This is a genomic window from Vibrio sp. T13N (assembly GCF_032970445.1).
Lineage (GTDB): Bacteria > Pseudomonadota > Gammaproteobacteria > Enterobacterales > Vibrionaceae > Vibrio > Vibrio diabolicus.
In genome coordinates this window covers 1-57,671 of record NZ_JAWJYE010000012.1, presented here as the reverse complement: position 1 = coordinate 57,671, position 57,671 = coordinate 1, and the positions used below count along the sequence as shown (strand labels likewise).

At 44.0% G+C, this 57,671-nt stretch carries 54 protein-coding genes, 1 tRNA gene and 1 riboswitch; of the genes, 35 read left to right on the top strand and 20 right to left on the bottom strand.

Going from position 1 to position 57,671, the window contains the following annotated elements:
• Positions 1-311: 311 nt before the first annotated feature.
• The 3 genes from glgC (at position 312) to R2S67_RS18040 (ending at position 3,890) form a co-directional block, all read left to right on the top strand.
• Entirely contained in the window at positions 312-1,529 is a 1,218-nt protein-coding gene (gene glgC, locus R2S67_RS18050) for a glucose-1-phosphate adenylyltransferase (RefSeq protein WP_048626184.1), read from the top strand.
• Complete coding sequence (gene glgA, locus R2S67_RS18045) at positions 1,519-2,976, top strand: glycogen synthase GlgA (RefSeq protein ID WP_317346199.1); 1,458 nt, start codon at positions 1,519-1,521, stop codon at positions 2,974-2,976. Before glgC ends, glgA begins: the two co-directional genes overlap by 11 nt.
• 110 nt (positions 2,977-3,086) lie before the next feature.
• Positions 3,087-3,890: an alpha/beta fold hydrolase gene (locus tag R2S67_RS18040; protein WP_006742124.1), complete on the top strand. Its 804-nt coding sequence runs from the start codon at positions 3,087-3,089 to the stop codon at positions 3,888-3,890.
• Between the two features lie 37 nt (positions 3,891-3,927).
• On the opposite strand, the gene R2S67_RS18035 is transcribed toward R2S67_RS18040, so the two are convergent.
• The 5 genes from R2S67_RS18035 to torD all read right to left on the bottom strand — a co-directional run bounded on the left by R2S67_RS18035 (position 3,928) and on the right by torD (position 8,272).
• A complete protein-coding gene (locus R2S67_RS18035) occupies positions 3,928-4,248 on the bottom strand; it encodes a DUF2007 domain-containing protein (RefSeq protein WP_225462357.1) in 321 nt (106 codons plus the stop codon).
• A gap of 20 nt (positions 4,249-4,268) precedes the next feature.
• Positions 4,269-4,955, bottom strand: a complete 687-nt coding sequence (locus R2S67_RS18030; RefSeq protein WP_046874737.1) for a TVP38/TMEM64 family protein — start codon at positions 4,953-4,955, stop codon at positions 4,269-4,271.
• Between the two features lie 115 nt (positions 4,956-5,070).
• Positions 5,071-5,661 (bottom strand): TfoX/Sxy family DNA transformation protein, encoded by a 591-nt coding sequence (locus R2S67_RS18025; protein WP_317346193.1) that lies wholly within the window; start codon positions 5,659-5,661, stop codon positions 5,071-5,073.
• 116 nt (positions 5,662-5,777) lie between these two features.
• Positions 5,778-5,867: riboswitch (cyclic di-GMP riboswitch) on the bottom strand.
• A 285-nt stretch (positions 5,868-6,152) separates the two neighbouring features.
• Positions 6,153-7,157, bottom strand: a complete 1,005-nt coding sequence (purR, locus tag R2S67_RS18020) for an HTH-type transcriptional repressor PurR (RefSeq protein ID WP_053807169.1) — start codon at positions 7,155-7,157, stop codon at positions 6,153-6,155.
• Between the two features lie 467 nt (positions 7,158-7,624).
• Positions 7,625-8,272 (bottom strand): molecular chaperone TorD, encoded by a 648-nt coding sequence (gene torD / locus R2S67_RS18015; RefSeq protein ID WP_317346189.1) that lies wholly within the window; start codon positions 8,270-8,272, stop codon positions 7,625-7,627.
• A gap of 266 nt (positions 8,273-8,538) precedes the next feature.
• On the opposite strand from torD, the gene torR reads away from it, so the two are divergent.
• A complete protein-coding gene (gene torR, locus R2S67_RS18010; RefSeq protein WP_005390726.1) occupies positions 8,539-9,249 on the top strand; it encodes a two-component system response regulator TorR in 711 nt (236 codons plus the stop codon).
• A 71-nt stretch (positions 9,250-9,320) separates the two neighbouring features.
• Here the strand turns inward: torR and elyC are convergent, their stop codons facing one another.
• Positions 9,321-10,106 carry an envelope biogenesis factor ElyC gene (gene elyC, locus R2S67_RS18005; RefSeq protein WP_243327123.1) on the bottom strand — a complete coding sequence of 262 codons (786 nt, stop codon included), beginning with the start codon at positions 10,104-10,106 and terminating at the stop codon, positions 9,321-9,323.
• 114 nt (positions 10,107-10,220) lie between these two features.
• Here elyC and cmoM point away from each other — a divergent pair, with 114 nt between their 5' ends.
• From cmoM to mukB, 4 genes are read left to right on the top strand one after another with little or no spacing between them, the layout of a single operon-like run.
• Entirely contained in the window at positions 10,221-11,012 is a 792-nt protein-coding gene (cmoM, locus tag R2S67_RS18000) for a tRNA uridine 5-oxyacetic acid(34) methyltransferase CmoM (RefSeq protein WP_012841987.1), read from the top strand.
• Positions 11,013-11,014: 2 nt separating this feature from the next.
• The gene (mukF, locus tag R2S67_RS17995) at positions 11,015-12,352 is read left to right on the top strand and encodes a chromosome partition protein MukF (protein ID WP_048626187.1); all 1,338 of its coding nucleotides are present in this window, start codon (positions 11,015-11,017) and stop codon (positions 12,350-12,352) included.
• Positions 12,333-13,058 carry a chromosome partition protein MukE gene (gene mukE, locus R2S67_RS17990; RefSeq protein WP_005378379.1) on the top strand — a complete coding sequence of 242 codons (726 nt, stop codon included), beginning with the start codon at positions 12,333-12,335 and terminating at the stop codon, positions 13,056-13,058. The genes mukF and mukE overlap by 20 nt, the downstream gene beginning before the upstream one ends.
• Before the next feature lie 2 nt (positions 13,059-13,060).
• Positions 13,061-17,524 (top strand): chromosome partition protein MukB, encoded by a 4,464-nt coding sequence (gene mukB, locus R2S67_RS17985; RefSeq protein WP_317346557.1) that lies wholly within the window; start codon positions 13,061-13,063, stop codon positions 17,522-17,524.
• Positions 17,525-17,666: 142 nt separating this feature from the next.
• Here mukB and R2S67_RS17980 read toward each other — a convergent pair whose 3' ends face one another.
• The 7 genes from R2S67_RS17980 to R2S67_RS17950 all read right to left on the bottom strand — a co-directional run bounded on the left by R2S67_RS17980 (position 17,667) and on the right by R2S67_RS17950 (position 24,273).
• A complete protein-coding gene (locus tag R2S67_RS17980; RefSeq protein WP_005390736.1) occupies positions 17,667-17,819 on the bottom strand; it encodes a hypothetical protein in 153 nt (50 codons plus the stop codon).
• A 220-nt stretch (positions 17,820-18,039) separates the two neighbouring features.
• The gene (locus tag R2S67_RS17975; RefSeq protein WP_317346181.1) at positions 18,040-19,008 is read right to left on the bottom strand and encodes an alpha-L-glutamate ligase-like protein; all 969 of its coding nucleotides are present in this window, start codon (positions 19,006-19,008) and stop codon (positions 18,040-18,042) included.
• 3 nt (positions 19,009-19,011) lie between these two features.
• Positions 19,012-20,517: an inactive transglutaminase family protein gene (locus R2S67_RS17970; RefSeq protein ID WP_005390741.1), complete on the bottom strand. Its 1,506-nt coding sequence runs from the start codon at positions 20,515-20,517 to the stop codon at positions 19,012-19,014.
• Positions 20,518-20,528: 11 nt separating this feature from the next.
• Complete coding sequence (locus R2S67_RS17965; protein ID WP_012841986.1) at positions 20,529-21,275, bottom strand: ATP-dependent zinc protease; 747 nt, start codon at positions 21,273-21,275, stop codon at positions 20,529-20,531.
• 276 nt (positions 21,276-21,551) lie between these two features.
• Complete coding sequence (cmoB, locus tag R2S67_RS17960) at positions 21,552-22,523, bottom strand: tRNA 5-methoxyuridine(34)/uridine 5-oxyacetic acid(34) synthase CmoB (protein ID WP_012841985.1); 972 nt, start codon at positions 22,521-22,523, stop codon at positions 21,552-21,554.
• 85 nt (positions 22,524-22,608) lie between these two features.
• The gene (gene cmoA, locus R2S67_RS17955; RefSeq protein WP_048626189.1) at positions 22,609-23,346 is read right to left on the bottom strand and encodes a carboxy-S-adenosyl-L-methionine synthase CmoA; all 738 of its coding nucleotides are present in this window, start codon (positions 23,344-23,346) and stop codon (positions 22,609-22,611) included.
• Positions 23,347-23,439: 93 nt separating this feature from the next.
• Positions 23,440-24,273: a DUF72 domain-containing protein gene (locus R2S67_RS17950; protein ID WP_317346177.1), complete on the bottom strand. Its 834-nt coding sequence runs from the start codon at positions 24,271-24,273 to the stop codon at positions 23,440-23,442.
• Positions 24,274-24,579: 306 nt separating this feature from the next.
• Between R2S67_RS17950 and aspS the strand changes: the two genes are divergently transcribed.
• From aspS to R2S67_RS17845, 21 genes are all read left to right on the top strand, one after another.
• Positions 24,580-26,358, top strand: a complete 1,779-nt coding sequence (gene aspS / locus R2S67_RS17945) for an aspartate--tRNA ligase (protein ID WP_253651466.1) — start codon at positions 24,580-24,582, stop codon at positions 26,356-26,358.
• Between the two features lie 142 nt (positions 26,359-26,500).
• On the top strand, positions 26,501-27,247 hold the full coding sequence (locus tag R2S67_RS17940) for a YebC/PmpR family DNA-binding transcriptional regulator (protein ID WP_048626191.1): 747 nt from the start codon (positions 26,501-26,503) through the stop codon (positions 27,245-27,247).
• Positions 27,248-27,338: 91 nt separating this feature from the next.
• Complete coding sequence (gene ruvC / locus R2S67_RS17935) at positions 27,339-27,860, top strand: crossover junction endodeoxyribonuclease RuvC (protein WP_012841980.1); 522 nt, start codon at positions 27,339-27,341, stop codon at positions 27,858-27,860.
• A gap of 67 nt (positions 27,861-27,927) precedes the next feature.
• Positions 27,928-28,539, top strand: coding sequence for a Holliday junction branch migration protein RuvA (ruvA, locus tag R2S67_RS17930; RefSeq protein WP_012841979.1), 612 nt, complete (start codon positions 27,928-27,930; stop codon positions 28,537-28,539).
• 287 nt (positions 28,540-28,826) lie between these two features.
• Positions 28,827-29,831 carry a Holliday junction branch migration DNA helicase RuvB gene (gene ruvB, locus R2S67_RS17925; protein ID WP_031780162.1) on the top strand — a complete coding sequence of 335 codons (1,005 nt, stop codon included), beginning with the start codon at positions 28,827-28,829 and terminating at the stop codon, positions 29,829-29,831.
• Positions 29,832-30,292: 461 nt separating this feature from the next.
• Positions 30,293-31,879 carry a cytochrome ubiquinol oxidase subunit I gene (gene cydA / locus R2S67_RS17920; RefSeq protein ID WP_104971476.1) on the top strand — a complete coding sequence of 529 codons (1,587 nt, stop codon included), beginning with the start codon at positions 30,293-30,295 and terminating at the stop codon, positions 31,877-31,879.
• Between the two features lie 17 nt (positions 31,880-31,896).
• Positions 31,897-33,033 carry a cytochrome d ubiquinol oxidase subunit II gene (cydB, locus tag R2S67_RS17915; protein WP_006742909.1) on the top strand — a complete coding sequence of 379 codons (1,137 nt, stop codon included), beginning with the start codon at positions 31,897-31,899 and terminating at the stop codon, positions 33,031-33,033.
• Between the two features lie 12 nt (positions 33,034-33,045).
• Complete coding sequence (gene cydX, locus R2S67_RS17910; protein WP_000270284.1) at positions 33,046-33,153, top strand: cytochrome bd-I oxidase subunit CydX; 108 nt, start codon at positions 33,046-33,048, stop codon at positions 33,151-33,153.
• Positions 33,146-33,448 carry a cyd operon protein YbgE gene (ybgE, locus tag R2S67_RS17905; RefSeq protein WP_046874743.1) on the top strand — a complete coding sequence of 101 codons (303 nt, stop codon included), beginning with the start codon at positions 33,146-33,148 and terminating at the stop codon, positions 33,446-33,448. Before cydX ends, ybgE begins: the two co-directional genes overlap by 8 nt.
• A 172-nt stretch (positions 33,449-33,620) precedes the next feature.
• A complete protein-coding gene (ybgC, locus tag R2S67_RS17900; RefSeq protein WP_012841975.1) occupies positions 33,621-34,040 on the top strand; it encodes a tol-pal system-associated acyl-CoA thioesterase in 420 nt (139 codons plus the stop codon).
• Positions 34,030-34,728, top strand: a complete 699-nt coding sequence (gene tolQ, locus R2S67_RS17895) for a protein TolQ (protein ID WP_005378301.1) — start codon at positions 34,030-34,032, stop codon at positions 34,726-34,728. Before ybgC ends, tolQ begins: the two co-directional genes overlap by 11 nt.
• A gap of 3 nt (positions 34,729-34,731) precedes the next feature.
• On the top strand, positions 34,732-35,175 hold the full coding sequence (locus R2S67_RS17890) for an ExbD/TolR family protein (protein WP_005378298.1): 444 nt from the start codon (positions 34,732-34,734) through the stop codon (positions 35,173-35,175).
• A 13-nt stretch (positions 35,176-35,188) separates the two neighbouring features.
• Complete coding sequence (gene tolA / locus R2S67_RS17885) at positions 35,189-36,256, top strand: cell envelope integrity protein TolA (protein WP_053807177.1); 1,068 nt, start codon at positions 35,189-35,191, stop codon at positions 36,254-36,256.
• Between the two features lie 12 nt (positions 36,257-36,268).
• The gene (gene tolB / locus R2S67_RS17880) at positions 36,269-37,621 is read left to right on the top strand and encodes a Tol-Pal system beta propeller repeat protein TolB (protein WP_005390758.1); all 1,353 of its coding nucleotides are present in this window, start codon (positions 36,269-36,271) and stop codon (positions 37,619-37,621) included.
• Positions 37,622-37,651: 30 nt separating this feature from the next.
• Entirely contained in the window at positions 37,652-38,176 is a 525-nt protein-coding gene (gene pal, locus R2S67_RS17875) for a peptidoglycan-associated lipoprotein Pal (RefSeq protein WP_005378293.1), read from the top strand.
• 15 nt (positions 38,177-38,191) lie between these two features.
• A complete protein-coding gene (ybgF, locus tag R2S67_RS17870; protein WP_047008561.1) occupies positions 38,192-38,944 on the top strand; it encodes a tol-pal system protein YbgF in 753 nt (250 codons plus the stop codon).
• 253 nt (positions 38,945-39,197) lie between these two features.
• Positions 39,198-40,259, top strand: a complete 1,062-nt coding sequence (nadA, locus tag R2S67_RS17865; protein WP_005390762.1) for a quinolinate synthase NadA — start codon at positions 39,198-39,200, stop codon at positions 40,257-40,259.
• A gap of 118 nt (positions 40,260-40,377) precedes the next feature.
• On the top strand, positions 40,378-41,421 hold the full coding sequence (locus R2S67_RS17860) for a potassium channel protein (RefSeq protein ID WP_317346097.1): 1,044 nt from the start codon (positions 40,378-40,380) through the stop codon (positions 41,419-41,421).
• On the top strand, positions 41,421-41,837 hold the full coding sequence (locus R2S67_RS17855; RefSeq protein ID WP_005390766.1) for a DUF350 domain-containing protein: 417 nt from the start codon (positions 41,421-41,423) through the stop codon (positions 41,835-41,837). The genes R2S67_RS17860 and R2S67_RS17855 overlap by 1 nt, the downstream gene beginning before the upstream one ends.
• 8 nt (positions 41,838-41,845) lie before the next feature.
• The gene (locus R2S67_RS17850; RefSeq protein WP_104971479.1) at positions 41,846-42,415 is read left to right on the top strand and encodes a DUF1190 domain-containing protein; all 570 of its coding nucleotides are present in this window, start codon (positions 41,846-41,848) and stop codon (positions 42,413-42,415) included.
• Positions 42,416-42,423: 8 nt separating this feature from the next.
• On the top strand, positions 42,424-43,590 hold the full coding sequence (locus tag R2S67_RS17845) for a glutathionylspermidine synthase family protein (protein ID WP_317346095.1): 1,167 nt from the start codon (positions 42,424-42,426) through the stop codon (positions 43,588-43,590).
• Positions 43,591-43,663: 73 nt separating this feature from the next.
• Here R2S67_RS17845 and R2S67_RS17840 read toward each other — a convergent pair whose 3' ends face one another.
• Positions 43,664-44,275, bottom strand: coding sequence for a YecA family protein (locus tag R2S67_RS17840; protein WP_317346094.1), 612 nt, complete (start codon positions 44,273-44,275; stop codon positions 43,664-43,666).
• 53 nt (positions 44,276-44,328) lie between these two features.
• On the opposite strand from R2S67_RS17840, the gene R2S67_RS17835 reads away from it, so the two are divergent.
• The 4 genes from R2S67_RS17835 (at position 44,329) to R2S67_RS17820 (ending at position 49,745) form a co-directional block, all read left to right on the top strand.
• Complete coding sequence (locus tag R2S67_RS17835) at positions 44,329-46,749, top strand: ATP-binding protein (RefSeq protein ID WP_317346093.1); 2,421 nt, start codon at positions 44,329-44,331, stop codon at positions 46,747-46,749.
• 518 nt (positions 46,750-47,267) lie between these two features.
• On the top strand, positions 47,268-47,717 hold the full coding sequence (locus tag R2S67_RS17830) for an L-alanine exporter AlaE (RefSeq protein WP_005390779.1): 450 nt from the start codon (positions 47,268-47,270) through the stop codon (positions 47,715-47,717).
• 143 nt (positions 47,718-47,860) lie between these two features.
• Positions 47,861-47,948 (top strand) — tRNA-Ser (locus tag R2S67_RS17825).
• A 93-nt stretch (positions 47,949-48,041) separates the two neighbouring features.
• Complete coding sequence (locus tag R2S67_RS17820; RefSeq protein ID WP_317346091.1) at positions 48,042-49,745, top strand: site-specific integrase; 1,704 nt, start codon at positions 48,042-48,044, stop codon at positions 49,743-49,745.
• Positions 49,746-49,872: 127 nt separating this feature from the next.
• Here the strand turns inward: R2S67_RS17820 and R2S67_RS17815 are convergent, their stop codons facing one another.
• Positions 49,873-50,811 carry a hypothetical protein gene (locus R2S67_RS17815; protein ID WP_258501134.1) on the bottom strand — a complete coding sequence of 313 codons (939 nt, stop codon included), beginning with the start codon at positions 50,809-50,811 and terminating at the stop codon, positions 49,873-49,875.
• A 191-nt stretch (positions 50,812-51,002) separates the two neighbouring features.
• On the bottom strand, positions 51,003-51,557 hold the full coding sequence (locus R2S67_RS17810; RefSeq protein WP_140184647.1) for a recombinase family protein: 555 nt from the start codon (positions 51,555-51,557) through the stop codon (positions 51,003-51,005).
• A 277-nt stretch (positions 51,558-51,834) separates the two neighbouring features.
• Between R2S67_RS17810 and R2S67_RS17805 the strand changes: the two genes are divergently transcribed.
• On the top strand, positions 51,835-53,313 hold the full coding sequence (locus R2S67_RS17805) for a hypothetical protein (RefSeq protein WP_317346088.1): 1,479 nt from the start codon (positions 51,835-51,837) through the stop codon (positions 53,311-53,313).
• A 613-nt stretch (positions 53,314-53,926) separates the two neighbouring features.
• On the opposite strand, the gene R2S67_RS17800 is transcribed toward R2S67_RS17805, so the two are convergent.
• From R2S67_RS17800 to R2S67_RS17785, 4 genes are all read right to left on the bottom strand, one after another.
• A complete protein-coding gene (locus R2S67_RS17800) occupies positions 53,927-54,145 on the bottom strand; it encodes a hypothetical protein (RefSeq protein WP_317346086.1) in 219 nt (72 codons plus the stop codon).
• Between the two features lie 42 nt (positions 54,146-54,187).
• A complete protein-coding gene (locus tag R2S67_RS17795) occupies positions 54,188-55,453 on the bottom strand; it encodes a tyrosine-type recombinase/integrase (RefSeq protein WP_317346084.1) in 1,266 nt (421 codons plus the stop codon).
• A 244-nt stretch (positions 55,454-55,697) separates the two neighbouring features.
• Entirely contained in the window at positions 55,698-55,826 is a 129-nt protein-coding gene (locus R2S67_RS17790) for a hypothetical protein (RefSeq protein ID WP_317346083.1), read from the bottom strand.
• Positions 55,827-56,392: 566 nt separating this feature from the next.
• Positions 56,393-57,271, bottom strand: a complete 879-nt coding sequence (locus tag R2S67_RS17785) for a 6-carboxytetrahydropterin synthase (RefSeq protein ID WP_317346081.1) — start codon at positions 57,269-57,271, stop codon at positions 56,393-56,395.
• A gap of 168 nt (positions 57,272-57,439) precedes the next feature.
• Between R2S67_RS17785 and R2S67_RS17780 the strand changes: the two genes are divergently transcribed.
• A partial coding sequence (locus tag R2S67_RS17780; protein WP_317346079.1) for a hypothetical protein occupies positions 57,440-57,671 on the top strand: 232 nt, incomplete at its 3' end.

Genomic DNA, 57,671 nt, shown 5'->3' with positions numbered 1-57,671 from the left:
TGCATGTGTGATCTAGATATCGTCTTGAGTAAGCAAGAACTGTATGGAACACAGAATGGCGTATTAAAAATTGTAATTTAGAACCTGCTTAGATAATTTATTACAAAAATTAGTGCAACTGTGTGCATTTTGCGTCGAAAAATAAGAAAAGAGTGGACGTTGCATACTGGAAGTGCCGTAGCTTTTTTATCGTGTTGTAAGAGTTCAAAGAAACTCCTGATACGGTTACTAAATGTATTCGCTTGACTCCCCGAGTATGACTCATTCAAGCGAGTACCAAATCCAAGCTATAACGATATGGAGAACAACAAATGGCTGGTGTTTTGGGAATGATTCTTGCTGGCGGTGAAGGCTCCCGTTTGAGACCTTTAACAGAATCTCGTAGTAAACCTTCGGTACCGTTTGGTGGTAGCTATCGATTGATCGATTTTGCTCTAAACAATTTTGTAAATGCGGATTTAATGCGCATTTACGTCCTCACCCAATTTAAATCTCAATCTTTGTTCCATCATTTAAAAAAGGGCTGGAACATTAATGGCATCACTGACCGCTTTATCGATCCTATTCCTGCTCAAATGCGCACTGGTAAGCGTTGGTACGAAGGAACGGCAGACGCGATCTATCAAAACCTCCGTTTTATGGAACTAGAGGAACCGGATCAAGTTTGTATTTTTGGTTCTGACCATATCTATAAGATGGATATTAAACAAATGCTGAACTTCCACTCAGAGAAACAGGCTTCTCTGACGGTATCTGCATTGCGTATGCCACTAAAAGAGGCGTCGCAATTTGGGGTTATCGAAGTGGACAGTGAAGGTCGCATGATAGGTTTTGAAGAGAAACCAGCAAACCCCAAGTCGATTCCTGGCGATCCTGATTACGCTTTAGTTTCAATGGGTAACTACGTTTTTGAAGCTCAGGTGTTATTCTCTGAGTTGGTTGAAGATGCGGATAATGAAGCTTCATCACATGATTTTGGGAAGGACATTATTCCTAAGATGTTCCCTCGAGGTGACGTGTTCGTGTATGACTTCAGTACTAACAAAATCAGCGGTGAAAGAGAAGAGGTGTACTGGCGTGACGTGGGAACCATTGATGCGTACTGGGAAGCGCACATGGATCTACTAGAAAAAGACGCACCGTTTTCACTATATAACCGTAAATGGCCGCTGCATACTTATTATCCTCCACTGCCGCCAGCGACATTTACAGACTCTGATAATGGCCGTGTTCAGATCATCGACAGTTTGGTATGTAATGGCAGTTACGTCAGAGGCTCAAGAATAGAAAAGTCGGTGCTTGGGTTCCGCAGTAATATTGCATCTGCTTGCGATATCAGCGAATGTATCCTTCTTGGTGACGTGAAAATTGGCGAAGGCTGTGTTTTACGTCGTGTGATTGTCGATAAGGATGCCGATATTGCTCCTGGTACTCAGATTGGTGTGAATCTTCAAGAAGATAAAAAACACTTCCACGTGTCTGAGGAGGGCATTGTTGTTATTCCGAAAGGAGCTCGTGTTGGCTACTAACAACTTATCTATTCTGTTTGTAGCTTCTGAGGTCGAAGGTCTCATTAAAAGTGGTGGCTTGGCAGACGTTGCCAAGGCACTACCGGAAGCCCTTCATAACCTACAGCAAGACGTAAGAATTACCATCCCTGCGTACAGCAGTATTGATAAACTCGCTGACGCAGAAGTTGTATTAGAAACAGAACTAACATCATGGCCGCATACGGAGTATCGAGTTCTGCGGCTCATGCTAGGTCAAAATCCTGTTTATCTGATTGATTGTCAGCCGTATTTCAATCGACCATCGATGTATGCGGAGAACAACCAAGCGTATACCGATAACGGTGAGCGCTTTGCGTTTTTTAGTGCGGCATGTTTAGACATGTTGCCGAAGCTTGCTTTTCAGCCAGGTATCATACACGCGAACGATTGGCACACTGGTCTTGTTCCATTTTTGCTCAAGCACAGGTATAGCAATGATCCGTTTTTTGCTCATACTAAAAGCGTCATTTCAATTCACAATGCGGTCTTTAAAGGCGTATTTAGTTATGAAGACGTGCAGTGCTTGCCAGAGTTTCATTGTCGAAACGTTCCCGATGCTGCGGTGAGTGCAACGCATATTACTATGCTCAAAGCTGGTGTAATGAATGCCGATAAGATAAACGCGGTCAGCCCTACGTACGCAGAGGAACTCAAAACAGAGCTTGGCAGTCATGGAATGGCTTGGGAGTTTCAGCAACGCGCGCAGGACTTAGTTGGTATTTTGAACGGTTGTGATTACAGTGCTTGGAACCCGGAAACGGATACTTACTTGCCAGTTAATTACTGCGCTGACCAACAAAGTATGACGCAAGGCAAGAAAGCGTGTAAACAAGCATTACAACTGCGGCTAAATTTGCCTGAAAAAGATGTAGCCATGTTCGGTATGGTTTGTCGGTTGACCCAGCAAAAAGGTGTGCATTACTTGTTGCCTGCTTTGGCCGATTTTTTGAAGCACGATGTTCAACTAGTTGTCGTTGGGACCGGAGACCCTGTACTAGCCGCTCAGCTAGAAGAGGTTGCTGCACAGTTTTCTAGTAAATTTGTCTTCGTAGAAGCCTATGATAATGAACTTGCGCATATCGTTGAAGCGGGTTCTGATTTCTTTCTGATGCCTTCTGAGTTTGAACCATGTGGTTTAAACCAAATCTATAGTATGGCTTATGGGACATTGCCGATAGTACGTGGTGTCGGTGGTCTAAAAGACAGCGTCAACGATTATGATGTGAACCCTTCTGAAGCGACGGGGTTTGTTTTTTTCGAACCGACACCGCAGGCATTGTTGTTAACGATGCTAAGAGCACTGTTGCTCTATGCTCAAAACGAACCTGAAGTGAATAAAGTACAGTTGCACGCGATGCAACAAGATTTTTGTTGGCAAAAGGCCGCAGAAGCTTATTTGCAACTTTACAATTCGGCGTTAAATTGACTTAAAATTGTAACGAAAGGCACCGAATAAGGTGCCTTTATTATCTTGAGTAAGGGGAGTGTGGTAGGATGGCTTTTTACTCAATAGCACGACCTTTTTGATACTTGAATATGACCCAGCCGCTACTTTTTCATAAAACCTATTTGCACCCTACTAGTCATGAGTGGGTTGTATTTGTGCATGGTGCTGGCGGTAGCTCTTCTATCTGGTTCAAGCAAATCAAAGCTTACAAGCAACACTTTAACTTATTGCTGATCGATTTAAGAGGTCATGGAAAGTCAAATCAGTTACTTAAAGAGCTCATTGCCAGCCGTTATACCTTTACGGAAGTTACCCAAGATATTTTGAAAGTATTGGATCATTTAAAGATCCAATCCGCTCATTTTGTCGGTATGTCACTTGGTACCATTATTGTTCGAAACCTTGCTGAATTATCAGCAGAGCGCGTGCGTTCAATGGTACTCGGTGGCGCTGTCACAAGGCTCAATACTCGTTCTCAAATATTGGTTAAATTAGGTAATTTTTGTAAGCATATCCTGCCGTACATGTGGCTCTACAAACTTTTTGCGTACATTGTTATGCCACAGAGAAGCCAGCGAGAGTCTCGCCATCTTTTTATTCGTGAGGCCAAGAAGCTTTGCCAAAAAGAATTTAAACGTTGGTTTATTCTTGCTGCTGATGTAAATCCTTTAATGAAGTATTTTAAAGATCGAGAGTTACCCATTCCCACACTCTATTTAATGGGCGACAGAGATTACATGTTTATTAAGCCTGTTAAAGAAATGGTTGCGGCGCATAAGCTTAGTGTTTTACGAGAGATCCCCAACTGTGGTCATGTCTGTAATGTTGAGCGGCCTGAAGATTTCAACCAACATTCCATCGAATTTATTAAGCAGCAAACGGTTTCTGCTTAGCGCTGAATAAATCGATTGAGTAGGAGTAGGGGAGTTATTAAGGCTCCCCTATTTGATGTCCACATTGCCAACAAGCACCAAACTGCCCCTCGTTTACCTCATGGCACTTCGGGCACTGCCAATCTTGATACTCATTTCCATCGGATTGTTTGCGGTAGGCTTGTACTATTCCTTCTGCTTTTACTCGTTGTTTGGCGTCAAAAAGCCAGACATAAGGATCGGTATCATCACTAAACGGCAGCTCTCCTTTTAAACCGAAAATACCTTCTCCGCGGACTTCACAATAGACTTGCTCGGTTTTCAATAATTCGCACACGATATGCGCTTCTGCTGGGTTTTTAGCAATGAATATTTTCATTAAACACGTCCACTTACTAATTATGAGTTTTGCTGACTCGGTGTTGGCCTTACTTTATTCATAACCCATTTAGTGATGATTGGAAACAGCCCCAGTAACGCAAAAGAGGCCAATACCGCAGGTGAAATAATGCCTGACAGGCTTTCAATTGTTGCTAACTGAGTACCGGCGTTTAAGTAAACTGCAGTGCCTGGCAACATACCTACTTGGCTAGTAAGGTAAAATCGACCTACAGACATTGGCGTTAAGCCCATCAACAAGTTGATAAGAAAGAAAGGGAATACCGGAATGAGACGCAAGGAAAATAGATAAAATGCACCGTCTTTTTCGACACCTTGGTTAATTGCGATTAACTTATTGCCAAACTTGTTTTGTACCCAGTCACGCAGCAAATATCGGCTGCTTAAAAATGCTAGTGTTGCACCCATAGTACTGGCGAAAGAAACCAGTAATAAGCTCGTCCAAAAACCAAATAGAGCCGCACCAAGTAATGTAACCACAGCTGCCCCAGGAATAGAAAAAGCGGTAATTGCAATGTAGGCAAAAAAGTAAATAGCTGCCGAAAAAACAAAGTTCTGATCGATGTATGTGGTCAGCGCTTCTTGTTGTGCTTTTGCATTTTCCAACGTTAAATACTGACTAAAGTTAACGCCTAAAAAGATAATGATCGCGACCAGGATTAGGCCTAATATCAGTTTCTTATTCATATTTATGATTCCAATTTGGGATATATGTAATAAGACAGAAGGAAAGTCGAAAAAATTTCACAAAAAAACCGCAGATTAGACTGCGGTTTTACAAGATAGTTTTTAAGGCCGACTTTTATTGGAGGCCGTTCATCAACTCGTCTCGGCGAGCTTGAGGTACAACGCTCCAATGAGTACCGTTAATAGCCCCTTCTAGTGCCCATAACAGCTCAATGTTGACGGTTGCAGAGTGCGTATCTCTTATCGCTTTATAAGCGTTAAGTGCACCTTCCTCTTCCAGTTTTTCTACTGACTCAATGCCTGCTTTTTTTAGCATGCGTTCAGTCGCTAGTCGTAAGTTAGGCAAATCTTTTAAGCGATTAGGCTTTGTAGTTGCTTGCTGTTCTTTTTCAAGCTTTGCCTTTTTCAACGATTGGTTAGCTACTTCGATTAAGCGTTCGCTAGACTCCCATAAATCGTTGGAAATTGCGTAGTACTTAGTAACGACTGGGAAGCCAMGTTTTTTATAAACGTAAGGCTTTAGCCCTTGTTTCTCGAAGTCAGATGAAGTTTGTTGGTCTGCTCTTATATGAAGCTGATTATTTACAACTAGTGCAAACATTGTTTCATCAGCGAATAGTCCGAAGCCACCAAACATTGAGCGCGACTTGATATTACCAAGTGCCTCAAATAGCTTCATAGAGTCTTTGAGTATCGGTTTATCCATGTTTTGTTATCTCGGTGTAATTAATATTACGCCACCAAAAGTCAGGTCCGAGAGAGTAGCAAACATGCGCAAAAGCAATGTCATTACAGGGTAAAGTCATCGCTTGCACACTTGCCATCGGTAACCCCGCTACCTTCCATATAGTACTATGGTTCAGGCCGGAGGCTTTGCGTCCCACCCTTTCGAATGGTTTGCCCTGTGCGTGACAGAATGAGCATACTTCGTATATTGAATTAACATCACATTTTACCCGTAAAAGTGTGATTCTGGTTCAATAAAAAGTGTCGACAAGCGCATATTTGTGCATATTTGAGAATAAGGCGGGATGATCTCGAGGTTGTGAGGGAGTGTGATTTACCTACATATAAAACAGAGACTTAGAGATTCGAGATTTTTTGTCTAACAAACCTAAGTCAGGGAAAAGTTATTTAGATATAAAAAATAAGCGCCCTTTTAGAGCGCTTATTTGACATCGTTATATTTGGCGAATTTTAGTTCATTTTCTTCACGGTGTTTCGAATTACAAGCTCAGGTTGCATTTCGAAAATTCGCTTTTCGTGTTCTTTATCTTTGATTCGCTCAAGTAGGATCTCGAACGCATTTTTACCCACACGACGTTTAGGTTGGTGGATAGTGGTTAACGGTGGAGAGAAGTATTCCGCAAGCTCGATGTTGTCGTAGCCGATCACTGAAATATCATCAGGAACTTTGATACCGTTTTGTTGTAGGCGGCTCATTAGGCCCAGAGCCATTGTGTCGTTAAAACAGAATACCGCTGTCGGACGTTTGTCCATTGCTGTAATTTTATCTGCGACTAATACGGCCGTATCACATTCAAAGTTACCTTCGAGGATCCAATCTTCATTTACAGCTAGGTTTGCTTCGCTCATCGCGCGACGGAAACCTGCAATGCGCTCTTGGCAAGCAAGTTTTTCAAAATGACCGCTTAGACAAGCAATATCAGTATGGCCATTGTCGATCAGATGTTTGGTTGCGATGTAGCCACCTTCTTCTGAGTTATCCATGATCTTGTCCGCTTGTGAGCTTTCTGGACCCCAATCCATGACCACTTTAGGAATGTCGGCATGACGGTCAAGCATCTCTTTAAGCTCTTCGGTTAAGTCAGAACACATCACTAGGATGCCATCAACACGTTTTTCAGCCAGCATACGGATGTAATCGCGTTGTTTTTCGTAAATCCCACCCGTATTACACAGAATCAGAGTGTAGCCTTGGCGGTAACAGTAGCTCTCAACCCCGTCAATCACTTCTGAGAAGAATAGGTTGGTTGACTGCGTTACTAACATGCCAATAGTACGAGTTGAGTTGCACTTTAGGCTGCGTGCAACCGCACTTGGCGCGTAATTCAACTCGTCCACGGCTTTCATTACTTTTTCTTGCGTTGCTTCTGCAACGAAACGCGTTTTATTGATAACGTGCGAAACTGTCGTAGTGGAAACGCCGGCTAAGCGAGCAACGTCTTTTATAGTGGCCATAAATGGTGTCCTGTATCGAGCTACTGAAATATGTCGTGTTGGATGTACCTGATGCTCTAATGGTTTTACACCCAGCAATCTAAGGTTGGCGCTAAGTGTTTCGGCAGCGGTTGGTCCAAGTACGACAAAAGGGTACGTAGCAGCATCGGTCGATGAATTTTATCTTTTTTCTATCTGATGAGAAATTGCCATCAACCTGTTAAAAAACACAAAAACCGCTATATTTCAGCGGTTTACATATAAATCATATTTAATCGTTTGCGCTCACATTTTAGCCCTATGTGGACTGACTAGCAATGTTTTCAGCAAGAGATTTGTGTATTTGAAGTCACATTTTGACTGCTAAATAACCAAGCGTCTTTGAGCTAAGTTAAGGCAAACGAATAATATACCCAACTTACTTACATTCAGTTATTTCAGGTATACAGGAAGCCCGATAGGCGGGCTCCTTAAAAAATAGGCGGCAATTATTCCCCAATAAGGTAAGCGCTGTCTAGTTTACAAAATGCAACTAATAGTTTCGCGACGCTCGAGTAGAACCCAAATTCGTCGAATTGTTTACATTTGTCTGCAAACTGAGGTAACCAAGACATCAACTGTTGCTGGATAAAGTCGTTTTGTTTAACGAAGGCTTCTTCCATGTGTTTTTCTTGCTCAAGTTCGTTTGAGCGGATAATCATGTTGCCGAGAAAGTCGAGTTCAACGGCTAAGTGGTCCGCAGGCTCTTTTAGATTTTCATCTACTTGAACGCCAAATTCTGCCATCAACTTTTCCATTTCCTCGGCTGGCTTGTCATTCAGCAAACCTGATTCACCGATGTACATCGATGCGTAAGGAAGAGCGCCATATTTTTCTGTCTTCAAAAACAGTTCACAAAAGTCAGCAGCAAGCTCCAATTGAGCGTCTTCACGATCTTGCAATCGGTTTAGCGCATCAACGAGGCTATCAACGGCTGGTTTCAGCGACTCATTTTCACCTAAACCTGCTAGAAAACTGCGAATTTCAACACTGTGGTAGGCTTCCTGCTCTTTCTCTGTTAGTTCTTTTGCGAACAAGCTCGAAAACCACCAGTAAATTTCAGCGCGTTTTTCATTAAAAGCTTTCACTTCTTGCATTTTGGGCTCCTGAATGATGCTTCAAGTTGTGCATCACAAAGTCAATTAGGGATATCCCCTAAGTGTAATCAATTAAAATGAATAGCAGTAACTATAATTATTATGTTTTATGGTCAAAAATTAACGTTTATTAATAGCGATGGGTAAGCTTGTTTTGAATCAATAAAAACGCTAAATCTTGCTTTTTAATGTATCTATGACTAGAAATGTTACTAGTTATGAATAGAATACGTCTTGGATAATAAGAAGACAGAAAAGTGGTGTAAATGAGCTATCACGTATTAGTCGTAGAAGATGATGTTGTAACTCGTAGTAAGCTTGCGGGATATTTCCAAAATGAGGGTTACCAAGTCAGCGAAGCAGAGAGTGGCGCAGAAATGCGTGAGGTCCTGCAAGCGGGCGATGTAGACCTGATCATGCTGGATATCAACCTGCCGGGTGAAGACGGCCTGATGCTTACTCGTGAATTACGTAGCCAATCGGATATTGGTATCATATTAGTAACAGGACGCACGGATAGCATTGATAAAATCGTAGGCCTAGAAATGGGCGCTGACGATTATGTGACAAAACCTTTTGAACTGAGGGAATTGTTGGTTCGCGTTAAAAACTTGCTGTGGCGTATTTCAGCAGCGCGTAGCGGTAGCGCGAAAGCGAACGAAACCAGTGAAGAACATATTGTACGTTTTGGAGAGTGGACATTCGACATTCAACGTCGTGCGCTGAGCCGTAACGGCGAACCCGTAAAATTGACCAAAGCAGAATACGAACTTTTGGTGGCGTTATCGTCTTACCCTAACCAGGTGTTAAGTCGCGAGCGTATTTTGAATATGATCAGCCACCGAGTTGATGCTCCCAATGATCGTACTATTGATGTTCTTATTCGACGTATGCGCGCAAAAATGGAGTTTGATCCAAAGAACCCGCAAATTTTTGTGACGGTGCACGGCGAAGGCTATATGTTTGCTGGTGATTAAACTGAACAAACCTAAGTCTTAAAAAGAAAAGGAGAGCTTCGGCTCTCCTTTTTTGTGGTTTCAAGATAGTACTACTTTGCTTCAACCATTGGTGTTTGGCCGACAGTATCACGCAATCTTTGCCAAATGCTGCCCAAGTACTCATGCCAATAAAGCTCCGTTTGTTCTAAGTAACGCGCTTTAGGTGAGTATTTATCCCAAGGTTGACTGATTTCGCTAATAGCTAAGAAGTTGGTCGGGGCTGGGATTGGTTTAATGCCTGCTGCGTTGAACTCATACAATGCACGGTTCATGTGGCTCGCAGAAGTGACTAACACAATCTCCTTTTGTTGAACGAATGCAGCCGCTTGACGCGCCTCTTCCCACGTATCTTTCGCATCTTCTAATAAAATGATATCGGATTTCGCGACTCCCAACGCAAGGGCAACGTTCGCCATCATTCTCGCATGGCTAATTTCAGAACCGCCAGCATAGCCAGACAAAATTAATTTAGCACCTGGATACATTCTTAAAATACGAATGCCTTCAGTTAAGCGCATTAATGCTGCACGGCTTAACTGCGAGGTGGGTGGAATTTCGTCATCGATAACATGACCATTCCCTAAAACCATCACGTAGTCGATGGTGCCAGAAACTGGCAAAAAGGCTTTATGCTCTCGCTCTAATGGCATAAGAAGCTTGGTTGAAACAGGTTGGAAGGCAACAAGAAAAATGCCAACAAAAGAGAATAGAACAACGAAGCAGCCAGTTTTACGTTTTGTGGTAAAACTAATGAGAGCAAGACCCAACAAGCCTATCAGCAGCAATGCCGGAAGTGGCATAAGCAAGGCTGACACTACTTTCTTCAGCTCAAACATACATAAATAGTCCGAAAAAACATCAATTGATAATAAAAATGAGGGTACCCCTCTTTATTCCTGCTTTCCTTGTGCCAGAATAGCGGCACAATCCGTTATGATAACTCAGCAGAAGTGACAGAAGACCGCAATTTCGACGATATCGCCCACAAATTTGCAAAAAATATTTACGGCTCCGACAAAGGGGAGATCCGCCAAATCATTGTGTGGGAAGATTTTCTACAGATTCTAAGTGAATTAGATGCTGACCAGCAACCCCTAGAGGTGTTGGATGCTGGTGGTGGTTTGGCACAAATGTCGCAAAAGCTTGCTAAGCTCGGACATCGAATCGCTTTATGTGATCTATCTTCGGAAATGCTGCAGTTGGCTAAGCAGGATATTGAAAAAAACGGTTTGCTTGAGCAGTATCGCCTGATTCATTCGCCTGTCCAATCCATTGGTGAGCATATGGATGAACAGGTGGATCTTGTTATGTTTCACGCCGTCATGGAGTGGTTGGTCGATCCTAAGGCCGCACTTGAAACGGTACTAGAACAAGTAAAACCGGGAGGCATCGCATCAGTGATGTTCTATAACCACCATGGTTTAGTCTATAAAAACGTGGTTTGTGGCAACATTCCTCATATATTAGACGGCATGCCTCACCGAAAAAGATTTAAACTACAGCCGCAAAAAGGCTTAAAACCTGAAGAAGTCTACCAATGGATAGAAGATTCAGGCTTTAGTATTTGTGGTAAATCTGGTATCCGCTCATTTAGTGATTACATAGGCAATATGCAATACATGGGCGATTACGAGTTTGAAGATGTGTTGGCGCTAGAAAAACAACTTTGTCGACAAGAGCCATACCTCTCATTAGGCCGCTACATTCATGTGTGGGCTAAAAAGAACGATAAACAGGAATAACAATGAGTGAGATGACTCTCAATGCTGCAGAGCAACCAATCGATGAGTTGGTTGGCTGGGTTAAGCAGCACGATTTCTCGTTGAACCTGACCACAGAGCGATTGGCATTCTTAATAGCCATTGCCGTACTGAGTAATGAAAGGTTCGATGAAGAATTGGGTGAAGGTGAATTGCATGATGCGTTTGCCATCGTCACTCGATTATTTGATGAGACTGGCGAAGCATCCGCTTTTCGTGCTAACAACGCCATCAACGAGATGGTAAAGCAGCGCCTTATTAGCCGTTTTGTCAGTGAGATTACTGATGGAGCGAGCATTTACCGCTTGTCGCCTTTAGCGATAGGAATTACCGATTACTACGTGCGTCATCGTGAGTTCTCGAAACTGCGCCTTTCTATTCAACTGTCTATGGTGGCAGATGAAATGGCGAAAGCGATTGAGGCAGCACAAAAAGGTGGCACACCGGGCCACTGGAAGAAAAACGTATACGGAGTTTTAAAATATTCTGTAGGCGAAATCTTCGATCAAATCGATCTTAACCAACGTGTGATGGATGAGCAGCAGCAATCTGTAAAACAACAAATTGCCGATCTGCTAAATAAAGACTGGCGCGAAGCGATCAACAACTGTGAAGCGCTCCTATCAGAAACATCAAGCACGTTGCGTGAACTTCAAGATACGCTGCAAGCCGCCAGTGATGAACTGCAAACTCAGATCCTAGATATTCAAGAAATTGTGTACGGCGATCCTGAGCTAGAGTTCATCGAAGAAGCGTTGTTTGGTCTGCAAATGAAGCTGGATCGAATCACAAGCTGGGGCCAGCAAGCGATCGACCTTTGGATTGGTTACGACCGACATGTGCACAAGTTCATCCGTACTGCAATTGATATGGATAAGAACCGTGCGTTTAGCTCGCGTCTACGTCAATCCGTCAAAGATTACTTCGATGCGCCTTGGTATCTGACTTATGCAGATGCGGAAAGGCTTTCTGACCTTCGTGATGAGGCCCTAGTCCTGCGTGATGACGAGGTAACGGGTCAAGTTCCGATGGAAGTAGAATACGAAGAGTTTCAACAAGTCAATGATGAGTTGTCTGAACGAATTGGTGACATGCTAAAAGCGCATAAAGATCAAGGCACGCCAATCGACTTGAGTGTGGTATTGCGAGATTACCTTGCACAGCATCCTTACACTCATCATTTTGATTTAGCTCGCATTATCGTTGATCAAGCCGTACGTCTGGGGTATTCAGAATCGGATTACCAAGCGATTCAACCGGACTGGAAAGCAATCAACGAATTTGGGGCAAAGGTACAAGCGAATGTCATCGACCGATACTAATGAATACATGTCAGAGAATCTGGCAAAAGCAATCTCTAACCCTCTGTTCCCAGCGCTAGACAGCATGCTACGAGCAGGGCGTCATATCTCAAGTGAAGATCTGGATAACCACGCGTTGTTATCGGACTTCGAACTTGAGCTTTCTTCTTTCTACCAGCGCTACAATACCGAATTGGTGAAAGCGCCAGAAGGTTTCTTCTACCTTCGTCCTCGTTCAACTTCTTTGATTGGCCGCAGTGTGCTTTCTGAGCTGGATATGCTGGTGGGTAAGGTACTGTGTTTCCTTTACCTAAGCCCAGAGCGTCTTGCGCACGAAGGTATCTTCACTAACCAAGAGCTGTACGACGAACTGCTTGCACTAGCAGATGAAAACAAGCTGATGAAGCTGGTGACCAACCGTGCTACCGGTTCTGACCTTGATAAAGAAAAGCTGTTTGAAAAAGTACGCACGTCACTTCGTCGTCTACGCCGCCTAGGCATGATCATCAACATTGGTGAGACCGGTAAATTCAGCATCAGTGAAGCGGTATTCCGCTTTGGTGCCGATGTACGTATTGGCGATGATATGCGTGAAGCGCAGCTACGTCTGATCCGTGATGGTGAAGCGGTAGTGCACACCAAAGAGCCAAGCCAAGGCAGCCTATTGTCTGAAGAAGATCAAGACGACCAAGCCCAAGAAGAAACAACAGAAGAGGGTGAAGCATGAGCATGATTGAACGCGGTAAATACCAATCGCTGACCATGGTCAACTGGAACGGCTTCTTTGCCCGTACGTTTGACATCGATGGTCTGGTCACCACGCTATCAGGTGGTAACGGTGCAGGTAAATCAACCACAATGGCGGCGTTCATCACCGCATTGATTCCTGACCAAACGCTACTGCATTTCCGTAACACGACAGAAGCAGGCAGCAGCCAATCGTCTCGCGATAAAGGTTTGTACGGTAAGTTACAGCCGGGCGCATGTTACGCGGCGCTAGACGTGGTGAACTCACGTAACCAACGCCTACTGTTTGCAGTAAAACTACAGCAAGTTGCGGGTCGTGATAAGAAAGTAGACATCAAACCGTTTGTTATCCAAGGTCTTCCTAGCCATGTGAAACCAACGGATATCTTGGTTGAAAGCGTATCTGCGACTCAAGCTCGTGTACGTCAAATCAACGAAGTAAAAGAATCGATCGCGGAATTTGAAGGTGTTCAATTCAAAGCCTTCTCTTCTATTGTTGATTACCATGCGCAGATGTTTGAATTCGGTGTGATTCCGAAGAAACTGCGTAACTCTGGTGACCGCTCTAAATTCTACCGCTTGATCGAAGCATCGCTTTACGGTGGTATTTCAAGTGCGATTACGCGCTCGCTACGTGACTACCTTCTGCCACAAAACGGCGGCGTGAAGAAAGCGTTCCAAGATATGGAATCGGCGCTGCGTGAAAACCGCATGACGCTAGAAGCAATCAAAACTACGCAAGCAGACCGTGACTTGTTCAAACACTTGATTACAGAGTCGACCAATTATGTGGCAGCGGACTATATGCGCCATGCCAACGAGCGTCGTAAAAAACTAGAACAGACACTGTCTTTGCGTTCAGAGTTATTTGGTTCTCGCGAGACCTTGATTGAGCAAAACAACCTGCTTAACCGCGTTCAAGAAGAGCTGGAACTGCTGATCGAATCAGAATCTTCTTTAGAGCAAGACTACCAAGCGGCTTCGGATCACTTGCAACTGGTGCAAAACGCGCTGCGTCAGCAAGAGAAGATAGAACGCTACCAAGAAGATCTTGAAGAGCTGAGCGAGCGTCTTGAAGAACAAATGATGGTAGTGGAAGAAGCGCAAGAACGCGTGATGATGGCTGAAGAGCAAGCGACCGTTGCAGAAGAAGAGGTGGACAGCCTTAAGACGCAACTTGCCGATTACCAGCAAGCTCTTGACGTTCAGCAAACTCGCGCGCTTCAATATCAACAAGCCGTTCAAGCGCTGGAGAAAGCGAAGCAGCTACTTGGCGATGACAGCCTAACGGCGGAATCCGCACAAGCGTTAGTGGCGGAGCTGAAAAACAAAGAGTCGGAAAATACCAATACGTTGTTGTCTGTGAAACATAAGCTCGATATGTCATCAGCTGCGGCAGAGCAGTTTGATACTGCATTGAAGCTTGTACAGAGCATCGTTGGCCCTGTTGAGCGCAAAGAAGCCTCTGAGCACGCAAAATTGGCAATCGCTAAAGCTCGAGAATCACAGCAAATTGCACAAAACGAACAGCAATGGCGAGCGCAGCATCGCGATCTTGAGCGTAGCCTCAATCAGCAACGTCAAGCGCGTGAACTGGTTGCTGAATACAAAAAGCAATATCACGTCGAGCTAACCGATGAAGTTACGTTTGAACAAGAACGTGAACGTCATGCGACGCAAATCGAATCACTAGAGATAGCTCAAGAAGAAGTTCGTGATCAGCGTGGTGAACAGCGCCGTCTAGAGCAAAACGCGGCGGCAGAAATCAGTAAACTTGAAGCGATAGCGCCAGCTTGGATTGCGGCTAATGATGCGCTAGAGAAACTGAGAGAGCAGAGTGGGGCAGACCTTGAGGATCGCCATGCGGTAATGAACCACATGCAGGTTGTTCTTGAGCAAGAAAGGGCGCTGTCCTTAGCTAAAGATAAACTTGCTGAGCGTCGCAGTCAGCTTGACACTGAGATTGAACGTCTTGCTTCCCCTGGTGGCTCAAACGATCCTCGCCTGAAAGGTTTGGCTGATACTTTAGGCGGTGTATTACTGTCTGAGATCTACGATGACATCACGATTGATGACGCGCCTTACTTCAGTGCGATGTACGGTCCGGCTCGTCACGCTATCGTTGTTTCTGACCTGTCAGGTATCGAAGAGAAACTGGTAGAGCTAGACGACTGTCCAGAAGACTTGTACATCATTGAAGGTGACATCGATGCCTTTGATGACAGCTCGTTCGATGCAGAAGAGTTAGAGGGCGCGGTTTGTGTTCGCATGAACGATCGCCAAATGCGTTACTCTCGCTTGCCTGAGATCCCATTGTTTGGTCGTGCGGCACGTGAGCAGCGTTTAGAGTTGCTGCGTAACGAACGAGAAGAAGTGGTAGAGAAGCACGCAAAAGCGGCGTTTGACTCTCAGAAAATGCAGCGTTTGTACCAAGCATTTAACCAATTTGTGTCTAACCATATTCAAGTTGCTTTTGACGCCGATCCAGAACAAGCACTCGCAACCATTCGTGATAAGCGTAACCAAATCGCTCGCGTGCTGGCGGATCTGGATGCAAAAGAGCAGCAGCAACGCTCTCAGCTTCAAACTAGTAAGCAAGCACTGTCTTCTCTGGACAAGTTATCATCACACATGGTGCTTGTTGAAGATGAATCATTGCAAGCGCGTTTTGATGAGCTAGAAGAGAAAATCGCTCAGCTTGCAGAGGCGAAAAACTTCTTAAACAACCATGCAAAAGCCGTCGCGCAACTAGAGAATATTGCGTCTGCGCTTGATGCTGACCCAGAGCAATTTGATGCACTAGAAGCAGAATACAAAGCGGCAGATGAACAGTTACAAGATCTTAAGAAGCAAATCTTTGCACTCTCGGATCTGGTTGAACGTCGTCACTACTTCGCTTACTCAGACTCGGTTGATCTTCTGAACAAAAGTAGCGAACTGAGTGAGCAGCTAAAAGCGAAGTTGGTTCAAGCTGAACAGACTCGTACTCGTTCTCGTGAAGAGTTGAAGCAAGCACAAGGACAAATGAACCAATACAACCAAGTATTGGCGTCTTTGAAGAGTTCGCATCAAGCTAAGCAAGAAACCGTACAAGAGTTCAAACAAGAGCTGCAAGAGTATGGCGTAAATGCCGACGAAGGTGCGGAAGAGCGTGCAATGCGCCGTCGTGACGAGCTGCACGAACGCTTACATACTTCACGTAGTCGTAAGAGTGAATACGAGCGCACGATAACGTCGACCGAGCTTGAGATGAAAGGCTTAGCGAAACGTCTGAAGAAAGTGCAGAAAGAATACGCAGAGCTGCGCAAATTTGTCGTTGCAGCGAAAGCGGGTTGGTGTTCAGTACTTCGCTTAGCGCGTGAAAACGATGTTGAGCGTCGTCTACACAAGCGCGAACTGGCTTACATGTCGGCGGATGAATTGCGTTCGATGTCGGATAAATCATTGGGTGCGCTGCGTTTAGCGGTTGCGAACAATGACGACTTGCGTGATGCGCTGCGTCTATCAGAAGACAACGCACGTCCAGAGCGTAAAGTTCTGTTCTACATTGCTGTATACCAACATCTTCGTGAGCGTATTCGTCAGGATATCATCCGTACTGATGATCCAGTGGAAGCGATTGAAGAGATGGAAGTAGAGCTAGCGCGTCTAACGGAAGAGCTAACGCAACGTGAAAACCGCCTAGCGATCAGTTCTGAGTCGGTAGCGAGCATCATCAAGAAGACGATTCAGCGTGAGCAAAACCGTATTCGTATGCTGAACCAAGGCTTGTCGAATATCTCGTTCGGTCAGGTGAAGGGCGTACGTCTAAACGTGAAAATTCGCGAAAGTCACGAAGTGCTACTGAATGGTTTAGCGACACAACAAGAGCAGCATAAAGACCTGTTTGAATCGACTCGTTTTACCTTCTCAGAAGCGATGGCGAAACTGTTCCAACGCGTGAACCCACACATCGATATGGGCCAACGTTCACCGCAAGTTCTGGGTGAAGAGCTACTGGATTACCGTAACTACCTAGAGCTAAGTGTAGAAGTGAACCGTGGTACAGACGGTTGGCTACAGGCCGAGTCTGGCGCGCTATCAACAGGTGAAGCGATCGGTACTGGTCAGTCAATCCTACTGATGGTAGTGCAAAGCTGGGAAGAAGAGTCTCGTCGTCTGCGCAGCAAAGACATTGTGCCTTGTCGTTTGCTCTTCTTGGATGAAGCAGCGCGTCTGGATGCTAAATCGATCGCGACATTGTTCGAATTGTGTGACCGTCTGGATATGCAACTTCTTATCGCGGCACCAGAAAACATCAGCCCAGAGAAAGGGACTACCTACAAGTTGGTGCGTAAGGTGTTTAAAGACCATGAGCACGTACACGTAGTTGGTCTACGTGGTTTTGGTCAAACGGATAAGCCTAAGACCGAAGCGCAAGAGATGATCGAAGAGTTTGAATCGTAAACTTCGAATCGAGCAAAACGCCCGCATTTATTGCGGGCGTTTTTGTATTTGTTAGCGGGAGGCTTCAAAGCGTATAAAATAAGCCGAGACTGTAGGACGACAGTCTCGGCTTATTAATAGAACTTAGCGGGGAGGCTAAGTTCTATTCCTCTGAAATATCGTCTCTGATATCGATCATTTCAGCAAGCTCTTCAAGTGCTTGGACAGAAAGCTCAGACAAGCGTTGTAAATGCTGGTCTAAGCTCTCTTGTTCTTCAAGCTCTGGTTCATCGTTATCTGTTTCTTTTGTTAGCATTTCTCAACCTCTCAAGTTGAGTAAGGGGAGACCTCATCATACTCAAAAGTTAAAGGAGAAAAGAAACGATCTATGTTGATTCTGTTAGCTCGATCATTGATTCAAGTTATAGGTGAGATAGGTTTGTTTAATAAGATGAGTAGGTAGACGGTTTTGGAAACGGAAACAAAAAACGCCAGCAATCCGAACAATTACTGGCGAATGATATTATGATTGGCGATTAGAACTGCGGTTTTACCCCAAACTGCTCTGCTGCGTAGGCGACACGTTCAATCGGCTTTGGATACTCGGCAGGTGTGCCGAGGCTCTCTATGTGTTTCAAACGAGGAAGCAAGCCTGCACCATTAGCGATTTGGATTGCTAAGCCAGGACGAGCGTTGAGCTCTAAAACCATAGGTCCTTCCTCTTTATCTAACACCATATCAGTACCCATGTATCCCAACCCAGTCATCTCCCACGCACTAGACGCAAGCTCAAGCAAACGCTCCCAGTGCGGGACTTGGAGGGTAGAAAGGTCTTTGCCGGTATCCGGATGGTGGGTGACTGGATGGTCGAATTGCACCGCTCGGATTGCTTTACCTGTGGCGATATCAATGCCCACGCCCACAGCGCCTTGGTGAAGGTTTGCTTTACCGTCCGACGCCGCCGTAGAACAGCGCATCATTGCCATAACAGGGTAGCCTTTAAATACGATGATCCGAACATCTGGTACGCCTTCATAACTGAAGCCATCAAAACAGTCATCAAACTTGATTAAGTTTTCAACCACAGCAACGTCATTTTTACCACCAAGAGAGAAAAGGCCAGCAAGCGCATTACTAATGTGACGCTCGACCTCATCCCGACCTATTGTAGAGCCGGAGGGTTTGGTATATACCCCGTTTTTGTGAGAGGTAACAACCAGAATGCCTTTACCGCCACTACCTTGTGCAGGTTTGATTACAAAACCAGGCCAATCTTGCACCATCTTATGGATGGTCTTTACTTCTGCTTGGTTATGAATAACGCCGATCAGGGCAGGGACTGTCGCCCCTGCTGCCTGCGCAATGATTTTAGTCTTGAGCTTGTCATCAACTAATGGGTATTTAGAACGATCATTGTAACGGCCGATATAACTGTGGTTACGTTTGTTCATCCCCATAATGCCTTTATGGCGAAGCTTAGCTGGCGAAGTAAAACTTTCGAACATCGTTTAGTCCTCCGCTAGTGGTTTGAAACGACGTAACTCAGTTAGACGGTAACCTGTGTAAGTACCTAGCAATAGAATACCGGCCAGAACAATCAACTGTAGACCAATGAAATTAAAGGTTAGGTGCTGAATGTATGAGTTCGTCATCGCTAAGTAAACCAATACTGCGGTGAGCAGTGAGCCCCCACCTTGCAGAGCAACTTCTTTCGCGCCTTCTTCTTCCCATAGGATAGACATACGTTCAATTGTCCAAGACAAGATGATCATCGGGAAGAACGTAATTGTTAAGCCTTCCGTTAAGCCCATCTTAAATGCGACTACTGTGAACACCGAAATGATCATAATAACGGTAATAATGACCGCTGATATCCGTGCTACAAGCAGTAAGTTCAACCTCGATAAGTAACTTCGAATAATCAAGCCTGTGCCAACGATCAGTAAGAAACCGACAATACCCGTTAATAGCTGGGTTTGAACAAATGCAACAGCAATCAGTACTGGCATGAAAGTACCGGATGTTTTTAGACCGATAATCACACGCAAGAACACCACGATAAGGGCACCGATAGGGATCAGCATGATGGTCTTAAACATTGCTTGTTCTTCAAGAGGCAAGCTATGAATTGAAATATTCAGCAGCCCATCAGCTTCTATCTTGTTGTTCGTCGCTTGCTGTGGAGTCATTTCTTGCTTGATCATTGAGAAATGAACTTGGCTATTTTTACCACCAACAAGATCAAGCAGGGATACATTCGACTCATCCCAAACTAATAAGTTTGGTTTCACGGCTTTCTGTTCGGAATTTGGTGAGAACAGTACCCAATCTTTACCTGACCAAACCTGAACCATTGGTTGAATGGTTTGGCGTCGACGGCCATCTTCTAGTTCGATAACACCGACAGTTTTGCTCTGTATACCTGCGGTAAGCAAAATATTATGTAGTGCATCAGTACGGCTGAAGTCATTCAGTAGTAGCGATGAGTTTTGACTGTCTGGGTCATTAAGCGCTTTGATGAGTTCACGAGTAAAGGTCACATTGTCGGCAGAACGACTCATCGCACGCTCAACAAGGGCATTTGCCGCCGCAGCTTGTGGCGCTGATAGAGTTGGTGGCGTAATGTCTTCAGTTGGTGGTAGAGGCGTAACTTTAGCCTGAGGGTCCACTAAGAACTGCGCTTTGTAGTAAATGGTTTGAGGACCTTTGGCTTGACGAATTGACCACTCGGCACGACGTCCAGAATCAGAATTAATGTAGGAAACGCCATAACCAGAAGAGGAAGCGGATTCACCGATAAGCGTATAACCACTTTGTGTATGAGGTGCTGCGAGTGAAGCTTTGACTTCATTGCCGTTAGCATTGAACTCAATACGTGCCTCTACATCCCATACCTGACGAGTTTCGCCTGGTGTCCAAGGCACGCCGTAGTTTTCATGTCTGAAAACACTCAAAGCAATGCCCGCAATCACCAATAAGATGATTGAAAGGTAAAACGGTATTTTTGACGTCATAATCTACCTTATTATTTTTTATCTTCGTCCGTTTGGATATAGGTACGACTTACATCGACAAGTGCGATGTCGCGCATAAATTCTCTACCCAGTAAAATAGGATGGTTCATATGCGAGCGATCTGCCAACGTAAATTGCGCTTTTTCATGAATTTTTCCAACGCGCACCCAAAGTTCGACTACAGCGCGACGTTCTAGTTCTTCACTGGTAACTTGGCGAATTTTTACGTAACGAATGACTGGCGCTTCGATCCAAGTATTTTTTTCTTCTTCAGATTTACTGGTATCTGCCAGGTGGAATCGAACCCAGTTTTTGCCGTTTCTTTCGAACTCTTCAATATCAACTGCATTTAAAGATGAGGTTGCGGCACCGGTGTCGACACGTGCATCAAAAGTCTGCTTAATGGAGTCGATAGTGACCTTTTCAATTGAGCCAAGGACAATATCATGAGTTGGTGTTGGTTCCACAGGAGCAGGAGATTGGACAATAATCGGCTCTTTTGGCTTTTTCACTTCTGCCATTGCTTCATCACGAAATGTCAGAAGTTCAACCTGTAGTTTATCGACTTGTTCTTCAAGGCTGTCGATATAGTCCGATTGGTTGCTGAGCTGAAGCTCTAAGTTAGTAATGCGATTATTGACATTCGCTTCTGAAGTTTGAATAGCCGCTAACGTTTCTTGGTGGTACTGTTCGCCTTTGGTTAGTGAGCATCCAGATAGTAAGGCGATGGCAACAATCGGGGTCAATCGTAATAACATTGAAAACCTTGGGATTGGATTAAGTTGTTTATTTTTTAGGAGTTTAGCTCATATCGATAAAGCCTCACAAGTAAGAATGTTTCTCTATTACTTATTGTTTGAGGAATAGTGATGAAAAGCTAAAAATCAAGGACATAAAAGCGCATCCTTATTTAGAGCGTGCTTATGTTTTGATGTAACAAATGGACTCGAAAAACAAACACGCTCAGTACGAGGAAAGAGGGTAATGTCTTAACTCGTAAAATGAGTTAAGACAATGTCAGGAATCTCAGCGAATTATGGTTTGCGAGCGACAAGAACCGCGCGGCGAGGGGCAGGGTAACCTTCTACAGTCTTGCTTGGGTCGTTCGGATCTAGATAGTCTGGTAGAGAGTTATGCGTCATCCAATCTGTGGTACGTTGTTCATCAACCGAAGTGACGTTTTCATCAACGATGCGCACATCTTCAAATCCTACCAACTCTAACCATACTTTCAGTGCTTTTGCTGAAGGGAAGAAATAGACATTGCGCATTTGTGCGTAACGAGAAGTTGGAACCAACACTGAATTCTCATCACCTTCAATCACTAGTGTTTCTAGTACGAGTTCACCACCAGACACTAATTGATCTTTTAGCTGCACCAAGTGATCCAGTGGAGAGCGACGGTGGTAAAGCACGCCCATGCTGAATACCGTGTCGAACGCTTCTAACTTAGGTAGTTGTTCAATACCCAATGGCAGTAGGTGCGCACGTTGGTCATCTCCCATTAGTTTACGAATTGCTTCGAACTGAATTAGGAACAGGTGAGATGGATCGATACCGACGGTTAAGCGTGCACCTTCACCCAGCATACGCCACATGTGGTAGCCGTTACCACAACCAACATCGAGTACGCTGCGGTTCTTTAATGGAGAAATATGCGGAAGCACGCGGTCCCATTTCCAATCACTGCGCCACTCAGTATCAATATGAATGCCGTGTACGTGGTATGGCCCTTTGCGCCACGGATGGAATGTACGAAGTAAGTTCTCTAATTTCTTCAGCTCACCTTCATGGAAAGGAGTGTCGTTGCTGATGGTCACTGAATTCTTGATGTCAATTTGATCCGGTGAGCCTTCTGGAATCTTGTTCAGTGCTTTCAACCAGCGACCAAAGTCACCGTGCTCTGCATTTTGCCAATCCGTTAGCTGTTGTGGTAGCACATTGAGCCAAGGTTGAAGACGTGTGTCTTGGGCAATCAATTGGTAGAAGTTTGCAAAGTTAAACATAGTTAGTTAATCGCTGAGTTGATGGTATTAAAATTATTAAATAACAGCCTAAATCGGCGTGATTCAGGGCCTTTGTATGCAAGGTTTATTTAATTGCGAACATAGAGCCAAAGTTAAAGCATTGGAACCAAACATCGTAGCTAGAAAAGCCAATTTTAGCGAAACGCTCTTTATGCTCTTTCTTTGAATCTGGGCGCATTACGTTTTCTATCGCGCTGCGCTTTTGGCTGATTTCTAGTTCGCTATAACCATTTGCACGTTTAAAGTCGTGGTGAAGGTCAATTAATAGCTCGTTTGACACTTCATCTTCGAAGACGAATTTCTCCGACAAAATCAAAATTCCGCCTGGACGTAGACCCGCGTAGATTCGTTCAAGCAGGGCGTAACGATCGTCTGGAGAAAGAAATTGCAGAGTAAAGTTCAGTACGACAACTGATGCGTTTTCAATATCGATATTACGAATATCCGCTTCAACCACATCTACAGGAGTATCGCTTCGGTACGCGTTTACATGCAATTTGCAACGCTCAACCATTGCAGGTGAATTGTCGACCGCAATGATCTTACAGCCTTCTTGTTTGATATGACGACGCATAGACAGCGTAGCAGCACCCAAAGAGCAACCTAGGTCGTAGATGTTTGAGTGAGGTTTTACAAAACGCTCTGCCAGCATACCAATTGCAGAAATAATGTTGCTGTAACCCGGCACTGATCGTTGAATCATGTCAGGAAATACTTCCGCTACGCGTTCATCGAACGTGAAATCCCCAATTTTATCGATTGGAGCCGAAAAAATAGTATCTGGATTGCTCTTAGGGTTCATAACCAAGTCTCTGCATACAAGCCGCCTGAAAACGTCAGGCACCAAAAAAGGCGCGTATTTTATGGGAATTTCACGCCTCTGTCATGTGTTGCGTTAGAACATCTGCAACTGCGAGTTGCCATCGTTAGCCGGGAAAGATGCCAAGTCAGGAAGTGTTATACGCTTTTGTATGTCTTTATACAGATTGGCTGCCAACTCCGGCGCAATTATATTGTCCGCAGTATGGATCATGACATACGGCTGTTTACCTTCTGCAATCCATTGCGGCAACTTGCTGAGCCATGGTGTAAAAAACTCGTAATTTTGCTGTTCTTCTGGATGACCAATAAAGCGAATCAAAGGGTGTGAAGCGGTAGCAATGGCGTGGACTGGTACTCTTGGTTTTTTCATTTGCGCATCAATGACCGCTTCATTGTCTGGCTTAGCGGCAAAGACAGGGCGGCTATCCATAATAATGCGGTCAATGTTATTTTCTACTAACCATTGGTTAAGCGCTCGCTCTTCTTCACCTTTGGAGAAAAATGCCATATGACGAACCTCAACACCAAGAGGGAAGTTAGGTGGAAAGCTCTCACAGAACTTTTTCAGTCGATCAAGGTGCTCAGGACCAAATGCGGCTGGCAATTGAATTGTCCATTGCCCCACACGGTCATGCAACGGCTCCATAACTTTCATGAAGTCTCTCAGTTGTTCGCTGCAACCTCTTAGCATTTGCTCATGAGTGATGGCTTTAGGAAGTTTGAAAGTAAAGCGAAAATCATCGTGGGTTGCTGCTCTCCAGTTCTGCACCGTGTTGAGCGTCGGCGTGGCATAAAATGTCGTGTTGCCTTCTACGGTATGGAACACCTGTGCATACTTTTCTAAACGTTCAGCGGGCTTTGTCCCGCTGCCGTAAAAGCTTTGCTGCCATTGATTATGCGACCACATTGTCAATCCAAGTCGAAGAGGTAAGTTATCCATTATTCTTTACTGCTTGCTACTCGTGTGAATACTTTACGAGAGTTTTGCTGAAATAGGTAATTTCACGCTATAATCCCCACCAATTTTTTCGCTTTGGTGCGCTTTTGAACATTTGTTGTACTAAAAAGCACCAGTGAATGATAAAACACACTTAATTGTATGTTGAGTAGTCGATTTTCGTGGACATTCAGCGTATAACTGAATCTTTACTCTGCTTGGCAATGAGGCTGACAGAGCGTAGTTAACAACATTTGAGAGATTGGGAATTTCATTATGCGTACCCATTACTGTGGTCACCTGAACAAGTCCCTTGCAGGACAAACTGTAGAACTTTGCGGCTGGGTTAACCGTCGTCGTGATTTAGGCGGTCTTATTTTTATTGATATGCGAGATCGCGAAGGTATCGTTCAGGTAGTTGTTGATCCAGATATGGCGGATGCGTATGAAGTGGCTAACACACTTCGTAATGAATTCTGTATCAAACTAACGGGTGAAGTACGCGTTCGTCCAGAAAGCCAAGCAAACAAAGATATGACAACAGGTGAAGTTGAGATCCTTGCGACAGGTCTTGAAATCATCAACCGCAGTGACGTTTTGCCTCTAGACTTCAACCAAAAGAACTCTGAAGAGCAACGTCTGAAGTACCGTTACTTAGACCTTCGTCGTCCAGAAATGAGTGACCGCATCAAGCTACGTGCTAAAGCATCTAGCTTTGTTCGTCGTTTCCTAGATGACAACGGCTTCCTAGATATCGAAACACCAGTACTAACGAAAGCGACACCAGAAGGCGCGCGTGACTACCTAGTACCTAGCCGTGTTCACAAAGGCAGCTTCTACGCGCTTCCTCAGTCTCCACAGCTATTCAAACAGCTTCTAATGATGTCTGGTTTTGACCGTTACTACCAAATCGTTAAGTGTTTCCGTGATGAAGACTTACGTGCTGACCGTCAACCAGAATTCACTCAGATCGATATCGAAACGTCATTCATGACGGCTGAGCAAGTACGTGAAGTGACGGAAAACATGGTTCGCGATATGTGGCAAGAGCTACTAAACGTAGACCTAGGTCAGTTCCCAGTAATGCCATTCAGCGAAGCGATTCGCCGTTTCGGTTCTGACAAGCCAGACCTACGTAACCCACTAGAGCTAGTAGACGTTGCTGACCTAGTGAAAGACGTTGAGTTCAAAGTATTCTCTGGCCCAGCAAACGACGAGAAAGGCCGCGTTGCCGTTATTCGCGTTCCAGGTGGTGCATCTTTGACTCGTAAGCAAATTGATGGCTACGGTGAATTCGTTGGTATCTACGGTGCGAAAGGTCTAGCTTGGATGAAGGTTAACGACCGTGCTGCAGGCATGGAAGGTATCCAATCTCCAGTCGCTAAGTTCCTAAACGAAGACGTGATCAACGGCATCCTAGATCGCACTCAAGCGGAATCTGGCGACATCATCCTATTTGGCGCTGATAAAGCGGGCATCGTTGCAGAAGCTATGGGCGCACTGCGTCTGAAGCTAGGTAAAGATCTAGAGCTAACTGACGAATCAGCATGGGCTCCACTATGGGTTGTTGACTTCCCAATGTTCGAAGAAGATGACGAAGGCAACCTACACGCGATGCACCACCCATTCACATCGCCTCTAGGTGTGACTGCGGAAGAGTTAAAAGCGAACCCAGCTGCGGCAAACTCTAACGCTTATGATATGGTTCTAAATGGTTACGAAGTTGGCGGCGGTTCTGTTCGTATCCACAACGCAGATATGCAAGAAGCCGTATTTGATATTCTAGGCATCACACCTGAAGAGCAACAGCTTAAGTTCGGCTTCCTGCTTGATGCACTGAAATTCGGTACGCCTCCACACGCTGGTCTTGCATTCGGTCTTGACCGTCTAGTGATGCTGCTATGTGGTACTGAGAACATCCGTGATGTTATTGCATTCCCGAAAACAACAGCAGCGGCGTGTCTACTAACAGACGCACCAAGCATTGCGAACCCAGCAGCGCTAGAAGAGCTAGCAATCGCAGTGACTGCAGCGAAAGAAAAAGACGCAGAATAAGCGCACAACATTTGAAGAAAACTCCCGCAACTGCGGGAGTTTTTGTTTAAATAAACCCAAGAAACTTCCAAAGCAATTTCCCAAGCAACGCTTTTTAGCTCATGTTTGCTATTAAGCGTCAAAATACATTAAAAGGTGAATTATGGCAGGTCATAGTAAATGGGCGAATATTCGTCACCGTAAAGCAGCGCAAGATGCGAAGCGCGGCAAAATCTTTACCAAATTAATCCGTGAAATCGTTGTTGCGGCAAAAGAGGGAGGCGGTGAGCCAGAAAATAACCCACGTTTGCGAGCTGCAATTGATAAAGCGTTGTCTAACAACATGACGCGTGACACTGTCAACCGCGCTGTCAGCCGAGGTGCTGGCGGTGAAGGCGACGACAATATGGAAACCGTAATCTATGAAGGTTATGGTCCAGGTGGCACTGCGGTCATGGTCGAATGTATGACGGATAACCGAAATCGCACAGTATCTGGCGTACGCCATGCGTTCTCGAAGTCAGGAGGCAATCTGGGTACGGATGGTAGTGTAAACTATCTTTTCGACAAGAAAGGCGTGATCTCATACGCCCCAGGTTTAGATGAAGATGCGGTGATGGAAGTGGCGTTAGAAAGTGGCGCTGATGACATCGAAACATCAGAAGATGGCTCGATTGATGTTTACACCGCGCCAAGCGATTTTGGACTCGTAAAAGATGCCCTTGATGCTGCAGGTTTTGAGGCGGAGAACGCCGAAGTGTCGCTTATCCCTTCAACGAAAGCAGAACTGGATGTGGGCACTGCGCCAAAACTGCTTCGTTTGATTGACGCTTTAGAAGATCTGGACGATGTTCAGGAGGTTTATCACAACGGTGACATCTCTGACGACGTTGCAGCCTCTCTAGAGTAAACTCAATGTGCAGTGAGCGGTATTCGCTCCGAAATTAGAAAGTAATAATAAGAAATTGAGGTCGCATTCGGCCTCATTTTTAGGAACATTCATGTCAATTATTTTGGGCATTGACCCAGGTTCACGCATTACCGGTTATGGGGTCATTCGTCAAAATGGACGCCATTTGCAATACCTTGGTAGTGGCTGTATTCGTACTTCAGAAAAAGAACTTCCGGGCCGTCTTAAGCAGATTTACGCTGGCGTCACGGAAATCATTACTCAGTTTCAACCGGACGTATTTGCGATTGAACAAGTGTTTATGGCTAAAAATGCGGATTCAGCATTAAAGCTTGGCCAGGCTCGTGGCAGCGCAATTGTTGCTGCGGTGAATGCAGAGTTGCCGGTATACGAATACGCCGCGCGTCTTATTAAGCAAGCTGTAGTCGGTACTGGTGGTGCGGACAAAGCGCAAGTTCAGCATATGGTTCAGCAGATGCTTAAACTGCCCGCCAAGCCTCAAGCGGATGCAGCCGATGCTTTAGGTGTGGCGATTTGTCATGCCAATACGAACAAAACTCTCGTTGCCTTAGCGGGCAAAGCAACCAGTGCCAGAAAAGGGCGCTACCGATAAAATTAACTGGATGTCTATCCAGTTCTTTATTATCCTGTCGCAAATTCATTTCCAAAGAGTATTTATAGTGATTGGACGTCTTCGTGGCACACTGATTGAAAAACAACCACCTGAAGTATTAATTGAAGTTAATGGCATTGGTTATGAAGTCCAGATGCCAATGAGCTGTTTTTACGAGCTGCCAAATGTTGGCGAAGAAGCCATTATTTATACTCACTTTGTCGTCCGTGAAGATGCACAATTGCTATACGGTTTCAACACAGTAAAAGAACGAGCACTTTTCCGTGAAGTGATCAAAGCCAATGGCGTTGGTCCTAAACTCGGTCTTGGTATTCTCTCTGGTATGACAGCAACGCAATTTGTTACTTGTGTGGAACATGAAGACGTTTCTACGCTGGTTAAGCTTCCAGGCGTTGGCAAGAAAACCGCAGAGCGATTGGTTGTTGAAATGAAAGACCGCTTGAAAGGGTGGGGCGCTGGCGATCTATTTACACCATTTACGGATGCTGCTCCTGCGGATTCTGGTGCGACATCCAACAACGCGGAAGAAGAGGCAATTAGCGCGCTTCTAGCTTTGGGTTACAAGCCGACTCAAGCGTCGAAAGTGGTGTCTCAAATTGCTAAACCGGACATGAGCAGTGAGCAAATGATCCGTGAAGCTCTAAAATCAATGGTGTAACGCTGGTTTCACAGTGAGCATTTGTTCAAGATAACTCATTCTCTAAGGTTAATGCCAATCGCTTAACGATATTTTTGTGTCATTCCAGCGAGCCTTGGTGAGACTAGGAATCTAATAGCAGAGCGCTGAGCGGTTAATGAAACAATTTTGACCATAAAGTGCTCGGATAGAAGATCCTGTATCACGCTCGTTCGTCGCTGTACAGGATGACGAGATACAGAAATATGCCACTTGCTGTTAAACGAGCGGCATTATTCTCTCAGGTAACCATTTTTCAAGGTAAAAAGATGATTGAAGCCGATCGTTTAATCGCGCCAGAAAACCCTGCCTTTCGTGATGAAGATGTCATTGATCGTGCTATTCGACCAAAGAAGTTGGCGGATTACCAAGGTCAGGACCACGTTCGTGACCAAATGGAGATTTTCATCAAAGCTGCTCAGTTACGTAGTGAAGCTCTTGATCACCTGTTAATTTTTGGCCCTCCGGGTTTGGGTAAAACCACGCTAGCAAATATTGTCGCCAACGAGATGGAAGTAAACATCCGTACTACTTCAGGGCCAGTTCTTGAAAAAGCAGGCGATTTAGCCGCGTTACTAACCAACCTAGAAGAAAATGACGTTCTATTTATTGACGAAATTCACCGCTTAAGCCCGATGGTTGAAGAGGTTCTGTATCCGGCGATGGAAGATTATCAACTGGATATTATGATCGGTGAAGGTCCGGCCGCTCGTTCTATCAAGATCGATTTGCCGCCGTTTACTTTGATTGGTGCAACGACCCGAGCAGGCTCTTTAACGTCACCATTACGCGACCGTTTTGGTATTACTCAGCGTCTTGAGTTTTATAAGATAAAAGACCTACAAGATATTGTGCAGCGCAGCGCGGATTGTTTAGGTTTGTCAATGGAACCTGAAGGCGCCTTGGAAGTGGCAAGACGTGCACGTGGCACACCACGTATTGCTAACCGTCTACTACGTCGTGTTCGCGATTATGCGGAAGTGAAAGGAAATGGTCACATTTGTGCAGAGGTTGCCGACAAAGCGCTGAATATGCTTGATGTGGACGCCGAAGGTTTCGATTATATGGACCGCAAACTGCTACTCGCAATTATGGAGAAATTTGGTGGTGGTCCGGTCGGACTCGATAACATGGCGGCAGCGATAGGTGAAGAAAAGGATACTATCGAAGACGTTCTTGAGCCTTATCTTATTCAGCAAGGTTATTTACAACGCACTCCACGTGGAAGAATCGCGACAGATCGTGCGTATTTGCATTTCGGAATTGAAAAATAAGATTCCCGCGCTGGGCCTTTGCGGCCCAGCGCTTCATTAAAGTTGACCAAACTCACATTTTTTGAATTTCTTCTCATACCAGTTTAGTAAGTAAAAAGCATTGATTGTTAACTCTATGTTTGCTCGCAACTGGTTAATTTCTCTCCTGATTACTCTCTCTTAACATCTGTATCTAATACTGGTTGATCTGGATCAATGTGATGGATTTTTGTGCAAATTCCGCGCATAAACATTGATGTATATCAAAGCGCATTCCGGCTATAAACCTTTTGAAACAATCTGTTTTTACAAGTAATATTAGCCCTAGCTATATTAGCTGATGCTTAACAATTAACTAACCAATGAAGCACATTTTTGCAACAATGAGTTGTGATAATTCAACATTTTTCAAGTGTAAATAACACTTGAATATGGATTGCAATATGTAGAGAGTGTCATTCAGCCGACACATAGGAGTTACCATGATTGACGTAGTTGATCTATCGCGGTTGCAGTTTGCACTGACAGCGATGTATCACTTCCTATTCGTACCATTGACCCTTGGTATGGCCTTCCTTCTGGCCATTATGGAATCGATGTACGTAATGACGAACAAGCAAATCTACAAGGACATGACCAAGTTCTGGGGTAAGCTATTCGGTATTAACTTTGCACTTGGTGTGGCGACAGGCCTTACCATGGAATTCCAGTTTGGTACGAACTGGTCTTACTACTCCCACTATGTAGGTGACATCTTCGGTGCGCCGCTAGCGATCGAAGCCCTTGTCGCATTCTTCCTGGAGTCAACTTTTGTTGGTCTATTCTTCTTCGGGTGGGATCGTCTATCTAAACGTCAACACTTAGCGGTTACTTGGCTTGTGGCGCTGGGCTCTAACTTCTCTGCACTTTGGATTCTTATCGCAAACGGCTGGATGCAAAACCCAGTAGGCGCGGACTTCAACTTCGAAACCATGCGAATGGAAATGGTGAGCTTCTCTGAAGTTGTACTAAACCCAGTTGCTCAGGTTAAGTTCGTGCATACGGTTGCTTCTGGTTACACTTGTGGCGCAATGTTTATTCTAGGCATCAGTTCATACTACCTATTAAAAGGTCGTGACATTGCGTTTGCTCGTCGTTCATTTGCTATCGCTGCATCTTTCGGTATTGCAGCTATCTTATCTACCATCGTTCTTGGTGACGAATCTGGCTACGAGCTTGGTGAAGTTCAAAAAGTGAAGCTTGCTGCAATTGAAGCAGAATGGCACACAGAGCCAGCTCCAGCAGCGTTTACGTTATTTGGTGTTCCTAACCAAGAAACCATGCACACAGATTACGCAATCAAGATCCCTTACGTAATGGGTATCATCGCGACACGTTCTTTTGATGAGCAAGTAACAGGTCTTCGTGACCTACGTGATGAGCACGTCGATCGTATTCGTGACGGTATGTACGCTTATGAACTTCTAGAGAAGCTTCGTGCGGGTGACAAGTCAGAAGAAAACATGACTGCGTTTGACGAAGTGAAAGGTGACCTAGGCTACGGTCTACTTCTAAAACGCTACACAGACAATGTTGTTGATGCGACAGAAGAGCAAATCCAAGCTGCTGCGGACGATTCAATCCCAACAGTATGGCCGCTATTCTGGTCATTCCGTATCATGGTTGCTTGTGGTTTCATCATGCTATTCGTTTTCGGTGCGGCATTTGTTCAAACGTGTCGTCAGAAGATCGAACAGAAACAATGGATTCTTAAAGCTGCACTATTCAGCATCCCACTACCGTGGATTGCGATTGAAGCGGGTTGGTTCGTCGCTGAGTACGGTCGTCAGCCATGGGCTGTTGGTGAAATTTTACCAGTGCATGTTGCAGCTTCTGCACTAACTGCTGGCGAAATCTGGACTTCACTATTCGCAATTCTGGCGCTATACACGGTATTCCTGGTTGCAGAAGTTTACCTAATGTTGAAATTCGCTCGTAAAGGCCCAAGTAGCCTAAAAACGGGTCGCTACCACTTCGAGCAAAATGCTGACTCTGTTGAAGACAAAGTTAGTCGCCAAGTAGAAGCGTAAGGTAAGGAGATAACAAGATGTTTGATTACGAAATCTTGCGACTCATCTGGTGGGTGCTAATCGGTGTTCTACTAGTTGGTTTTGCAGTAACAGACGGTTTCGATATGGGTGTAGGCGCGCTTGTACCTATTATCGGTAAAAACGACACACAACGTCGCGTCATGATTAACTCAATTGCCCCTCACTGGGATGGTAACCAAGTTTGGCTTATCACTGCTGGTGGTGCACTGTTCGCAGCTTGGCCTTTGGTTTACGCAACGTCATTTTCAGGCTTCTACTTAGCGATGATTTTGACACTGGCAGCGCTATGGCTTCGTCCTCTGGGCCTAGACTACCGCTCTAAAATTGAAGATCCAAAATGGCGCAATACCTGGGATATCTGTATCTCAATCAGTGGTTTTGTTCCACCAATCATCTTTGGTGTAGCGTTTGGCAACCTACTACAGGGTGTACCATTCCAATTGAGTGAGTTCTTGATGCCAACATACCATGGCTCATTCTTTGGTCTTCTAAACCCATTTGCACTGTTGTGTGGCCTAGTTAGCTTGTTCATGATTTTGATGCAAGGTTCGACTTGGCTACAAATGAAAACAACGGGCGAAGTGCATGTGCGTGCTCGCAACGTTGCTCAGTTGGCAGGTTTACTGACGGTTGCAGCGTTTGTAGCGGCTGGTTTCTGGATCCAAAATATTGATGGTTACGTCATTGTTGGCGGTATCGACACTAATGCAGCTTCTAACCCTCTAAACAAAGAGGTAATCCGTGAAGCTGGTGCGTGGATGAAGAATTTTGAAAACTACCCACTACTATGGGCTGCTCCTGTACTAGGTGTTGCAATGCCGCTTCTTGCCGTATTGGCATCTCGTCTTGAAAAGTGTGCGATTTCGTTCATTACTTCAAGTCTGGGTGTTGCTGGCGTTATCTTTACTGCAGGTTTTGCGATGTTCCCATTCATCATGCCTTCAGACTTAATGCCAAGCCACAGCTTAACAATGTGGGATGCAACGTCATCTGAACTGACTCTGAACCTAATGACAGGCGTTGCGTTTGTTATGGTACCAATCATCCTTGGTTACACGTCTTGGACTTACTACAAGATGTTTGGTCGCCTTGATGATCAGTACATTGAAGACAACAAAAACTCACTTTACTAAGGAGCATTTACTATGTGGTATTTCGCATGGATTCTAGGTGTACTACTTGCTTGTGCATTCGGTATCATCAACGCTCTTTGGTTAGAGCACTCAGAAATGATGGACAAAGACAGTGAGTAATCTCGCTGATAAGGTAGCGCAACTTCACGCTCCGATGGATAAGACTCTGTTAAGAGTCTTATCTCTCATCCTTGGCTTTATGCATGTAGGATTGGTGATGTGGGATCCTGAAGCTTACCATCAAGCAATTGGTGGTTTTAACTCAATCATCGCACCAGCACTGATTTGGTCTGTATGCTCAAGCATGGTTTACGGTGTGGGCTTCAAACCGAGAAACTGGTACTGGCAAGTTTTGTTTAGTCCCTACTTTTCGTTAGCTATCTTAATTTATTTAACGGCACTTTATTTCTTTTAGGCTGAAATACGCTGTAATAAAGTCGGTTACTAAATCATCGAATAAAAGCTAGGTATTTCGCCTAGCTTTTATTTTTTCTACAAATTTCAAAAATATTCCCTTAGCTCGGTACCAATTGCTGTCGCTTCAGTTATAGTAATTACTTTAAAGAATTGAATATATTGGGACTCCCTTGCAAGGCACATCAAATCTCTTTCGCTGGCCGATCACCGTGTACTATGAAGACACCGATGCGGGCGGCGTTGTATATCATTCTAATTATCTAAAATTCTTTGAGCGCGCGCGGACAGAAATGTTACGTGCTAAAGGCATTTCTCAACATGTGTTACTGGAACAAAATATCGGCTTTGTTGTCCGACACATGGATATTGATTTCAACCAAGGGGCAAGGCTGGACGAGCATTTGACAGTATTAACCCGAGTGTCAGAAATAAAACGTGCTTCCCTGCAATTCTGTCAAGAGTTGGTCAATGATCAAGGCAAGATATTGTGCAAGGCCTCTGTTAAGGTAGCATGTATCGATAATAAGAAAATGAAACCAATAGCTATTCCAACCTTTATAAATTCGGAGCTAACAAATAGTGACTGCTGATATTTCCATTTTAGATCTCTTTCTTCAGGCCAGTCTGTTGGTAAAGCTTGTGATGCTGACGTTGCTTGGCATGTCAATTGTGTCATGGGCAATGATCATCAAGCGCAGCAAAGTGCTTTCTCAAGCGTCAAAGAATGCAGAGCAGTTTGAAGACAAATTCTGGTCGGGTACTGATCTTTCTCAGCTTTACCAAAAAGTAAAAGCGCGTAAAGACGAAATTGAAGGCACAGAAGAAATTTTTTACGCAGGTTTCACGGAGTTTGCTCGTCTACGTAAGAGCAACGCAAACTCACCAGCGTACATCATGGAAGGCACTGGCCGCGCAATGCGCGTTGCTGTCTCTCGTGAAGTTGATGAACTAGAAACAAGCTTACCGTTCTTAGCGACAGTCGGTTCTATCAGTCCTTACATCGGCCTATTTGGTACCGTTTGGGGCATCATGCACGCTTTTATTGCGTTGGGTGAAGTAAAACAAGCTACGCTGTCTATGGTTGCACCGGGTATCGCCGAGGCATTGATCGCGACAGCGATGGGTCTATTTGCGGCTATCCCGGCTGTAATGGCCTACAACCGCCTAAGCAATAAAGTGAGCAAACTAGAGCACACTTACGCAACATTTTCTGAAGAATTCCACAGCATCCTTCATCGTCAAGCGATGGCTGGCCGAGACAGCGCGGATAAGGAATAAAGCATGGCGGGTTATCAACCTAAAAAGCGAAAAATGACAGCGGAGATCAACGTTGTTCCGTATATCGACGTAATGCTCGTACTGTTGATCATTTTTATGGCGACCGCTCCATTTGTGACTCAAGGCGTCGATGTTGATCTTCCGAAAACATCGACCGCTGAATCTATGCAAGACCTTGCTGGCGAAACTGACAGTAGTTTTATCATCATCGAAATTGATAGCGAGGGTAATTTAGGCCTAAGCGTAAACGATGAAGAAGTTCAGCGAGGTTTGTCGTTGCAAGATGTTATTGTGCGAGTGAAAGCGGAGCGAGAGGTTAAGCCAGATTCACCAGTTGCGGTAGGTGGCGACGCGGCAACACCATATGCCGATGTTGTCCTATTACTGGATGAACTAAGTCGAGCTGGTATCCCTAAGGTAGGTCTAATGACCGATATCAGGGAATAGACATCAATTATCTATGAAAGATCACAAGAAGAAACCCAACCAATACGCCAAACCGATAGCAATATCGGTTGGTTTGCATGCAATTCTCGTTGCAGCCCTGCTTTGGGGGACGGACTTCAACATGTCTAAACCAGAGCCTACAGGGCAAATGGTTCAAGCTGTTGTCATCGATCCAAAACTTGTGCAGCAACAAGCGAAAGAAATTCGCCAGCAACGTGAAAAGGCAGCAAAAAAAGAACAAGAGCGTCTTGATAAATTGAGACGCGAAGCAGAGCAGCTAGAAAAAAACCGTAAAGCTGAAGAAGAGCAAATTCGCAAGTTGAAAGAACAGCAAGCGAAAGATGCTCAAGCGGCACGAGAAGCAGAAGCTGCACGTAAGAAAAAAGAACAAGAGCGCAAGCAGGAAGAAGAACGTGTTCGCAAAGAAAAAGAGCGAGCTGCTAAGCTAGAGAAAGAGCGTAAGGCAAAAGAAGAAGCTGTGCGTAAAGCTGAGCAGGAGCGTTTAGCGAAAGAAGCGGCTATAGCAAAAGCTGAGCAAGAACGTCTAGCTCGTGAAAAGGCGGCAAAAGAAGCGGAAGAAAAAGCACGTCGTGAGCGTGAAGCCGCTGAAAAAGCTGAACAAGAGCGCATCGCAAAAGAGAAAGCGGCAAAAGAGGCGGCAGAGCGAGAGCGCAAAGCGAGAGAAGCGGCGGAACGTGCAGAGCGCGAGCGTAAAGCGCAAGAAGCCGCGCTAGATGATATTTTTGCAGGCCTTGAGGATGAGGTTAGTAAAAATAGTGCTGCTCGAAATCAATTTATTGACGACGAACTTTCTCGAATGTCATCCATCTATACTCAAAATATTCAGCAAAAGTTGATTAAGGATGACTACTTGCTGGGAAAGGAGTGTAGGGTAAACATCAAATTGATTCCGACAGGAACTGATATGATGGTCTCTGGTGTTACCGTTTTGAGTGGCGATACTCGAGTATGTGCAGCGGCGAAGCGAGCGATAGCTCAGGTAGGGACGTTCCCTAAATCTTCAGAAGCTGCGGTAAACGAAAGACTAAAAGACATCAACATAACTGTTGCTTTGGACTAAAAGGAATAAGACGTGATTAGACGCCTTTTACTAGGAATGTTTGTACTGTTTAGCAGTATGACAAATGTGGCGAATGCCGCATTAGAGTTGGTCATTACCGATGGTATTGATTCAGCACGACCAATTGCTGTTGTTCCGTTTAAGTGGGAGGGCACTCAAGCGCTTCCAACGGATATTTCTGCTGTTATTGCCTCGGATTTGCAACGCAGTGGTAAGTTCAGCCCCGTTCCAACGAGCAAGATGCCACAAACTCCGTTCAGTGAATCAGAAGTCAATTTTGATGCCTGGACTAATTTAGGTGTAGATGCTCTGCTGACTGGCTCAATCAAACAAAATGCTCAAGGTGATTACGTTATCAACTACCAACTTGTTGATATTGTGCGTGGCCAGCTAACGGGCGGGAAAAGTAAAGCGCTTGGTAGCGATGGCGAATTAGTACTGTCAAAAGATCATGTGCTGTTCAATAAGGTCGCGACCGTTCAAGGCCCTCGCATGCGTGAGTACGCTCACCGCATCTCTGATTTGGTGTATGAGCAGTTAACGGGTGACCGTGGTGCCTTCATGACCCGTATTGCATACGTGGTGGTGAATGATAAAGACCGTTTTCCTTACCAACTTCGTGTGGCTGATTACGATGGTTACAATGAGCGCTTGGTTTTACGTTCTAAGCAACCATTAATGTCACCAGCATGGTCGCCAGATGGTAAAAAGCTTGCGTATGTTAGCTTCCAAAATGGTCAAGCAGAAATCTTCATCATGAACATCTACACCGGTGAGCGTGAGAAGATCACTTCATACCCTCGTCATAATGGTGCGCCAAGATTTTCGCCTGATGGCAATAAGTTAGCGATTGTTCTCTCTAAGACAGGCTCGCTTCATGTTTATACGTTCGATCTTAACACTCGTAAGCTGACGCAAATTACGCGTGGCAGATCAAATAATACGGAACCGTTCTGGCATCCGGATGGAAAATCGTTGATTTTCACATCGGATAGGGGTGGTAAACCACAGATTTATCAAGTAAATTTGGGCAGCGGTTCTATTGACCGTTTGACTTGGCAAGGCAGCCAAAATTTGGGTGGCCAGATTACTCCTGATGGGCGATTCCTAGTAATGGTGAACCGCAGCAACGCAGGATTTAACTTGGCGAAACAAGATTTGGAAACTGGTGCTCTTCAAGTCTTAACTAAGACCTTGCTTGATGAGTCTCCTAGTATTGCCCCAAACGGTGGCATGGTTGTGTATAGCTCGATTTACAACAAGAAAAACGTACTATCGATGGTGTCAATTGATGGTCGATTCAAAGCTAGATTACCGGCAACAAATGGGCGTGTTAGAGCGCCTGCATGGTCACCGTTTTTGTAGTAATAAGTTTGATTAATAAAGGAAAATAAGATGCAACTGAACAAGGTTCTAAAAGGGCTACTAATCGCGCTTCCTGTAATGGCTGTTACAGCGTGTAGTTCAAGCGACGACGCTGCTTCTAACACTGGTGCAGCAACAAACAACAATGGCGCAGTTGAAACAACAGTAGCTACGCCAATTGATCAAAGCGGTCAGCTAACAGAGCAAGAGCTAAAAGAGCAAGCGCTACGCGAAACTCAAACAATCTACTTTGCTTTTGATAACTCAACAATTGCAGCAGATTACGAAGAGATGCTTGCAGCTCACGCTTCTTACCTAAGCAAGAACCCAGCACTTAACGTAACTATCGAAGGTCACGCTGATGAGCGCGGTACACCTGAGTACAACATTGCTCTAGGTGAGCGTCGTGCACAAGCAGTAGCGAACTACCTGCAAGCACTAGGTGTTCAAGCTGATCAAATCTCAATCGTTAGCTACGGTGAAGAGAAACCACTTCTTCTAGGTCAATCAGATGAAGTATACGCTAAGAACCGTCGCGCGGTTCTAGTATACTAATTCGAGGTAATCCTCATGTTCAGTAACACTAAGCGCGCTGTTGCGCTTACGTTACTGGCAAGTGCAGCGAACTTTGCGTTCGCTGCACCAGCTCCAGTATCCGATCTCAACAGCACATCATCCGTCTCTAAGAGCCGTTCATCTGAAACGGAAGTAGAGCGTCTAGAGCGCTTGCTACAAAACCGCAATCGCGTTCAGCTCCAAATGCAACAGCAAATTGACCAAATGTCACAAGAGATCAGTGAATTACGTGGTCAATTAGAGCGAAATAGCTACGAAATGAAGCAAATGTTGCAACGTCAACGAGAGTTGTTTGTCGAGCTAGATCGTGTGCGTGGAGAAATCAAATCCGCGCCTGCGCAAGATGCGAAACCGGCTAAAACAGGTGGTCAGTACACACCAAATGTTGATGAGCAAACGGCATACCAAAATGCAGTCGACCTCATTCTCAAGAAGCGTGACTACACTGGCGCAATTGCAGCGTTCCAGCAGTTCCAGAAAGATTATCCTGACTCCACATACTCAGCGAATTCTCACTATTGGCTAGGCCAATTGTACTTCGCTAAGAAGCAGGACAAAGATGCTGTAAAGAGCTTTGCTGCGGTGGTGTCTTATAAAGACTCCAATAAGCGAGCCGATGCTTTGCTCAAGTTAGGTGAAATCGCTGAGCGTAATAACAATGCAGCTCAAGCGAAAAAGTACTACCAACAAGTGGTTGATGAATACCCAGGTAGTGCATCTGCAAAACTTGCCAGCTCTAAGCTGTAAGACGTTATGTTTTAAAAAGGAAGCTTCGGCTTCCTTTTTCTTTTCCGTTTCTTTATCGGTGGTGATCGAATAAATCGAGAGGAATGGCATCGAGCCTTTTATCCCCATCTTGCAACGGATCTTTTCAATCAGAAATGCTACCTGTAACAAAGATATACGGCTAGATAGCTAGAAATCCCCGCGACAAGTTGGTTTTTGAAAATTAACGAGGTTACAATACTCGGATTAAAGGAAGTTGCGTAGAGCAAGAGCAATGAGCCATATATTAGATAAAATCGACACTGTTTACCCATTCCCACCGAAACCAGTTCCATTAAGCGAAGAAGAAAAAGCATCTTACATTGAGCGCATTAAAAAGCTGCTAAAAGAAAAGGATGCGGTACTTATCGCGCACTACTATACCGATCCTGAGATTCAAGCCCTAGCGGAAGAAACGGGTGGTTTTGTTGGTGACTCGTTGGAAATGGCGAAGTTTGGTAATCGTCATCCTGCAAGCACACTGATCATTGGCGGTGTTCGCTTTATGGGCGAGTCGGCCAAAATCCTAACACCAGAAAAGCGAATTCTAATGCCAACGTTGGAAGCGGAATGTTCGCTCGATCTTGGCTGTCCAGCGGATAAGTTCAGTGAGTTCTGTGATGCTCACCCTGATCACACGGTTGTGGTTTATGCAAATACGTCTGCCGCAGTTAAAGCTCGTGCCGATTGGGTCGTTACATCAAGTATTGCGCTTGAAATCGTGGAACACTTAGACGCTGAAGACAAGCCAATCATCTGGGGACCAGACCGTCACCTAGGGTCGTACATCGCTAATAAAACTGGCGCAGACATGCTGCTATGGCAAGGTGAGTGTGTGGTTCATGATGAGTTCTCTGCTGATGCGCTACGCAAAATGAAGAGCGTGTATCCAGATGCGGCTATTTTGGTTCATCCTGAGTCACCAGCAAGCGTGGTTGAACTTGCCGATGCCGTTGGCTCAACGAGTCAGCTGATCAAAGCAGCGAAAGCGCTTCCTCACAAACAAATGATCGTTGCGACAGACAAAGGCATTTTCTTTAAAATGCAGCAACTTGTGCCAGAGAAAGAACTTATCGAAGCTCCAACCGCAGGTGCTGGCGCAACATGCCGTAGCTGCGCACACTGCCCTTGGATGGCAATGAACGGTTTGAAAGCGATAGAGAAAGCGCTTAGTGAAGGCGGTGAAGAACACGAGATCTTTGTTGATGAAGAATTGCGTGTTAAATCGCTCATTCCGTTAAATCGTATGTTGGACTTTGCTGAGCAGCTAAATATGCAAGTGAAAGGTAATGCTTAAAAAGTAGGCGTAACTGAAAGTAAATCTCAAAAACCAGCCGAATATGGCTGGTTTTTTTGTGTCTTACTATCAATGAGTTACTATTGATGTAATCAATGAATATCGAGGTCATAAATTTATGGCGGTGTGGTTAATAGTTAAAAAGTGGCTTAGTTCACACCTTTTTAAATTGAGCAACCGAAGTCTTCTCATCTTTAGTGGCTTATATGTGAGCCTTTCATGGGGACTGCTCGTTCTCGCTGGTGAAACCGCATTAACAGACAGCTTCTCTAACTTTATCTATTACCTTATGGTTACGGCGAGTACGGTGGGTTATGGCGATCATTCTCCAGTGACAGATTTGGGTAAATGGGTTGTTGTACTGTTTGTGATCCCAGGCGGCTTGAGCCTATTCGCTGCATTATTGGGACGTGTCGCTGGAGCAGCGATGGATTACTGGCGAGCGGGTATTTTAGGAAAACGGAGAGTAAGAGTGGAAAACCATATTGTATTGTTGGGTTGGAATGGATCGAGAACGATGCACCTTATTCGCATGTTACAACATGAAGAAGAGGGGAAGCGTCCGATTGTTTTATGCAGCCGTTCAGAAATAGAAAACCCGTTGCCAGGCGAGATCAGTTTTATCAAAGTGACCAGCTACACGGATTCGCAAGAGATGAAAAACGCCAATATTGCTGAAGCAGCTTGCGTTATTGTTGATAACCTCTCGGACGATATCACGCTGTCAGCCGCGCTGCACTGTGCTTCTGTGAATCCTTCCGCACATTTGGTCGCTTACTTTAAAGATGAGGCGTTAGGCCGTCTTTTAAGTCAACACTGTCCTAAAGCGGAATGCATACCTGCTGTTGGCGCAGAAATGTTGGCAAAAGCGGCGGTAGATCCAGGCTCAAGTGCACTTCACCAAGAGCTATTAGCTTCAACACGAGGCATGACTCAATACTCGGTTATTTATCCTGAAAGGCTGCCAGTAACTACTGTTGAGAGTCTCTTTGTTTTTCTCAAAAGACGTCATCATGCCACGCTAATTGCTTTTGACATTGGCCATGGTATCCAACTCAACCCAGATTTAGATGCAGAAGTACCACCGAGTACCAAGCTGTTTTACATTGCAGATGAACGTATTGAAGATTTTGCATGGAAAGAAATGAACAAGGAACAATAATGCACATGATTGCTGACCTGTTAGCAGGTTTTCCCAACTTTTTACTCTATTTTTCTGTTTCTATTATTTTCGTTTTGGCGTTTAAGTTCATCTACGTCAAGCTTACGCCTTACGATGAATGGCACCTGATCAAAGAAAAGCAAAATACAGCGGCAGCGATTGCACTAAGTGGCGCATTTCTTGGTTATTGTATTGCGATTTCGGGGGCGGCAAAAAACTCAGTCAACATTGTCGATTTTATGGTATGGGGCGTTGTTGCAATGCTGGCGCAGATCATTGCATTTGCGATTGTACGTTTTGTTTTACTTCCAAAAGTGACTGAGCGTATCGAAAAAGATGAGCTGCCCGCCGGTATTGTATTAGCCGCTGTTTCTATATCGGTCGGCGTATTAAATGCCGCTTGTATGACGTACTAGGAGGAACGATGAAGCGGAGTTCTAACGTTAAACGTTCTTCCATGGACAAAAGTTTAAAGCTTGGGAAAATTATTCCCTTTGCTGCTTTTGGCGGTATTTTCTTCTTGGCGACACAAGAATCGAAAACCGAAGGCTACATTTTTTCTGACGCTGATGAATGCAAATCAAACTCGCCAGAGTTCAGTGAGCAGTGCGATATTGCTTATCAAGAAGCTTTGGCTCGCGCCGAACGAAATGCCCCTCGCTACAACAATGAGTTCGAATGTGAAAATGATTTTTACGAAGACGATTGTTACTACAGTTCCAGTTCCCGAGCTTATGTGCCTCACTTTGGGGGCTTCTTTTACAGTCGCGCACTGAGCGGTTTGAAAGGTTACAACAAGAGCTATTACTCTGAACCAATGTATCGCTATAAATCCAAATTCTATAATGGTGCCGGACAATTTTTTGGTTCCTATCGTAATCAGCCGACGAAGGTTGCGACCAGTAACCTAAATAAACGTGGTGGCGGAACTATTGGTAGAGCAATGTCTCGAGGCGGGTTTGGTAAAGCGGTATCGGTCAGCCGAGGCGGTTAATAAGCACTATGTTTCGACGAGAAATACAAGAACGAGAAAACTGGCGTGATTTAGCACGCCAGTTTGGTTTTGGCTTCCATTCCATGTATGACCAACCGTATTGGGATGAGAGTGCTTACTATCAATTCACGCTTGAGCAAATAGAGAACGATATTGAAGCGCCCACTGAAGAGCTGCATCAGATGTGTCTGGCTATTGTGGATGAAGTAGTTCGGAGTGAGAGGTTGCTGACGCAATGTGCGATCCCTGAATTTATGTGGGAGCAGGTTGCTTCTTCGTGGCACCGAAATGAACCCTCACTCTATTCGCGTCTGGATTTTGCATACAACGGAACTTCGCCAGCTAAGTTACTGGAGAACAATGCGGATACGCCGACCAGCCTGTTTGAAACGGGTTTTTGGCAGTGGGTGTGGTTAGAGGATGTTGTAAATAAAGGTCTAATTCACCAGAGCGCGGATCAATTCAACATTCTTCAAGACTTTTTGATTGAGCGTTTTTCCGAGATAGCCAAATATCAACCCGGGCAAACCCTTCACTTTAGCTGCTGCAAATACACTGAAGAAGATAAAGGGACTGTCCAGTATTTAGAAGATTGCGCGCGCGAAGCTGGGTTAGTGACGGCGTTTGTTTATGTCGAAGATATTGGTGCGACGGAAGATGGTCAGTTCGTGGATGCAGATGACAGAGCGATTCGTTGGATGTTCAAGCTTTATCCGTGGGAGTTTATGTTTGAAGAGGAATATGCGAAATACTTAGCGACCGCGAAAGTGAATTGGTTAGAACCCATGTGGAAGTCGATTCTATCCAACAAAGCACTTTTACCGTTATTGTGGGAGCGCTTTCCGAATCATCCTAATCTTTTACCTGCCTATTTTGCTAACGATTCAAAAGCGAACGGTTTGAAAGACTATGTAATCAAACCACTATTCTCTCGAGAAGGCGCAAATATTGAGATCGTCAAAGGTGGGAAACGCATACTCAAAACGGCAGGGCCTTATGAATCTAAATTCAATATCGTCCAGCAGTATCGTCCGTTACCCAAGTTTGGGCAAAGCCATACGTTAATTGGCAGTTGGCTAGTCAACGATAGAGCCGCTGGGATTTCGATTCGGGAAGACACTAGCTTAGTCACGCAAGATATGGCGCGATATATTCCACATGTGATTTTAACATGATCAAAAAAGCTCTCCATCCAGAGAGCTTTTGTCTATTCAGCGGTTCAATCTTGATGGTCGACAGCGTTGTGTCTTATTGTTCTTCAGCTAATGCAACACCGCGCTGAATAAGACCACATAGCATCACTGGCATGGCATTGAAGATCTCTTCAAACTGTTCTAAGCCTTCCATGCCTTGTTCTGCCAACGTTTCAATGGTCGTTTCTGGATCGTAAAGCATCGTAAGAGAAAGCAAAACACCGCCGAGCAGAGCATTATCTTCGCTGTCCTCTGGCATTAGCGTTTCCCAGTCATCACGAGCAAGTTGCCAACCTTGTAATACACCTTCACAGAAATCACGGGTCTGGCTTGTTACAATATCTTGTTCATCTAACGCGCATCCTTCAGGCCACTGCCAAGATCCTTCTAGAAGAGCAGGACGAGTTTGGTTCCATATTTGTACAATCTCATCAATGTATTGCTCTAATTGCTCACCGTCAGTAAATGGCGCTGTTTCTTCACCACCCCACAAGAATGGCAACCACTCTTGAGGCATTAATACGTTTGGCGCAGCAGCCATCGCTGTTACAAAGCCTTGAGTTTTTGCTAGGTTTAGTAGTTTACCGTCAAGTTCTGGGAGAGAAAGGATGTCTTGTAGTTTCAAAATAGAATACCATTTGTTAATGGGCTGGTTGATTGCGCTCATCTTACCAATCAATTTGTGATAAATCGATATTAGGGAATGATTCACAGACATCTATGGAAATTCGCTCATCACTTAGAAAAAAAAGCATTCTCGCCCTGACACTGTACCTGTGCTTCTTTATCGCAACGATTGGTTCTGTTGCTTATTTGGTTGTCGAGCCTCCGGTTAGGCAAAAGCTGGAGCAAAACCTAGAGTTACGCACCCAACTGCTTGCTCTAGAGATTAAAGAGCCTCTCCTTAGCTCTACCGGTGTATTGAGCAGCCTTGCAGGACTCGCCCAGGGGACTGAAAATATTCAATCTCTCAACACAACAATTCCGCATATTCTCCAATTGAGTGATGAGATGCACGTCAGTGGTGGCGTATGGCCTAAACCAGAACTCAAAGCTGAACAATGGCGATATAAAAGCCTATTCTTCAATAAAAACAGTGATGGCGGTATTGACCAAATTCACTCCTACAATAATCCTGAATCTGGCGGTTATGACAATGAACCATGGTATAAGGCAGCAGCTGAAGCGCCAGTTGGTTCTGTGAGTTGGTCTACGGTTTATATCGACACTTTTACTCAGGTTCAGATGATTACTGCGTCTTCCCCATATTATCAAAACGGTCAATTCGCTGGCGTTGTAACGGTAGACTTATCACTTGATGCACTTTTTCAGTTTATTCGAGAGCACACGAACCTGCATTCTTTAGGTGTGGTGGTTCGCGATGCTGAATCGAACGTGATTATTGAGCACAACTTCCAACTAACAGACGAAATTTATGTCAGTGAGCTTGATTTCGGAGAGTTCGATTGGCGGATGGAAGTTGTCAACGCGAAAGCTAAAGTAGCCGATCAAGTGTTTGAACAAGTCATGAGTGTTGAGGGGAGGATCATTCCATTCTTACTCTTGTGTGTACTGGTCGGGTATTACTTGCTGAATCGTTACATTGTCGAACCGATTGTCCGTATTGCGGCTAAGATTGATGACTCGAAAACTGGCGGGATCATAGACATTGATTACGATAGCGAAGATGAAATTGGACAGCTCATCGAGAAGTTCAATGAAAAAACCATCTATCTAGAGCAAGAGAGAATAAAAGCCCAGGCTTCGACGAACGCTAAAACGGCATTTTTAGCCACATTATCCCATGAGATTCGTACGCCAATGAACGGTGTATTAGGAACCGCTCAGATATTGTTAAAAACGCCACTCACCGATGATCAACGTAAGCACCTGAGAACACTTTATGACTCAGGTGATCATATGATGACGTTACTTAATGAGATTTTAGATTACTCAAAAATTGAGCAAGGACATGTTGAATTCGAAAATACGCCTTTCCCAATTGAGTCGATCATCGGCAGCATAAAAAGTGTTTATCAAACACTATGTGCAGAAAAAGGCCTTCGCTTTAGAGTAGTGTCTCATTTGCCAACAGGGCGCTGGTACAACAATGACAAAGCCCGTCTGCGCCAAGTATTGTTTAACCTACTAAACAACGCTGTCAAGTTCACCGACCGAGGCATCGTAGAGGTAGAGCTGACCGAGAAATCGAGCAAGGCAGGTACCAAGCTTATTCTCGCGGTGAAAGATACGGGTATCGGTATTTCTCAAGAAGCGCAAAAACGCATTTTCCGTCCTTTTGAACAAGCGGAGTCCTCGACGACTAGGCGGTTTGGTGGTACAGGGCTTGGTTTAGCGATAGTAAAAGAAATTGCCGAGCATATGGGAGGGCATGTGATTGTGCAGAGTCAAGAGAATGTCGGGACAACCTTTACCGTCGAGATCGCGCTTACGCCTTGTGAGCCTGGGAAAGTGGAAGCAGTCAATGCACATAAGCTGAATTGCAAAGGTTTGAAAGCGCTCATTGTCGAAGACAACCGAACAAATGCAATCATTATGGAAACTTTCCTAAGAGCCAAAGGCTTTGAGTGCACAAGTGTTGAAAATGGTCAGCTTGCCGTCGATGAGGTGGCCGTTCAGTCATTTGATTTGATATTAATGGACAATCATATGCCTGTTCTTGATGGTGTTGGGGCGATATCAGCCATTCGAGCGATGAGTTCGCCTGTAAAGTCGGTACTGATCTTTGGCTGCACAGCGGATGTATTCAAAGAAACACAAGAGCGCATGATAAATGTAGGAGCCGACCACATAATTGCGAAACCAATTGTGGAGTCTGAATTAAATGATGCGTTATATCTCCATGCAGCACGGCTATACCAATACCAGTCGGACTTTGGTGATAATACAACGGATATCCTTGATGCGGAAAAGTGGCTACTAAACTTCTATGTTGCTCTAGATAATGGTCATCTCAACGAAGCGCTAGAGGCTATTTCAGCGATTATTGCTCAAGTCACCCCTGATGCTAATAAAGACGTTTCTTTAGTTGCCGAGCGAATAAGGCGTAACTTAAAGCGTCAGCAGTCTCCAAACCAAGATGATATCGACACATTAACGCTCTTGCTCGCATCATCATAGCTTAATCCATATAGCGCGATTCAACGCAATCATGAATTGTCTTTACTCTTCATACCTAACCTTAGCTGAATCGTCTGTTTTTTCCTTACTTTCAATGAGCTTAGCGCTGCTGTTGGATTCTGTCATAAGAGAAACGGTGCGGCTCTCAGTTGCGCTCACATCGGGAATACTCTGAATTTTTACAACTCAGTAGCATAAGTTATTAGAATGATCATTTATTCCCCGAACTTTATCCTAACCCTCCATCCAAACAATCACTTATCCCACTTTTTGTGTAAGTTAAATCCGTATTTTTCTACCATTTTTACGTCATTTTAGGCGTTTTTAGTTGTTGGTGGTGAAAAAAACTACTTTCATTTAAAAAAATGGTTATAAATTTACAACTTGATTTCAAATACAGTGCCATACGCTGCTTTTTATGTGATTTAATTGCCTTATTAACTGGTCATGTATTTGTTTGATGGTTGATAGTTTTATTTTGTTTATTGTTGGTGGTATTTAATTTTAGGGGTTGGTTAATGAAGTCTCGCGGACCATTTTGTATTCGTCACGCCGCAGCGGATACCTTTGCTATGGTTGTTTTTTGCTTTATCACAGGGATGATTGTCGAGATTTTGATTTCAGGGATGACGTTTGAGCAATCTTTAGCATCACGTACACTATCTATTCCAGTGAATATTGCTATTGCTTGGCCGTATGGCGTTTTTCGTGATTGGGTACTACGTCAGGGTAACAAGGTATCGCCGTCTTCATTTATGAAAAACGTATCTGATCTGGTCGCTTATGTGCTTTTTCAGTCTCCAGTTTATGCAGGAATTTTATTCGCAGTTGGTGCGTCTACAGACCAAATAGTGACCGCGGTGACAAGTAACGCCATTATTTCTTGCGGTATGGGTGTGTTGTATGGGTACTTCTTGGACATGTGCCGCCGTTGGTTCCGTGTTCCCGGTTATTCTCAAAGCATCTAAATGACCCAGTTTTGCTCAATTTAGTTACTTAGTGAGCAATCGAGTGGAAAAGGGCGCTTTTTTTTATGTTTAGCCTTGACCATCAGGCACATAATCATTAAATTAGCGCCTCGTTAGCCAATGATGCTAACAAAAATTGATTCGGTGAGTTGTCCGAGTGGCTGAAGGAGCACGCCTGGAAAGTGTGTATACGGCAACGTATCGAGAGTTCGAATCTCTCACTCACCGCCACATTCTATAAGCCCTTGTAGTGTAAGAACTTCTTATAATACAGGGGTTTGGTGTTTTAATGTAAGCTGCCTACTGGTACAAAGAGTAGGTACAATGTCGAACATCATGGCAAGTCCTTATAAGCATCCTCAAACTGGTGTTTACTACTTTAGAATGGCTGTCCCAAAAAAGCTGGTTCCTATAATCGGTAAGACAGTCTTCAAGAAATCTCTTCAAACGAAAAACCTTTCTGAAGCAAAGCAGCGATTTCCTCAGCATCTTGATGATGCGCTCAAGCAAATCGACTTCGCTAATTTAAAGCTATCTAATTCATCTGATATTGAGCTTAATGTCCGTGATTGCGCGATCATTGCCGAGCGTTGGTATCTGCGTGTTAAAGATGAGGTTGATGGTAATGGTAACTATGATTGCTATCTTCGATATGAATGGTATGGCGTTGAGGGCGATAAGCGTCTCCACGTATTCGGCTTGTCTGACACATTTGAGTTTAGTGGTCTAGATGCGTCAAAAGCTACTGAAGAGGAATACCAAGAGCTTTTGGAAGGTTTTAAAGACTTCATTGAGGAGCAGCTAAAAATAGAAGGTTTAGTTGTATGTGAGACAAGCGCTTCATATAGACGTTTGGTCTGTGCCTTTTATGATTACGCCCGTCGAGTTGAGTCTCTCTGCTTGGCTCGTCACAAGCGAGACTTTGGGTATGAGCCAGTGACCAGTTCAATCGCTAGTGAGCCCATTTCAGTGTCTAAGCCTGATAAGATACCGTCTAGGGTTTTGAAAACATCTCAGAACTCCATTTCGAGCCTATTGAAGCGTTACCTTGAGTCTGCATCTATTAATGGCAAAGCTTCTCAATCCTTGGCAGAGGTTGAGTCTCAGATAGAGCGTCTTATAGAGATAATAGGGGATCTAGACGTTGCTGATGTAACCAGAGGTCATATCTCAAAATACAAAGATACCCTGTTACAATTACCTAAGTCTAAAGCTAAAGAAATTAGAAACAAATCAGTACCTGAGCAGCTTGAGCTTGTTAAGACAAAGGGGCTCGAAACAATAGCTCCTTCAACCGTTAAGACTATTCTCAGAAAGACTTCTCCTGTATTTGGCTATGCTGTTGAGCTTGGTCTGATAGACGTCAACCCATACAAAGGTGTAACACTTCCTAAAGTGCAGAATAAGTCAGCGGTTGCCGAAGCTAAAGGCTTTAGCCCTAGTGAGATCAACCAGTTATTTCAGTTTGATATATTCACTGACGCTACTGCTAATAAGCCTTATGGCATGGCTTGTTATTGGGTACCACTTCTATGCAGGTATACGGGCTCTCGGATTGAAGAAATGGTTCAACTTAGAAGGTCAGATATACAACAGTCAGACGAAGGTATTCATTTTATTTATGTTCGTGAGGGTGAAGAGCAGAACGTAAAAAACGTTAAGTCAGTTCGACAAGTACCGATTCATGATCATCTCATTGATTTGGGCTTTTTGGATTATGTGGCGTCCTGTGGAGAGTTTTTATTCCCTGAGCACAAGCCAAACAAACACGGTAAAAGGTCTGGTGCTATTGGTAAGTGGTGGAGTAAACAAGTCAAGACGTTAGGTATAACCAAGCAGCCATCACACTCGTTTAGACACTCTTTGAGAACAGCTTTGCGTGGCCTAGGAGTGGTTGATTCTGTTAGTGATGCTATCACTGGTCACGCTCCGGCTAATATCGGAGCAGCATACGGTACGGTTGATATGAAGGCTAAGAAGAAAGCAATAGACTGTTTGCCTAGGTTGGCTGTCCAACGTCTTTGGTAGCTTTTAGTTAGTGTCTTTACACTGTTGTGTACACCTAAAGTCTCCCCACTGTACACACGTGTACACTTTGGTTTGAATTAGCCCGTAGGCCTTGTGGGATAAGGCTTACGAGCTCACAATGTCATTTCTATAACTCGTAGTTTTCTGTTACGTTAGGGGCTTTATTTCCACTATTTTTATCTTGAATACTTCCTTCGATAGTCCCAGCTTTTTCCAGCCACTTACTCCGTTGAGATATCGAGATACCTAGTTGAGAGCCCCTAGTGAACTTCCTTAAGCCTTCCCTGAAGATATCCTCTCCAAAGAACTCAACGAGGCGGCTGATGCTCTTTGAGACGTCTTTAATTTGCTTTTGCTCCCACTGCTCATCATCTTTGTCAGGCACATACTCCTTACCCTTAAAAGCATCTGAGAGTCGTCTAATCTTCGGGAAACCCTTAGAGTCCCAACAGCTTTGGGGTAGGTAATAACGTGACTCCAAGCCAAACTTGAGGCTTTCAACAAAGCTCTCTAAGTCGTTCATCTCGATGTCATTCCCTAATGCTTCTTTGCAAGCTTTTAAGCCGTTAGCGATGTGTCCAGCTTGACCACGGCTACACCCAACAAGCTCCTCTATTTGAGAGACGCTTAGGCCAAACTCTCGGTTAACAATTAGCTTGCGAAACTTAGCTTGCGTTGCTTCATCTTTAGTAACTCCAACCCCATGTGCTTGGTTGACATCTTGGGCTGCTGAGAATGCCTCAGCGTAGGTACGGTTTTCTATGATCAACGAGTTAATCATTAATTCAGCATCAGGGTTTTCTTCAAGGTACTTCAAACAAGCTCCAGTGCGGTGGAAACCATCCACTACGTAATACTTGTCATCAATCACAAAAACAGTGATAGGTTGCCTTATAGGCTGTCCATTACGAAGGTCTTCAAGAATCTCCTTACTTTGGCTCTCTTGCTTAATCTCTTGCGCTGAACGTTCTCGTTTGTCTTTTATGAGTTCAACGTCACGGGCTTGCATCGCGGGATCGAGTATGAGAGTTCGAGGGTCTAAATACGCAAATCTGCTATCTGCCATGAATTGATTCATAGTGTGTTATGTACCTGTAGGTCTATGATTAATTATTAATGTTTCTCTTTTTGGTTTGACTGGAACCCTAGGAGGGGGGAGGGTTCGGGGTAATACATATCGAATACGATTGCGGCGTACCGTTACGCACACACAAAACGGGATTTATAAAACTTCATTTTTTTGGTAATTACGGTGTACTAAGTCTTTGCTAAGGCTCTTTGGACTGTGGATAAGGAGACTCCTATTTCGGAGGCAATCTTTCTCAAGGAAAAACCTTGTGAACGTAGCTCAGCGATACGCTGGTGGTTAGTTGTGTTAGTTGGTCTACCCTTATATTTCCCTGCTGCTTTAGCTTTCTCAATGCCTTCCTGACGTCTTTCCTGAATCATTGCTAACTCGAATTGAGCTACAGCTCCTAGCATGTTCAGCATAAGCTCAGACATATGATCACTTCCACCAGCATTAAAGCTTAGGTTTTCCTTGTGGAATCTCACGCTAACACCTTGGCTAGTCCAGTCGTTTATTAGTTGCTTCAAATCAACCAAATTACGAGCTAGGCGGTCGATGCTATGAACGTGGATTGTATCCCCTTCTCGAACGTAGTCTTTAAGAGCTTCTAATGCTGGTCGTTTAGTTGAGCCACCACTGCATTTATCTGTAAAGCTCTTATCAAAGGTGATAGCAGAATCTGTAAGTTGACGGTCTGTATTTTGGTCTGTGGTCGAAACACGTAGATAAGCTATGTGTGCCATTAGGTGTACCCGTTTAACTCTAAGATGTTAGAGATTTTATTGTGGTCACAATTCAAATTCAACCCTATTGGGTACTGTTTGATCAAGGTTTGACCGTAGTCGTTTGGGTATACCTAGAGGGTACATGTAAAAAATCTCTATTCAAATGAACTATTGATCACTAAGTAGTCAATAACTCATGTTGGGTAGCATTTCATCTAATGTGACTTGCTGTATATTAATTGCAGTGGTAATAAGTTCATATCGGTCACACTAAATCTAGTTGAAGATTCTTGTAATGAATAATAAAAGCACTCAAAGCGATAATATGGAACATTTTGATTTAGATGAGCTATTTGATGAGCTCTCAACTCAAGAAATGTCAAACTCACTGAAAGCATACAGTGATGCTCTCGATAATTTCTTTGAATATATTTCAGCAGGAAGCCGTACATCGCTAATGCGCGAGTACGAGAATTTTGATGTTACTTCTCTTGAGCCAGATGATAYGAAGTTTGTAAATGATGCTCTTCTTTTGGCTAATTATGATAAAAGCGCTTTACGTGGAGAGAACGTAGTGCTGTTCAGTGAACCAGTTATACTTTCTGAGTTTATCTGTGCGGCTACTCTATACAATAAAAATGAAGGTGTCTTAAGACTTATATCCTATATAGGCGAAGATAAGAAAGTCTTCACAAAGTGGACAACTAGTATTGCAGATAACAAGTCTGTGACGACCTATTCAGTTAAGGATACAGTTCTAGGGGTTATCCTTCCACAGCGTTGCAAATTTACCGCTGTAAAAATTGCTAAGTTTGGTTCTCTCTTCACCGATTATAAGAAACTTGAACGTGTTAGAGTTTTACTTGATAAAGTCCGTGAAATTCCCTTAATTCAAAGACAGGAGCTGCAAAACCGGTTCCAAGTTATTAACTCACAGATAAAGCTGAAAAATGATGAATTTAGTGCTTTAGAGAGTGAGATTGAAATCTTAGAGCATCAAAAGTCTCACATAGAAACTAACCTTTCTAGAAGTCAAAGTACTCTAGACGCAGTACAGAATGATTTAACTGAAGTTACTAAAGAATATGAAAACCTATTCCTTAAATTTGAGGAAGAGTCTAAGCGTCTACAAGCTGTGAAAGAAGAGCTAAAGTCCAACGCTGATTCGTGCAAGCAAGAAGAAGTTAAGCTGAAAAGTTTAAAAGAAGAAAGTGTTGAGCAAACTGCTTCTTTAAGGGGTATCAAAGAAGAGCTCGCTGATGCAAAAAGAGAGAAGAATCTTACAACATTTGACACTATAGGGCACTCCAAAGAGACTTGGAGACAGCTTAAAGGATATTACGTTCTTGCAATTTTACTGCTCTCAGGATTGGCTTTAATGGCTGAATATATCTACACAAATGGACAAAAAATTAGTTCATTGTTGCCTTATCTAGTTCACGTAAGTTCATGGGATATTCTACTCAGTAGACTGCCTTTAGTAGCAGCCACTACTCTGATTATTGGAGGGCTTACTGGCGCACTTTTCTATTTGATTAAGCATATCGTATTACTGAATACTGAAAAAATGGTAATGCTTAAAGCAGGTATTCTAGCGGAGCAAATTACGAACTCACTAGATTGTAAAAAAATGGGTGAGCAGGAAATTCTCGAGTTCAAGCGTGATACTAAAATCAAGCTAATCATGGAGGTCTTTAACAAAAATGAACCTGATGTAAAACAAAGTAATATGATTTTAGAGGTACTGAAGGCTGTTAATGCCAATAAAGGGTAAATCAGATATTGATTAGTATTGGTATATACACGGACGAAGGTACAAAAAACTGGTACAAATGGTTGCAGTCTTATATAGTTAACTTGTTGATTTTAATTGTTTTAAACTTGGTAGCTTGCAATCGAGAGTTCGAATCTCTCACTCACCGCCACATTCTAAAAGGTCTGATTTATCAGGCCTTTTTTCATATCTGAAGGTTCTACAAGGTAGCAATAACCCACACTGGAGCTAACACATGCTATCAAATCATCGTTTACCCTCACGCAAAGCATTGTACCTTTTTACTAGTAGAACAGGTGTCTATACCTTTCGATGGAGCATTAGGAATAATGGCACGCACCACCAGCCTACTCTGAGTTTAAAAACAAGAGATTACCTCACTGCTGTTAGGTTGGCTTCTGATTTAGCTAATCGACTTCTTCAGCTTTCTAGCCCTACCATTGACGAAGTTAAGTCAATTTATGACGACTTCAGGGGAGAAAAAAAGAAGGAAAGCCTACTGCTAGGCAACATTGATATTGAAGCAAGCCTCGTGGACTTGAGTGCTAAGAGTCAAACAGAATACCGCAATTGTTGGGTTAGTTTTATTCAGTGCCTTGCTCCGTCAATGACACTAGATAGCGTAAGGAGTGCTCACATTTTCAATATCCCCAAAATATTGATAGCCACGTTGATTAATCATACCAAGAAACCAAGCGTTCACTTCTTGCGTGTGATACACGGCTAACTTACCCATAAAGTCACTTTCAATTTTGTTTGGAAAGTTCGGCAGGTTTGAAACGGTGCCTTTGCTCACTGAGAGCTTTTTTGCAATTTGAAGTTTTGTGAACACGAATACTCCTATTTATCAGAAAAGTAAGGTGTGGTTTAAAAATCAAGGGTAATTAGGTGTGGCTATGCCTTGTGCTCGTAGCCCTTTTTCTACGGACTCAACACAGCTGTGTTTCTCGGTTACCTCGGAGTATTTTTCTCCCCATATGCACATAATTTTCTTCCGTTTGTTAATAAACCTAGTTCGGTTGTATGCAGCACGAACTTTATTGTTATCGGTATGAGATAGGATCATCTCAATGAGCATTGAATCTTCCAATTCAAGTTCTTCATGCAATTCTGTGCTAAAGATGGAGCGTATCCCGTGAGCGGTCATTTGGCCCTTTAACCCAAGTTTTCGGAATAAGTTACCCAGTGCGGAGGTACTGATAGGCTTGTCTTTAGCTTTTTGTGGTGAAGGGAAAATATACTCACTGTTGCCTGATATGAGTTTAGCTAGTTTGAGTACGTGAATTGCTTGTGGTGACAAAGGCAAAACATGTTCTAAGCCATTTTTAGAAAGCTCTTTCGGAATTGTTAATGTATATTCTTCAAAATCCACATTACTCCATGTGTTTTGGGTCGCCTCTTTAGCGCGAAGAGCGGTCAAAAACATGAAGTCGAATAGGAGCTTAACCTGAGCTGAACTTTTGGATGACACTACCATTCGAGATAGCTCAAGGACTTCACTTAGTTCAACACACGCATGCGGTTTTGGTCGATGTTTAACAAGGAAGTGATTGATATTGCTGAAATCAGGCGTCTTTAGACCATATTTTATATGGCCTAGGTTGTAAGCTCTTCGTAGTATATCAATGACTCTTCTGTGTTGAGATACATAGCCCTTATTATCCATACTAATTGCAAAATCATAGATGTGCGTCAGCGTCAGTGCATGAGCAGGAGTTGATCCCAAGGAAGACTTTGTAATGTACTTTTTTGCTCGTTGATATTCTTTATCATAATTACTTTGCTTCCATGTGCGTTTTTTTGTTTTTAGATACTCAAAAACTAAACCATTGACGGTAAGTTTACCTTTGCCACAGATTCTTTCTAATACGTGTTTCGGTTCTTCGCCTTTACCCCTCGATCTATGCAATTTGTCGCGCATGTTTCTGGCTTCTTTTAGTTTTAGAGAGGTTGTTTTTCCAAGCGTTAACAGGCTCTCTCTTCCATTCAAACCTTTTATTCTTAAGCGATATACCGACCTACCTGAACTATAGAAAACAACGACCAGACCACCCCCATCGTTTAGTCTCAGGCTCTCTTTATCAGCAGGGCATTTCGTATGTTCTATTTGTTTGACGCTTAGTTTGTTCTGTACAGGCATTGGAGTTCCTTCATTTTGGCTCTTTGGTGATAGATATACTGGTAGAAGGATAAGTGAGGTCTATTTAGGGATTTTCTTGCGTGATTGCTCGCGAAAATAGCAGTCTTACAGGGTTGCTGATTGTGGGGGGAATTTTTGACTGGTTCGTCTGGAGTCCTACACAACTTTGATTTGTATAGATAGAAGGTCGCGGTATGAGAGTTGTTGGGCTGATTTGTATATTTCTAATTCAGTTTGCTGGGGCTTAAGGCAGGAGCAATACAAAGAGCATAAACGCGATTACAAGAGCAATCATCCCCAATAGATCTGAATTAGGGTTGATATTCTCTGGGGTGAATTCTTCAATGCCTTGTATTTTGAGTTTCTTTTGCATGTTTGTTTCCTTAGTTGTTGGCGTTTGTATTCTTATTTTTAGACTGGTTGAGTCTCTTTTCGTTTAAGGAACTGAAGAAAAAAGTCTGCACTTACTCTTTTTATCAGTTTCTTGTGTTTTTTATGAGATGAAGGTCAAAGGCTCAATAAGCACTGCGACAATCCTCTTCTGTTTATGGCTTCAAGCCTAAACATAACATATAGGCAACGGCTCACAAGTCACTAAAAGACATAAAAAAGCGTAAGTTAGTTTGGATACTCATCCAATAGCGTAAATATGAATGCCCCGTGAAGGGGGTAATGTTAAAAGGTCGACGCCCGGTAAGGAGATCACACGAGCAGTGGGGCTGACTACATACCTAGGTGATGTTTAGGAAGCATGCTTAGGTAGGAGCTCTGGTGAGGGAGAGAATGTGGCGTTCTAAACATGGATGCGGTTAGACGCGACCACTATCCCTCCAAAATCCTGATTAACTCAGGAGGTTAGGATGCTGTAGTCATTCTTTAATTGTAAGATCTAGAACTCTTCCTTATGGAACACGCAGGGAGTAGATATGACCCAGGACGTTATCGAGTTGCAATAGCACCTTTACCAACACCTTCATAACCAATGACTTTTAAAGTATCTTCCGCTGTTAAGTCTTTTTTTACTTCATCAGCAATATAGTTAACAAGCAACTCGATAGTAGTATCTGATTCCAATATTTCGGTTTCATTTTTGGCAATAGCCAGTTCAAATTTGCCTTGTGGCGCCGTGTATTTAAATGCGTAGTGAGTGTGGTCGTTGATTTTTTTGTTACGAATGTTCAGTGAAAGCTCTGCGAGTGTTACTTGATCTTCTTTTGAACCAAGGTAAATATCTTGCCAGCGGGTTGCAAATCTTGCTTCACGTTGTGCATCGCGCATGCCATTAACTATCAATTCAATTGGTGAGCGGTGGCCGTGTGCAATACGCTGGCAGTTGCCGTCGTGTTTTTTCAACCCGTGAGAGTAATGGTAGAAAGCGCCATCTATACTTTCAGCTCTCAACGTTAATTCAAGATCATTCACATTCTGTGGTAGATGAGATTTAAGGATGGTGTAGAGGTGTTTGGTCACACTAAACATAGTGATTGTGTCTGCATCTACCAAGCAAAGCGCTTCATTTGGGCAGTGAACGTGAATTCCTTGGTCTCCTCGTATTAGGTCAACAGAGGAATAACCTTGTTTCGTGTTGGCGACGAATATTTTTTTGTTTTTAGTGGGCACTAGCAACTTATGATCAACATACTCGTCAACCAGTCGCTTGATTTGTTTCTTCACTTGGCCGAAATCCAGTACCATGCTCATCTCGTTTAGTTCACCAGAGAGGCTGATATCTAAAATCCAGCTCTCACCTACCATACCTCGTGTTTCGCATAGGTAAGAAGAGTCGATAACGGTGAGATCTCGAACAAAAAGGTTCACATCAAAATCCTATTAAATCTGAAATATTCAACATTATATCAAATTGTTTAGCATATGTAGTATGATTGCTCGTCAGTGATCACTATGGATAGGTGCCCACTTTAGGCTCGTTTGATGTTTATATTTTTCAATGAGATAATTACGTTTCCGTAAGGCAGAGGTATTGGAATGAAATCTAACAAACTGGTGACTTTGTGTTCGCGTCTTCTTGAGTTTGAATTAACTCCTTTTTTAATAGGAGTATCAAGCGGGCAGATTGCTCCTAAGGTCAACTCACTTAGGTGGGCAGAGTTAAAAAATAAAGCTCAAAACAACCAGTTGGATCCTCAAGACCTACGAGAGTTGGCCGCGCTGTGCAATTATGAGCGTCTTGAGCTTATATTTGAGTTGATCGATGAAA

What these genes read in the sequence shown, in the direction of transcription:
- glgC (WP_048626184.1), top strand. Translation starts at nt 312, where the DNA reads ATGGCTGGTGTTTTGGGAATGATTCTTGCTGGCGGTGAAGGCTCCCGT.
- R2S67_RS18040 (WP_006742124.1), top strand. Translation starts at nt 3,087, where the DNA reads ATGACCCAGCCGCTACTTTTTCATAAAACCTATTTGCACCCTACTAGT.
- R2S67_RS18035 (WP_225462357.1), bottom strand. Translation starts at nt 4,248, where the DNA reads ATGAAAATATTCATTGCTAAAAACCCAGCAGAAGCGCATATCGTGTGC.
- R2S67_RS18030 (WP_046874737.1), bottom strand. Translation starts at nt 4,955, where the DNA reads ATGAATAAGAAACTGATATTAGGCCTAATCCTGGTCGCGATCATTATC.
- purR (WP_053807169.1), bottom strand. Translation starts at nt 7,157, where the DNA reads ATGGCCACTATAAAAGACGTTGCTCGCTTAGCCGGCGTTTCCACTACG.
- torD (WP_317346189.1), bottom strand. Translation starts at nt 8,272, where the DNA reads ATGCAAGAAGTGAAAGCTTTTAATGAAAAACGCGCTGAAATTTACTGG.
- torR (WP_005390726.1), top strand. Translation starts at nt 8,539, where the DNA reads ATGAGCTATCACGTATTAGTCGTAGAAGATGATGTTGTAACTCGTAGT.
- elyC (WP_243327123.1), bottom strand. Translation starts at nt 10,106, where the DNA reads ATGTTTGAGCTGAAGAAAGTAGTGTCAGCCTTGCTTATGCCACTTCCG.
- mukF (WP_048626187.1), top strand. Translation starts at nt 11,015, where the DNA reads ATGAGTGAGATGACTCTCAATGCTGCAGAGCAACCAATCGATGAGTTG.
- mukE (WP_005378379.1), top strand. Translation starts at nt 12,333, where the DNA reads ATGTCATCGACCGATACTAATGAATACATGTCAGAGAATCTGGCAAAA.
- mukB (WP_317346557.1), top strand. Translation starts at nt 13,061, where the DNA reads ATGATTGAACGCGGTAAATACCAATCGCTGACCATGGTCAACTGGAAC.
- R2S67_RS17980 (WP_005390736.1), bottom strand. Translation starts at nt 17,819, where the DNA reads ATGCTAACAAAAGAAACAGATAACGATGAACCAGAGCTTGAAGAACAA.
- R2S67_RS17975 (WP_317346181.1), bottom strand. Translation starts at nt 19,008, where the DNA reads ATGTTCGAAAGTTTTACTTCGCCAGCTAAGCTTCGCCATAAAGGCATT.
- R2S67_RS17970 (WP_005390741.1), bottom strand. Translation starts at nt 20,517, where the DNA reads ATGACGTCAAAAATACCGTTTTACCTTTCAATCATCTTATTGGTGATT.
- R2S67_RS17965 (WP_012841986.1), bottom strand. Translation starts at nt 21,275, where the DNA reads ATGTTATTACGATTGACCCCGATTGTTGCCATCGCCTTACTATCTGGA.
- cmoB (WP_012841985.1), bottom strand. Translation starts at nt 22,523, where the DNA reads ATGTTTAACTTTGCAAACTTCTACCAATTGATTGCCCAAGACACACGT.
- cmoA (WP_048626189.1), bottom strand. Translation starts at nt 23,346, where the DNA reads ATGAACCCTAAGAGCAATCCAGATACTATTTTTTCGGCTCCAATCGAT.
- R2S67_RS17950 (WP_317346177.1), bottom strand. Translation starts at nt 24,273, where the DNA reads ATGTGGTCGCATAATCAATGGCAGCAAAGCTTTTACGGCAGCGGGACA.
- aspS (WP_253651466.1), top strand. Translation starts at nt 24,580, where the DNA reads ATGCGTACCCATTACTGTGGTCACCTGAACAAGTCCCTTGCAGGACAA.
- R2S67_RS17940 (WP_048626191.1), top strand. Translation starts at nt 26,501, where the DNA reads ATGGCAGGTCATAGTAAATGGGCGAATATTCGTCACCGTAAAGCAGCG.
- ruvC (WP_012841980.1), top strand. Translation starts at nt 27,339, where the DNA reads ATGTCAATTATTTTGGGCATTGACCCAGGTTCACGCATTACCGGTTAT.
- ruvB (WP_031780162.1), top strand. Translation starts at nt 28,827, where the DNA reads ATGATTGAAGCCGATCGTTTAATCGCGCCAGAAAACCCTGCCTTTCGT.
- cydA (WP_104971476.1), top strand. Translation starts at nt 30,293, where the DNA reads ATGATTGACGTAGTTGATCTATCGCGGTTGCAGTTTGCACTGACAGCG.
- cydB (WP_006742909.1), top strand. Translation starts at nt 31,897, where the DNA reads ATGTTTGATTACGAAATCTTGCGACTCATCTGGTGGGTGCTAATCGGT.
- cydX (WP_000270284.1), top strand. Translation starts at nt 33,046, where the DNA reads ATGTGGTATTTCGCATGGATTCTAGGTGTACTACTTGCTTGTGCATTC.
- R2S67_RS17890 (WP_005378298.1), top strand. Translation starts at nt 34,732, where the DNA reads ATGGCGGGTTATCAACCTAAAAAGCGAAAAATGACAGCGGAGATCAAC.
- tolA (WP_053807177.1), top strand. Translation starts at nt 35,189, where the DNA reads ATGAAAGATCACAAGAAGAAACCCAACCAATACGCCAAACCGATAGCA.
- pal (WP_005378293.1), top strand. Translation starts at nt 37,652, where the DNA reads ATGCAACTGAACAAGGTTCTAAAAGGGCTACTAATCGCGCTTCCTGTA.
- ybgF (WP_047008561.1), top strand. Translation starts at nt 38,192, where the DNA reads ATGTTCAGTAACACTAAGCGCGCTGTTGCGCTTACGTTACTGGCAAGT.
- nadA (WP_005390762.1), top strand. Translation starts at nt 39,198, where the DNA reads ATGAGCCATATATTAGATAAAATCGACACTGTTTACCCATTCCCACCG.
- R2S67_RS17860 (WP_317346097.1), top strand. Translation starts at nt 40,378, where the DNA reads ATGGCGGTGTGGTTAATAGTTAAAAAGTGGCTTAGTTCACACCTTTTT.
- R2S67_RS17855 (WP_005390766.1), top strand. Translation starts at nt 41,421, where the DNA reads ATGCACATGATTGCTGACCTGTTAGCAGGTTTTCCCAACTTTTTACTC.
- R2S67_RS17850 (WP_104971479.1), top strand. Translation starts at nt 41,846, where the DNA reads ATGAAGCGGAGTTCTAACGTTAAACGTTCTTCCATGGACAAAAGTTTA.
- R2S67_RS17845 (WP_317346095.1), top strand. Translation starts at nt 42,424, where the DNA reads ATGTTTCGACGAGAAATACAAGAACGAGAAAACTGGCGTGATTTAGCA.
- R2S67_RS17840 (WP_317346094.1), bottom strand. Translation starts at nt 44,275, where the DNA reads ATGAGCGCAATCAACCAGCCCATTAACAAATGGTATTCTATTTTGAAA.
- R2S67_RS17835 (WP_317346093.1), top strand. Translation starts at nt 44,329, where the DNA reads ATGGAAATTCGCTCATCACTTAGAAAAAAAAGCATTCTCGCCCTGACA.
- R2S67_RS17830 (WP_005390779.1), top strand. Translation starts at nt 47,268, where the DNA reads ATGAAGTCTCGCGGACCATTTTGTATTCGTCACGCCGCAGCGGATACC.
- R2S67_RS17820 (WP_317346091.1), top strand. Translation starts at nt 48,042, where the DNA reads ATGTCGAACATCATGGCAAGTCCTTATAAGCATCCTCAAACTGGTGTT.
- R2S67_RS17815 (WP_258501134.1), bottom strand. Translation starts at nt 50,811, where the DNA reads ATGGCAGATAGCAGATTTGCGTATTTAGACCCTCGAACTCTCATACTC.
- R2S67_RS17810 (WP_140184647.1), bottom strand. Translation starts at nt 51,557, where the DNA reads ATGGCACACATAGCTTATCTACGTGTTTCGACCACAGACCAAAATACA.
- R2S67_RS17795 (WP_317346084.1), bottom strand. Translation starts at nt 55,453, where the DNA reads ATGCCTGTACAGAACAAACTAAGCGTCAAACAAATAGAACATACGAAA.
- R2S67_RS17790 (WP_317346083.1), bottom strand. Translation starts at nt 55,826, where the DNA reads ATGCAAAAGAAACTCAAAATACAAGGCATTGAAGAATTCACCCCAGAG.